This is a genomic window from Eubacterium xylanophilum ATCC 35991 (assembly GCF_000518685.1).
Lineage (GTDB): Bacteria > Bacillota > Clostridia > Lachnospirales > Lachnospiraceae > Eubacterium_F > Eubacterium_F xylanophilum.
The window spans coordinates 1-57,671 of record NZ_JAEB01000024.1; the positions used below are offsets into that span (position 1 = coordinate 1).

The window sequence follows — 57,671 nt, forward strand, 5'->3', positions numbered from 1 at the left end:
TTTTGGCATGCCCCTGAACCCGCTTGGGAACTTGGATAGTCTCTCTGGGGGCATGCCTATTTTACGTTTCGCATTTTGGCATGCCCCTAAGCTCACTTGGGAACTAAGCAAGTCGCTCCGCGGGCATGCCAAATCCCACTTTCTTCATTTTGGCATGCCCCTGAACCCACTTGGGAACTAAGCAAGTCGCTCCGCGGGAGTCATGTTTCATCAAAAATTCTCAAAACATCCGTATCACATTCCAATCAAACAGCCTATCTCAGGCAAACCTACAATTCCCACAATTCCTACAATTCCCACAATCCCCACAATACAAATCTAAATATTCTCCAATATTTCCTTTAAAATTCCTATTGTTCTTTCCAGATTATTGGAATCCTCCAATCGATGGCCAACATCAGAAATGATATTTAAGTTCAAGTCGTATTCCATGCATGCCTGGGTGAGGGACATCAAGCTTATCCACTCATCTTCTGTTCCTGATACAATATATTTGATAATTCTATCATCAGTCATATATTGGATCGTCGCATCGATAGGTGTAAGCATTATATGCACTGCGTTATTTATTTTATATTTGTCTTCTATTCTTGGTGCGAGAGCAGTTCCTACGCTTTTGGCAATAAATACAACTTCATCAAAACTATTGAAGTCAATTTCATCGAGCACTGGAGCAATATAATCAAGTGAATCGCTGATAAATTGCTCTGGGTTCCCCTTCATGTCGCATGAGCCGTAATCATCAATTGCCAGAATCTCATAGCCCATTTTCTTATATTTCATTGCCGGGTAGTACAGTAGCGGACAATCCTTGCTATATCTAAAACCCGGTAATACAATAGCTAACTTATTTGACATAATATTTCCTCCATAATACACGGACTATTTGATGATAATTCTTATGAATTTCTTCTTGCCGCGTTTTAGTACAACTCCGTCAGCACCGATATCATCTTTGGATACCATTGTTTTCGGATCTGTGACCTTTTCACCGTCAATTGCAACGCCGCCTTGCTGGACATTTCGTCTTGCTTCACCATTTGATGGTGCAAGACCTGCCTTTACAAGAAGGTTGAGGATTCCGATTTCGCCATCTGTGAAATCTTCATCGGAGAGTTCAACCTCTGGCATCTGAGCAGCACTTCCGCCGCTGAAAATAGCCTTTGATGCCTCACGAGCTTTTGTTGCCTCCTCTTCGCCATGAACGAGTTTGGTCAATTCAAATGCGAGGATGTCCTTAGCTTCGTTGAGCTGGCTGCCTTCCCAATCTTCCATTTTTTCGATTTCCTCTAGTGGAAGGAATGTGAGCATCTTGATACATTTTAGCACGTCTGCATCATCCACATTTCTCCAGTATTGGTAGAAGTCATATGGGGATGTTTTTTCTGGGTCAAGCCATACAGCGCCAGACTCAGTTTTACCCATCTTTTTACCCTCTGAATTGAGCAAAAGATTGATAGTCATAGCATATGCATCTTTGCCGAGTTTACGTCTGATAAGTTCTGTTCCGCCGAGCATATTACTCCACTGATCGTCTCCGCCAAACTGCATATTACAGCCGTATTTCTGGAACAATGAATAGAAATCATAACTCTGCATAATCATGTAATTGAACTCAAGGAATGTAAGTCCCTTCTCCATTCTCTGCTTGTAACACTCTGCAGCAAGCATTCTATTTACAGAAAAATGAGGTCCAACTTCGCGGAGTATTTCCATGTAATTCATGTCAAGAATCCAATCGGCATTGTTGACAATCATAGCCTTTCCCTCTGAAAAATCGATGAATTTACTCATCTGCTTTTTGAAGCACTCAACATTGTGATCAATTGTCTCTTTGGTCATCATTTTTCTCATGTCAGTTTTTCCCGTAGGATCACCGATCATAGCTGTTCCGCCTCCGATAAGAGCAATCGGCTTATTGCCGGCCAACTGGAGTCTCTTCATGAGACACAATGCCATGAAATGTCCAACGTGAAGGCTATCTGCCGTTGGATCAAAACCAATGTAAAATACGGCCTTTCCATTGTTGACCAAATCTCTGATTTCATTTTCATCTGTCACCTGCGCAATCAGTCCGCGGGCAACTAATTCTTCATAAATTTTCATAGTAAAATATTGCGCAAATCTTCTTACTTGCGCCCTCCTTCCTTGTTTGGCAAAGAAACTTTCCACAAGTTTATCACATAAAAAAGCCCCTTTGCAACTTCTGTTACAAAAGGGCGAATAATCTTCGCGGTACCACCTTTTTTCCCTCAATTCTCACAAACTGAGGCTCAGCAGGATACTTAGTAATCTAGTAATATCCCTTGCACTATAACGTGTGCACCTCCGTCCAAGCTTACTTATGGCAAATCCACGTTGGGCCGGCTGCTCCAAGATGTATTCACACCAGCTTCTTAACTGCGCCTCTCACCAACCGGCAACTCTCTGAAGCATCCACTGCTGCTACTTATTCTCTTCATTGCATTTTTAATGATGATATCAAATTTTATCAATAATGTCAATTATTTTTTTTCAAATTATAACAAATGAGCTCGAAGTTCCTCACCGCTCTGGGCACTGAGGTAAGCTGGTGGAACATCAAATACAGTCTTACATCCGCTCTGTCCCTCAGCCTTCATCTTATATGCAGCTCTTGCATATGCAATCAATACTGATGAAGTAAACTCCGGATTGGAATCAAGCTTTAAGCTATACTCGATTACATGTGAATTCTCTTCATTCCATCCTGTCTTTCCTGAACGAATCACAAATCCACCGTGAGGGATTCCACTGTGATTCTTCTTAAGCTCCTCTTCACTGATAAAATGAACTGTTGTATCATAGTCAGCAAAGTAATTTGGCATATTCTTGATTTCAGCCTCAACCTTAGCTGCATCCGCACCATCCTCAAGCACTACAAAACACTCTCTAAGATGCTTCTCTCTTGTAGTGAGCTCTGGATTCTTGCCGGAACGAACTGCCTCAAGTGCTGCCTCAACCGGAATAGTATACTGCTTTCCATCTTTTACGCCCTCGACGCGACGAATAGCATCAGAGTGACCCTGGCTCACGCCCTTGCCCCAAAATGTGTAGTCATTTCCATTAGGCAAAATCGCATTTGCATACATACGATTAAGTGAAAATAGTCCTGGATCCCAGCCCACTGAGATAATACCAACATTTCCTGCCTCTTTTGCTGCAGCATCAACATTAGCAAAATGTTCCGGAATTCTTGCATGTGTGTCAAAACTATCAATTACATTAAATAGCTTTGCATACTTTGGTGTCTGCTCAGGAAGATCAGTAGCACTTCCTCCGCAGATAATCATAACATCTATCTTACCCTGCCAATTTTCTATATCAGAAACATTGCACACCTGTGCACCCTCTGTCAAAATACTGACAGTTGAAGGATCACGTCTTGTAAAAACAGCGCAAAGTTCCATATCATCGTTCTGCTTAATCGCGCACTCAACGCCTCTTCCGAGGTTTCCGTATCCAATAATACCTAGCTTAATACTCATATCTATCTCCTTTCTCCTAATCATGGTTCTCGTTAGGAGTATCTAAGTTTATCTTGACTAACCAATTATACTTTATCTTTGCAAAGAAGTCAAGCACCATATGCAATAGCGGAGCCGATCTCACTAAATGCACATCGACTCCGCTTTGTTATTGCATTATCCTTCCCAAAAGCACGACACCTAGTGTCGTAAAATACTGAATTCGTCTTCTAGTCGTCAAATACAACTAGATTTTAACAAACTCCTCATAATTAGATAGTGCATTTAAATTATGACAAAACCATGTCAATTTCAAAACTCCGCTTTTTTTGCAATGAGAATGTTCATAATGCAATATTAAAAAATTTCAAAAAATATTTGACAACCCCCATACACCTGTGCTATACTATTTGATGTTAATACTGCCGAAGACAGTAAGTGCCGCAAGGCGTAAGAGTTTCGACCGCTTACCGAGGAGAGATTAGGATAGACTATTACCACCCTCTTTTTGTCGTCTTGGCAATGAAGAGGGTTTTTCTATTATATTGATTCCTTTTCCGGCAGAAAGTCTATAAGGAGGAAAAGCACAATGGCAAAAGTCGAGTTAAAACAACCGATTGTTGAAGAAATCAAGAACTATGCTTCTGATGCAAAAGCTGCTGTATTGGTTGACTATCGTGGACTTACAGTAGAGCAGGACACAAAGCTTCGTAAAGAGCTTCGTGAGGCAGGTGTTGTATACAAAGTATACAAGAACACTATGATGATCCGTGCATTTGAGGGAACTGATTTCGCACAGTTGGACAAAGACTTGGAAGGTCCTACTGCTATCGCATTTTCAGCAGAGGATGAGACAGCTCCAGCAAGAATTCTCAACAAGTATGCAAACGAGATTGAGGCTCTTACATTCAAGAGTGGAGTTGTAGGTGGTACATATTATGATGAGAGTGGTATCAAAGCTCTTGCTAATATCCCATCAAGAGATACTCTTATTTCCAAGTTGCTTGGAAGCTTGCAGTCACCTGTTACAAATCTTGCACGCGTTCTTAATCAGATCGCTGAGCAGGGTGGTGCAGCAGATAGCGCAGAGGCAGCTCCTGCAGAGGAAGCTCCTGCTGAGGCTCCTGCAGAAGAGGCACCAGCAGCTGAAGAAGCAGCAAGCACAGAAGAGTAATTCAGTTTACGTGTCAAGAGACACACTACTAACAGTGTATGAGGCATAAGCCCATTACACACCAATCAAATTTAGAAAATAATGGAGGAATTTATAATGACTACTCAGGAATTTATCGATGAGATCAAGAAGATGAGCGTATTAGAGCTCAACGAATTAGTAAAAGCATGTGAGGAAGAGTTCGGCGTATCTGCAGCAGCAGGTGTTGTTGTAGCAGCAGCTGGCGATGGCGCAGCAGCAGGCGGAGCTGAGAAGGACGAGTTCGATGTAGAGCTTACAGAAGTAGGTCCTAACAAGGTTAAGGTTATCAAGGTTGTACGTGAGGTAACTGGTCTTGGACTTAAGGAAGCTAAGGAAGTCGTTGACGGAGCTCCTAAGGTTGTTAAGGAAGGCGCATCTAAGGAAGAGGCTGAGGATATCAAGACTAAGCTTGAGGCTGAGGGTGCTAAGATTACTCTTAAATAATAGAGTTATAAACCTTATAGAACATTACAAATGGTCCGAGGGCAGTGGCTCTTCGGACCATTTTTTTGTATAAAGGAGTCAAAAATATGATTAAAAAAATAATGCTATTGGCGGGGCTATGTTTGGGCCTTGGTTGTATTTCAACTGCTATGCCCGGAGAGGAAGCTCAAGCAAAAAAGAATTTTACTATTTCGCCGAAGAGTAAGGCCTATAAGAACAAGTATAGAAAATCGGATGTCTATAACAAGAAGACCAAGGACTATCTTCTAATCAAGTCATACCTTGTGACTTTGGAAAAAGCAGGCGGCGGCACACTCAAGTTAAAAAAGGGAACTTATAATATCTCAAATGCTCTCGCTGTGCCTTCTAATACCAAGATTATTCTAGAAGACGGCGTTGTAATCAACAAAACTGCCAAAACCGGAGTCAAGAGATTGCCTGCAAGCCACATATTATTTGAGCTTGTGAGAGATACAAGAATCAAGAAAAAGGGCGTTGTCAAGGGATATGGTGGCGAGAAAAATATCTCTATTATTTCTGAGGGTTCTGCCACAATTAACTTGGGAGGTTGCAACAAGAGTCAGGCGATTCGAATTCCGCATTGTCAGAATGTCACTGTCGAAAATATTCATTTTAAAAACCTTCGAAACGGGCATTTTATCGAGATTGTAGGGGCGAAAAATACAGCTGTCAAAGGATGTCTCTTCGAAAAGAACAAGTCCGGTGACCGATGCGCCATCAATGTAGATACACCTGACAAGAAAACTGATGGATTCAACGGGGCGTATTCTAAGTTTGATAAAACTCCGGTTGATGGACTGACTGTTACAGGTTGTACTTTCAAGAATTTGTATCGCTCTATCGATACGCATAAATATTCACCGAATAAGTATCATCAGAATATTTCAATCTCTGATTGCAAGTTTATTAATAACAAATTTAGTCCTATTAAAATGCTCAACTGGCGAGGATGCACTATCCAGAATAATATTTTCAATTATGTTTCCGGATATTCCAGCGCCAATTATAAGAGTGAAAAATTCGGTATTTATATCCTCAGCGGATGTGGAGGACTTAACATCCAGAACAACAGCTTTGATAAAGTTTTCATCGCTATTTATGCCAAGGATGTCCACACTCAGAAATATGGCAGGAAGAGCCTAAAGAGCAAAAATCAGCTTTCAAAACAAGACAAAGATACCACGAAGAATAATACCATTGGAGCAGGTGTTATAATCAAAGATTTCAATTTACAAAATCTTAAAAATGCATTATTATATATATAGATGCGTTTTGACGGCGGAGCATTGAACAGCTCCAAACAAACTAAATATTTAGGAGGTATTTTATGCACTTATCAAAAAAAGTGATGAGAACCGCACTTACTCTATCACTTTCATTTGTGGTATTAGCTAACAGCACATTAGCAAGTGCAGCTGATTTTTCAGTATCTAACCTCAGTGACCTCGCATCCTTGGTGCGCGAGGAGGGGTTAAAGCGTAACACCGGGTATGAAGTTGAGTACACTGGCCCTGAAAGTGATCTCGACCGAATATTTGACGATGACCTGACATTTTTCTTTCATGATATGCTCCTTCTAGATGATCCGAGCACATCAGACGATGCAGATTATCTCGTTGGAAATATCAACTTCAATGCGGAAAAGCCAGTCTCTGTGGAGGGAAATATTCTTTACTTTGACTATCCTTTCTTTGAAGCATCAGAAGAAACTCAGTTTGTCAACGATAATGTAAAGCAGATTCTAAACGACATCGGTGTAGATGGACTCTCTAATTACGAGAAGGTTAAGGCTATTCACGACTATGTTTGCAATCTTATAACATATGTCGATGACGCGGAGAATTATTCATCTATGTACAAGGCACTTACTGAAGGAAAAGGACTTTGCAATAGTTACGCTGTATGCATGTACAAACTCTTGGTTGAGGCGGGAATTCCATGTAAATGGGTAGGCGGAAAGGCCGGAACAGGCCGAGATTCCGGTGGTCATGCTTGGAATATTGTGGCTCTCGGAGACAAATGGTATAATCTTGATGCGACCTGGGATGACCAAGAAGAAGGCATTAATTATGACTACTTCTTAAAGGGAAGTGAGGACTTTGATGAGGCAGATTCTTCACAGATTCATACCCCGGACAAACCATATTTGTCTGACGATTTTCAACAAAAATTCCCAATGGCTAAGACATCCTTTGTGTCAGGAAGCAATGACAACAATTCATCTACAACCATTGGTGACAAGCCGGTTCCAACTTCCAAGCCTGTGGCAACACCTGTTCCAACTGGGACAAAGCAAACGGGAACTGGCGCCACTAAAACCACACAAAGCGTGACACCTGTCAAGTACAAACTCTCTGACTTTGTCAACGGAAAATATCCTTCATCAGGCAAATTTACCGTTAAAAGGAAGAAGAAAAAAGACGTACAGCTATTTATCAAGAATAGTACGATGGCAAAACTCATCAAAAAGGTTACTTATAAGGTGACAACAGGCAAAAAACGAATCAAGTCTGTAAAGAATTATGGACTCTTGAGCGATGATGACGGTTACTTTACAAACCTCCGCTTCAAAGGTAAGAAGAAGGGAACTGTCAAAATCAAAATCACTCTGACTATCGCAAATGGTCAGAAGCTAAGCTTTACTTTCAAGGGTAAGGTAAAATAAATATTATCATTTAGGAGAAACAAAAATGGCTATTAAACTAACTATGCTTATCATTTTCTTCGGAATATTTATCATGGTAGGCTATATGTGCAGAAAATCAAGCAAAAGCGTAAACGGGTTTGTATTGGGTGGTCGAAACGTCGGCCCATGGTTAACGGCATTCGCATATGGAACTTCATACTTTTCGGCGGTTATCTTCGTAGGTTATGCCGGACAGTTTGGTTGGAGTTTCGGTATTGCATCCACGTGGATTGGACTTGGAAATGCCTTTATCGGCTCACTTCTTGCATGGTCCATCCTTGGAAGGCGCACACGTGTCATGACTCAGCACCTTGGTTCTAAGACCATGCCTGAGTTCTTCGGACAGCGATTTAAGTCGAAGAATCTTAAGATTGCTGCTTCCGCAATAACATTTATCTTCCTTATTCCATATACCGCTTCTCTTTTCAACGGTCTTTCAAGATTGTTTAAGATGGCATTTAACGTGGAATACTCATACTGTGTTATTGTTATGGCAGTGCTCACAGCCATCTATGTAATTGTCGGTGGTTATATGGCAACAGCAGTAAATGACTTTATTCAGGGATTAATTATGTTAGTGGGAATTGTCGCTGTTATCCTTGCAGTACTCGGCCAGAATGGCGGACTCATGGGTTCTATAGCAGCACTCTCCAACATTCCTTCAGAGACAAGCAATGTAAATGGAGTATTTGCTTCTTTCCTAGGCCCTGAGCCAATGTACCTATTAATTGTAGTATTACTTACATCACTCGGTACTTGGGGACTTCCACAGATGGTCGGCAAGTTCTATGCAATTACCAATGAGGAGGCAATCAAGAAGGGAACAGTTATCTCCACTATTTTCGCCATCGTCGTAGCCGGCGGTTGCTATTTCCTCGGTGGATTTGGCCGTCTCTTCAACACACAGGCCCAGGTAGATATCGAGGGATTCGACAGTATTGTACCTTCGATGCTCAGCGGACTCCCAGATATCCTGATTGCAATTGTATTGATTCTTGTCCTGTCAGCTTCAATGTCCACACTTTCTTCACTTGTATTGGCTTCAAGCTCAACACTCACTCTTGATTTCATCGGAGGTCTCAGGAAGAAAGAGGCAACAGAAAAGAGCAATATGAATCTCTTGCGAGTATTTGTTGCTATTTTTATCGTGATATCTGCCATCATTGCTATTGTTCAGGCTACATCAAAAGTGACATTTATTGCACAGTTGATGGGTATTTCATGGGGCGCACTGTCCGGTGCCTTCCTCGCTCCATTCTTATATGGGCTTTACTGGAAGAAAGTCACCAAGGCAGGTGTTACAACAGGTTTTATCTTTGGTATCGTTACTATGATAATCCAATTACTCATAAGCCTGAAGATTCTCACAGTGTCAGGACCAATCCTTGAGACTATTTTCAAAAATTCACTTTACTCTGGTGTATTCGCCATGTTGGCAAGCTTGATCATCGTGCCAATCGTTAGTTTGTTAACAGGAAAAACTACTCCGGACGGAGTTGATGAAATGTTCGATTGCTATGGACAAACTGTTAGAGTCCACGCAAGAACCTCTCTTACAGATGAAGAGGAATAATCTGATATATACCCATATTTTTGAGTATCCACTGTCCAAAAAGGATTATGATGCCAATTATAATATATATCATTTTTAATCTAAATACAGGGATTTGTATTCGGCGGCCTGCTGTAAGATAATGAAGTGTGTTTACCACCATAAATATCGCATATAGCGCCGCCACATAGAATACAAAAGGGTGATGGTACAGACATCCAAGAAAGTCAAGACTTAACAGACTTTTAATAGACCTTGTAATTCCACAGCCTGGGCAGTAAATTCCCAGGGTCAGTCTGACGATACATGGCCTCTTGAATGACTCTACAAATCCCAGATATCCCAATTTATAAAAGACAGCAGTCAAACACAAGAATATCAATATTCCAATTCCGAATATATAATATCTCTTTGTTTGAATGCTGTCTTTGTTATTCATTACAATCTCCTATTCTTAGTTGCATATCTAATTGTCTCGAGGTGTTCGACCATACAGCCTACACATCTCTCGTATTTTATAACACAAACCGGCGCCAAATGCGTTCTTTTCCATTCTCCAACACCAATTATTTCCCAGCGTTGATGGCGTGTTAATTCTTGCTTCTTTATCTAGCATAAGAAAATCCCATGCGGGAATTATACACAAATCTGCAACACTTCGCTCAGCAAATACTATCAACTGCCAAGTGAGTTTCCTATTGGTCAGAAAAATAGTCGGAAGGTCGAGATATCTCAGCGCCACTTCCTTGTCCTTTCTTGGCAACTCGCTCTTCCACCAAGAAAAGGTCGTTGTATTGTCATGAGTCCCCGTATAGACCACACAATTCTTGTCATAATTATGAGGCATATAATCGCTCTCTTCCCTGGAGTCAAAGGCAAATTGAAGGACCTTCATACCGGGATATCCCGTATCTCGGAGCATTTTTTTCACACTATCCGTGAGAAATCCCAAGTCCTCGGCAATTATCTCCTGCTTTCCTATCTTTTGCTCCATAGCCTGAAAAAGCTCTATTCCGGGGCCCTTTTCCCACTTGCCATTGACCGCCGTTGGATCTCCAAATGGAATTGAATAGTACTCATCAAATCCGCGAAAATGGTCGATTCGAACCATATCATACCACTGAAAACACCTTGAAAGCCTCTCTAGCCACCAAGCATAGCCGGTTTCCCTGTGCTTATCCCAGTTATAAAGAGGATTCCCCCAAAGCTGCCCCGTCTCAGAAAAAGCGTCCGGTGGACATCCCGCCACGGCTATTGGTTGGCCCTCCTTGTCAAATTGAAATAGCTCCGGATGTGACCAAGAATCAGAGCTGTCAAGAGCAACATAAATAGGAATATCACCTATAATCTTGACTCCCTTTTCACCGGCGTATTTACGAAGTTTTTCCCACTGCTCTTGGAACTTAAATTGGAGATAAATATAGAAAAAAACATCCTCTCCGTAGCGCTCTAAATTCTCCTTGATCGACCTCGCATCTCTAGATCTAATTCCATCTTCCCACTCAAAATAGCTCTTTCCGTCGTTGGCATCTTTAACTGCCATAAAAAGCGCATAATCTACAAGCCATTCTTTACTACTTGCGTAGAATGCATCGAATTCCTTGTTTACTTTCACATTGCCTACGTCAAAGTTCTCTTCACGGAACTTACTGTATTCCGGCGAACTCACATATGCTTTTCTAAGGAGCGGAAAACGCCTCTTGTACTGAGCTTCATAATCCACTTTTTCTGTGGCCTCATCTAAACCGGCTTTTTTTATCTCCGTTTCCTTCAAAAGACCTTCATCCTTCAAAAAATCCAGGTCTATATAATACGGATTGCCGGCAAAGGTCGAAAATGACTGGTAGGGCGAATCGCCATATCCCGTCGGTCCTAGGGGCAGAATCTGCCAATAACTCTGTCCAGCCGCAACCAATGTATCGATAAATCTATATGCCTCCTTGCCAAATGTTCCTATGCCATGATCTGACGGGAGACTGGCAACCGGAAGCAAAACTCCACAAGACCTTTTCATAACTTTTCTCCTTGCCTTACTTTTTGGACAACAATGACTTACTCACTTTTACACCATATCGCTTGGATTGCGCAGCATATTCATCCTGAAATGCCTTGACTTGCTGCTGCCTTATATACTGCTCCTGATACTTTTTATCAACTGACTTTGCACCGGATTTAACGATATATGCTATATAGAATCCATCCTTTTCCTCAATGACATTGCTCACTTTGGAAGTTCCAAGTCCCAAGACAGCGCCGGACAGATTCTTTCTCTCATCCATATTTCCCACAATCTCTTCTGTTGGCTGTTTGCCTGTTTTATCTAATACATATGAGTAAAAATTACCCTGATAATTCTTCAACTCGCTGGCTGCAGCATTTGCCTGCGCTCTCATCTCTTCTCTGTTTTTATCATCAGCGGAATATTTTAATAAAAGCACTTCAGCCCCGTGAAGATTGGCTACTGAATCATTAGAAACTGCTGCCGCCGTTATGACATCATACATCTTCCTCGCAACTTCGCTCTCCTCAAAGATTTTTCTCGTCGCTTCGGCTGTAATATTATTCTTGACCTTTTCATCATCCTTCAGTGTATCGAGGTACTGATCCGCCTTGTAATCTATATCCTGCTTTTCATCAACAGCTATGGTAATTCCCTTTTCCTTGGCCATCTTGCCGAGAACTTTGACCTGAATAATCATTCTGACGATATCCTCAACCGCATGCTGACCGATGGTATCTCCATCCACCTGACACCCCCACAACTTGTCTGTATAGGTGTTCTCATAGTCTCTCTTGGCCAACCAATAGTAGGTCTGATATTCTGAATATGTCACAGTTTCGTCTCCCACTGCGATAACCTTGGACTCGCTTGAGATATTGCCATTCTCCACTGAGACGGCATCCTCAACTTTAACTTCTTTCTTCTCAGAGCCACAAGCTGCAAGTGAGATAGACATAGCTGCAACAAGAACAGGTACTACAAGTCTCTTAGAAATACTATTAAGTAAATTCATTTATTATTCCTCTCATTTCTCCAATGGTTTTTGTTCCATCATACATAACATAAAAAAATACTAAATACTATTATATCACATTTATGTCACTTTTTCCATTTCAAGTTTGAGCTCGCCTATGTCACTTACCAAGTCGAATAGTTGTGGCAAAAGCTTGCCTTTCTCCGGAACAAATACGAAGTACGGCTCCTTGCCTGCCACAAACTTGAGCCTTCGCCTGTACTTTTGCATCAACTCAGGAATTCTAGCCACATCAACCGGCGCTTCGTGATACATATATACTCTCAATTCTCCACTTTTGTCTGTAATAGATGTTATGAAGGCATCTCTTGCACAAGCCTTGAGAAGAGCTATCTCGAGCAAGTTATCAACACTTGTAGGTATGTCGCCAAATCGGTCAATAAGCTCGTCTACCAGGTCATCCTTCTCCTCTTCATTTTCAACTTCTGATATTCGCTTATAAATATCAAGACGCTGAATTTCATTGGGAATATATGACTCCGGAATATATGCATCAACCTTGACTTCAATCGAAGTCTCATAATCATCCGTCTTAGGCTTTTCGCCCTTTTGACGCTTGATTGCCTCCCCTAACATCTTGCAATACAAATCATATCCCACTGCCTCCATATGCCCGTGTTGCCTTGCTCCGAGAATATTTCCGGCACCTCTTATCTCAAGGTCACTCATGGAAATCCTGAATCCGGATCCAAGTTCAGTGAACTCTTTGATTGCCGCCAATCTCTTCTCAGCAATTTCCGTCAACACCTTGTCTTTTTTGTACATCAAGAAGGCAAATGCAGTCCTATTAGACCGACCAACTCTTCCTCGCAACTGGTATAATTGCGACAATCCAAGCTTGTCAGCCTCATCAATTATTATCGTATTTACATTAGGTATATCCAGTCCGGTTTCTACAATTGTAGTCGAAACCAGCACATCAATCTCTCCGTTGACAAATGAATACATAGTATCTTCCAATTGTCGCTCATTCATCTGACCATGGGCAAATGCCACCTCGGCCTCCGGTACCAACTTTGCAATTTTATTGGCTATATAATCCATATTGGCAACCCTGTTATAGACATAATAAACCTGTCCTCCCCTCGCAACTTCACGGAGTATCGCCTCACGCATCAGCTGTTCATCTCGCTCCATCACGTAAGTTTGAATCGGCATTCTGTCCACAGGTGCCTCTTCTATCAAGCTCATATCTCTTATTCCCACAAGGCTCATATGAAGTGTTCTCGGAATCGGCGTCGCAGTCAAAGTCAGCACGTCCACATCATTTTTCATTTGCTTGATTTTCTCCTTGTGGGTCACGCCAAACCTCTGCTCTTCGTCGATAATTAAAAGGCCCAAATCCTTGAATTCTACGTCCTTTCCCAGCACTCTATGAGTACCTATTACCACATCGACAAGTCCCTTTTTCAGCTTCGCAATCGTCTCCTTCTGTTGTTTGGGCGTGCGAAGTCTAGACAGCATACCAACCTCTATACTAAAGTCCTTCATCCTCTGGACAAATGTGTTGTAATGCTGTCCGGCAAGAATCGTAGTTGGAACTAATACTGCCACCTGCTTTCCACTCATAACCGCCTTAAATGCCGCGCGTATGGCTACTTCAGTCTTTCCGAATCCCACATCTCCGCACACCAGACGATCCATAATCTTAGTGCTCTCCATATCCTTTTTCGTCTCTTCTATGGCCTTCATCTGGTCGTCCGTCTCTTCATATGGGAAAATCTCCTCGAACTCCTTCTGCCACACCGTGTCGCGCTCAAACTGATAACCCTGTTTGCTCTCCCTCTTGGCATATAGTTCCACGAGCTCACTGGCTATCTCCTCTAACGCCCCTCTCACCTTGGTCTTGGTGCGGCCCCACTCCGGAGAACCTAGCTTGTTGAGCTTCGGCTTTTTCTCCGCATCCTTACCCGCATACTTTTGGAGGAGCTCAAGAGATGTGGCCGGAATATACAAGTTACTTCCGCCGGCATATGACACCTTTAGGTAATCTTTCACAACCTTATCTACCGTAATCTTCTCGATTCCCTGATATATTCCCAGTCCATGGCTCTCATGAACCACATAATCCCCAATCTTCAATTCTTTGAAGTTGCTAATTCCCGGACCATTGTACCTCTTATGCCTCTTTTTCTTCTTGACGCGGGAAAATATCTCCCCCTCAGTCATAACTATGAGGCGAATCTCCGGATACTCAAACCCCTTTCTTAGAACCCCCTTACTAATCATAACTTCACCGGGTTTCAACTCCCTATCTTGCTCTCGACGGTAAAAATTCTCCACCTCAAAATCCCGAAGGTCCTCACTAAGTCTCTCACCGCGACTTCCGGACCCCGTCAGGAGAACAACTCTATATCCATTTTTCTTGTATTTCTTGATATCTTTCACCAACAGTGAAAAATTGTTATTATAGCTAGGCGCAGGCTGCACATGGAATTCAAATTTCTTTGCCACCTTGAACTCCTTCACCTTCTGATCCAACATCGACATCAAAATCACCGGAAACTGTGAAAGCTTTCCCAGGACCTGAGGCAATGGAAACAAGATATCAACCTGCTTTGGCAAGATATATCCCTTCTCAAGCCTCTCGCTGGAACTCTCCCTAAACTCCCTCTCTATAGTCTCGCCACGCTCGATACACATGGCAGGTTCGTCTATAATCACCTGTAGGTCTTGCCCCTGAAAATAGTCGAAGAAGGACTGCTTCTCTATGTCGAAGTACCCCAACATGCTCTCTATATTGACCATTCCTGGGTAGATGTCGTACATTTCACAGAAGTCTTCCACCATACTCTCAAGCCTTGCTGCGTACTCCGGATGCCCCTCCTGTCGAAAATGTTCCGCGGACTTAGCCATGTCCTCCCTCATTCGCTTCATTCCATCTTCCACACATTCGGAAGACAAGAAGACCTCTGAAGCCGGCGAGATGCTGACGCGCTGAACATTTTCCACGGACCTCTGACTATCTACGTCAATTCGCCTGATTCCATCTACTTCATCCCCCCACAATTCCACGCGGAATGGATAGGCATCTGTCAGCGGGAATACATCTATTATCCCGCCTCGGGCAGAAAACTCTCCCTCTGACTGCACCTGTCCCACCGACTCGTAACCGAGAAAGACAAGTTTCTTCTTGAGTTCTTCGAGGTCAAGGGTATCGCCGACAGAAATATGAATCATATTATCTCTTAATAGTGCAAAAGGGAGACAATAATCCATGCCCCCGTCTATAGTTGTCACCACCGTAAGTGTCTCTGCTTCCGATCTGCCTTCCCCAAATTCCATTATGGCATTAATAGCTTTGAGTCGATCCGCCGCAAGAGCTTTACCATGCACATCCGCGCTAAAGAATATAAAATCTTTTGGCGGATAATATATGACATTTTCTGTATATAGTTTTAAATCTTCTACTATTTCCTTGGCTCTAATCTCATCAGAAACAATAACAAGCCTTATCTTTCCCTCGTCAAGCCCCGATATCACATGGGCTTTCTGACTCTCGATACATCCACTTACTTGAATGGGGGACTCTCCGCGTCTCACGGCATCCCCCATCAAGTCAAAGGCTTCCAGTTCCTTCAGAGGAGATAACAGTGTATTCATGTGACCTCCAATTTAATTATAACAATTCATCGCCTTGTTGATATCACCATCAACCATTAGCTTAACTGCACTACATGCTCTATCAAGACTGTCGCTAATTTCCTTTTCATCGCTCTTGGAAAATCGTCCGAGAACGTGGCTCACCAGATTTCCACCCTCCGGCTTGCCCCCAACTCCAATCTTGATTCTCGCAAACTCATTGGTGCCAAGATGATTTATGATGCTCTTAACTCCATTATGTCCTCCGGCGCTTCCCTTGGCCCTGATTCTGATAGTGCCTACAGGTAGGTCGATATCATCAAATGCGACAATAATATCCTCTACGTCTATCTTGTAATAATCCACGAAGCTCCTGATGCTCTCACCGCTATTATTCATATAGGTTTGAGGCTGTGCGATGATAACTTTCTCCGTGCCAATCATGCCCTTGCCACAAACCGCCTTGTGCTCCTTGATATTTAAATTAATTCCATACTCCTCACTGAGTCTGGCTATAACGCCAAAACCCACATTGTGACGAGTTCCGGCATACTCTCTTCCGGGATTGCCCAGACCGACTATCAACTTCACTTACTATCACTCCATCTTCTTATCATATTCCATGTCGCCGCGCGCTCGAATCCAAGCTTCCAGAAAGCAACACCGGCTACATTTCCGCTCTTGACAACATCTAACTTCTTCTCCAGAGAAGTCTCCTCCTCAAGCCAAATCTCGTACTTTGTTCCCTCACTCTTAAACTCAGCGAAGTACATCTCTGTCTTCTTGTCCCACTTCGGTGTGGCACTGTTGGCTCTGATAGCACTCTCCGCACCGCTCATGCCATAGGTTGAAGGGCTGGCTTTTTTGCCCTTTACCTTCCAAAGTCGTGAGTAGAACGGCAGCGCCATCACAACCCTCTCCTTCGGAACATTTTCCAAGGCCTTCTTCTGTGATTCTCTCACATAAGATATGGATGAAACAGGTCCTGCTACTCCCTCAGCGGATGTATGTTCATCATAAGCCATGACGATAACATAATCAACAACCTTCCCTTGCTCGGCGTAGTTGTAGTGTTTGTTGTAATCCATCGCCGGATAGTTGTCAACCGAGATAATGAGGTTGCTCTTATGTCCCACGAGAACCAGCTCGCGCAAGAATTCTAAAAAGCCGGGAGCAGAGTCCTTGGTTATTCCCTCAAAATCAATATTTATTCCGTCGTATCCATAGGCCTTCACCTCAGCCATAATATTATTAATGAGTTTGGTTCTGCTTGAAGTCCTCGTCAAAGTCTTCATTCTCGACAAATCCTTCTCGATATCATTTACAACTGCCCACACCTTAAATCCCTTCGCATGCGCAGCATCAACGTACTTTTTATCTGCCCGAGAGATGAGCTCTCCCTTGTCACCCTTGATGGTATAGAATGTCGGTGACAGAACATTTGCGCCCGATACATAGGCTGTTCCCTCTGCAAGCATCTTCTCTGTGGCCTGTACACCCATATTGTGCCATGCAAGACATACATCCTCCCCCAGAGATTTCTGCTCAAAAACTTCCTCTTTTTTGTCGGTCACGTAGGTCTTTGCCGTGATCTTCCCGAGACTCTTGTTAGGTAAATATCCGCTGATTCCGTCATTTGTCATGACTTTAGTATGCTCATTTTCTGCCGGTGTATCATCGTCAACTATGAGTTCTGTACCACTGGCAAGCTCTAACAAATAATCATATTTCTTGCCCGGTCCAACACGCAATCTCACGTCTTCCGTGGTCTTTACAAATGACTTTTGAGTATTAAAATCTGACTCTATAATTACCCTGTTTGGATTCTTCCTCACATCCACGTTGGCAACTGAAAATTTCTTGACAAAATCTAAAAGCACATAAGCTTTGTTGCCATCTTCATATATGATTTGTTGTTCTACCTCTGTAGTAGATTCTCCGATTGTATATGACATATCTCCCGCGGAAACTTTTATAAGTCCATCATTTGTTGCAAGGCACATAACATTGTCATACTTGTCCCAGAAAATACGATTGTTGATCTGGCTGTTGGCAAGCTCTGTGCTTATATAAATAGTCCCATTAATAAGCTTGGCTCTTTCGTCGATATATCGACCATTTAACACTATCATAGCCTCATCCTTGCCAAGCTCCTTGAATTCATCTCCCACACTTCTCTGCTTGAAGCTTGGTGCCAACTTGATAAATATCGCACCACCTATGGCACCACATACCAACAGCGCCACAATTATAATAATTATTGCTTTTATCTTCTTACTCAATTTTACCCTCCTGAATTGTTATCTTGTATATTCATTTGCCACTCAACCTTGAAGTAGCTTTATTATCCCCCAATTTGCCCCTTATCATTCTAACACATAAATGCCAACATAACAAATAATTTCTTTACTTATTTAAAGATTAAGTTGATAAATATTCCGTATCATGTTATGATATATGAGTAAAAAAGGGGGAAAATCCATGCGCAAGCAAAAAATAATCAAGAAAAAAAACTTGACCACACCCTTTATCATGATGCTTTTCGTGACTGCTATATTGATTTTTCTCAACATACAGACACTAACTTATGTGCTTAACACAGAAAAATATTACGCGGTCTCAACTACCACAACACGGGAAAAATCCGATGGTTTCACCATGATAATACCAATGGTTGAGTATACATATCAATATCAGGGACAGACCTACAAAGATTCCAAGTATTTTGTAATTCAACCCTTGTTTGGACTCTCCAACAAGAGCGGCACAGTCTTAGATATATATGTGAATAAAAAAGTTCCGGACAGAACACTCCTGCGAGAGCCATTTGAGAGGAATCTGGTCAATTGGGGATTGCTGATCCTCTGGATATTTTTCATCTATATTTTTATCCAGCGAATCATAGGCAACCACAAGATCAACAAGAACAGACGGCTCCAAGCTGGTAGCGACACTGAGGGACAAGATGTTTCGGATACAAAACCAAATTCTAAGGAGAAAAAAGAAGAAAAAGAAGCAAAAAAGGAGGAAACAACAAGTGGCAAATAATCAACAGGACGAAAAAGAGCGCTTCCCCGCTCTTGCTAGACTTGCAGAGAAATATTTGTGGTTTAAAATACTTCTTCACATTGTCTGTTTTCCATTCTGGCTAATATATATGATAATCAAATTTATCATGAACTTTTCAAAAGTCATCATCAACACTATTTTGATTATTATACTAGTTTCATTGATAGCGGGTGGAATTATTTATGCCAAGTATGCGCCAATATATGAAGAGGCCAGCCAGCAGGCATACGAGAAACTAACAACTATGAATCGCAACAGCTTCCGAGCTTTGTCCAACACAGTAGTATATGACAAAGACGGAAAGAAGATCGGCGAGACCAACAGTGGTTCATACAAATACGCCAAAATCGGCAATATTTCCCCTTACATACAAAAGGGATACATTGCCGCTGAGGATAAACACTTCACCGAACACAGGGGAGTTGACCTTCAATCCATACTGAGAGCGGCACTTTCTATCGTCTCTCACAACGGTGCAATCACCCAGGGAGGAAGTACTATAACTCAACAGGTTATAAAGAACAACTTCTTGACACAGGAAAAATCCATGACGCGTAAAGCAACGGAAGTTCTGCTTGCACCGGAACTAGAGAAAAAGTTCAACAAATCTGATATCATGGAATTTTACTGCAACAGCAACTACTTCGGTAATCTGTGTTACGGCGTGGAGACTGCTTCGAGATTTTACTTTGGCTGTTCCGCCAAGGACGTCAGCATCGCCCAAGCTGCAATGCTATGCGGAATCTCCAACAGCCCAAATAAATACAATCCTATCGCGAGCATGGAACTTGCAACAAAGCGTAAAGAATGGGTTTTGATGCAAATGTTCAAAGCGGGATTTATCACTTCAAAGCAGTATAATAAAGCAAAGAAAGAAAAGATCAAAGTAGTGGGAATCGGCGACAATACAGGTGCCGAAAACTACATGGTCAGCTATGCTATTGACTGCGCCATCCTACAGCTTATGGAAAAGGATGGATTTGAGTTTAAGTATACTTTCGCAAATTACAACGAACAAAAGGAGTACAAAAAGCGCTACGCTTCGGAATACAGCAACAAATCAGCCCTTATACGTGCAGGCGGTTATAAGATTTATACTTCTTTTGATCAAAAGATTCAGGAGAAACTGCAAAAATCAGTTTCCAAGACTCTCTCTTCCTTTACGGAAAAGAACAAGAAAACTAAGAAGTACGCTCTTCAGAGCGCGGCCATGTGTATAGATAACAACACACAATACGTAGTGGCAGTTGTCGGCGGAAGATCTAAAAAGGACGAATACAACCGAGCATTTCTCTCGACGAGACAGCCCGGTTCCACAATCAAGCCAATTCTTGACTATGGTCCTGCTGTTGATAACGGCGTTATAAATGCCTCGTCCATAATCAACGACTCCAAAGTATATTGGATCGATGGAAACAAGAACAGCTACAGCCCAAGCAATGCCGGCGGTGGTTACAGAGGAAGGCTTACCGCCAGAGAAGGTTTGGCAAGGAGTCTTAATACAGTAGCTTTCCAGATTCTCAAGAAAACCGGAATCGAGACGAGTATAAGCTACCTTGATAAGCTCAAGTTCTCATCTCTGTCCTATGCCGACAGCACAGCACCGGCTATCGCGTTGGGTGGTTTCACCAACGGTGTTACAGTCAACAACATGTGCAGAGCTTATGCAACTCTTGAAAACAACGGTCAGATGAGTTCCAGAACATGTATTACCAAGATGGATCATGAGACACAGGGCAACGTCTATACCGCCCCTGAAAAGGAAGATTCGGAGACTGAGGTATACTCAGCTGATACCTCTTTCATCATGAAAGATATGATGCAAGGAACATTTAACGAATCTTACGGAACCGGCCACTCTGCATTTAACTCTGAGCAGGTATATGCAGGTAAGACAGGTACAACCAACAGCAGTAAGGACGCTTGGTTCTGCGGATTCAGCTCCTACTATACGACTTCTGTTTGGATTGGATATGACACTCCTAGAGTCATGCCGGGAATGTATGGTAACTCCTATCCTTTGAAGATATGGGCTAACTTCATGAATGGCATGCATGCCAAGAAGGAAATGAAGGACTTTGAAGTTCCGCAGACTATTTCTCTCAGACGAGTGATAAATGGTCATTTCTCGGGAAGTGGAAAACAGGTATCATACAGCGACAAGAAGCGCGTATATAATCAGAGACCTGGCGGATATGACTACTATTCAAATCAGAATAGCACGAGAAAGTCCGCATGGGAGAAAACATATAAGTTAGAACAGACCAAGCTTGACGCCGAGCGCGCCGTATCCGCTTGGGAAAAATACAAAGTTAATTCTGTTGAGAAAGCGCTTGCCTTCGAAAATCGATACCAGAAGGTCATCACAATCATCGAGAAGATTCCTGATGAGTACGAACAGAGCACATTCAAGGAAAGAGCAGCCAAGAAGTACGAATCACTCAGCGATATCGTCAAGAATGATTGGACTGTGGCTATCGAAGAATATAGGCAGAAACAAAGCGAGATTATCGCTGAGCAGCGCAAAACCGACGCAGAAGACGCTAAGCAGCGTGCAGCTGAGACAACTAAGCGAAATCGACTTGAGAAAGTTAGATGGTACATTAACAAGCTTCGAAGCCGCAAGTACTATACGGATGCAGCTAGAAGCCTGATTAAGCGAGGTAACAATGCTCTCGCCAAGATAATTGAGTATACAGAGTATGATGGTTTGAAATCTAAGTGGGATGCAGCTGTCAACAGAGCACAGAACTTGCCGACAGAGCCGCCAAAGCGCGACCCAACAAATCCTAGTGTGACAGATCCGGATTCGCCTAATAACCAGACAACGCCTGCAACCCAGGTGCCTGCTACTACGGCTCCGGAAAACCCACCTATTCAACCATAATAGCTAAAGGCTTAAAAAGACTGATAAATACGTAATTCGTACTTATCAGTCTTTTTTTATACACATACTACTTGTCTTTAATCTTCTTTTGATCTGGCTTTGGAAAAACCATCTTTAATAAAATCGGGGTGAGAAGCGTTGTTACAATCACAACCAAAACAACCGGTGCAAACATATCCTCTGCTATTAATCCCACTTGTCTACCCTTCTCGGCAACTATTAGTGCCACCTCTCCACGAGAAATCATACCTAATCCAACTTGTAGGGATTCTCTGTTGGAAAATCCACATATCTTGGCGCCCAACCCGCAACCAAGCATTTTAGATAGTAGAGCGACCACCGTGAGAACAATTGCAAATATCCACACAGTACCTGTCATTCCTCCCAGTGTTACCTTTATTCCTATACTGGCAAAAAACACCGGAGAGAAGAACATAGATGATATCACTCCCACCTTCTCATCCACATAATTTCTGACCTTCGAAGACGATAGCATGATTCCGGCAAAGTATGCCCCTGTAATATCAGCTATACCGAAAAACCTCTCTGAGATATATGCCATAAACATGCAAAAAGCCAGAGTTGCAAGTCCCGTCCTTCTTTTTCTGTTCTGTTTTTTCAACAGCGGTTCAACCCAGTTACAAGCAGCATATAGTACTGCAACAAGCGCTGTATAAAGTAGGATTTTGACAATTACCATGGTCGTGCTGACCCCGGAATCCTTGAGGCTTGTAACCACCGTCAAAACTATAATTCCAAGGATGTCATCTATTACAGCTGCTCCAAGTATCGTCGTCCCAACCTTGCCATTTAGATGACCCAGCTCCCTCAGCGTCTGAACCGTAATACTAACTGACGTCGCTGTCAAGACAACACCTATAAACACACTCTTCATCAGATCTTCTCTGCTTCCGAAATCCTGATTAAAGTACAATCCATATGCTATAGTTCCCATAATAAGCGGAACAATAACACCTATCACAGCTGTAACTATAGAGGCCACCATGTTTTTCTTCATTTCATCCAGATTGGTATCTAGCCCTGCTGAAAACATGAGGAACACCACTCCAAGTTCCGCTGTATCTTCCAAAAATGTTCCGGTGGGACTTGCACTAGAAATCTCCATAACATGCAATACGCTCGGTCCCAACAAAACTCCTGCCACTAAGAATCCAACAACTTCCGGCAGACCTATTTTTCTAATAATAAGTCCGCATAATTTGGTCGACAAAAGGATAATTGCCAGCCACAAAAAAAATGTATAATTCATATCCTGTCCTCCATTTCCTTTGGTATGTTACACCTTAACATAACAAAAGTCAAGGAAGTTTCGAATTTGTTTGTTTTCGTTACTGACAACTCGGGTTTTTCCACATTTTTTCAATGTGACATTTTCAGAAACATAGTTTCCAATTAAAAACCCCCAGCATCGCTGGGGGAAATAATAAAGAAAAATATTAAAAAAACTATAAGACTTTAACTTTGATCACTTTGCACTTACCATTCTGTGCATATACATAAACAGAAGTACTTCCCTTAGAAACTCCCTTAACTTTACCCTTTCTAGAAACCTTGGCGATTGCCGGATTAGCTGACTCATAGCGAAGCTTAGCAATATGAATCTTCACAACCTTTTTCTTAGGCTTGATCATCTTAGCTTTAATCTTCTTAGACTTTCCTGCCTTCAAGCTGAGCTTTGCCTTCTTAGCCTTCACCTTCTTAGGGTTACTCTTCTTGCCTCCCTTAGTAGCTACGTGCACAGACTTAGATGTGGACAATACAGTATAAACTCCATCCTGTGAGTTACATGCAAGAACCACATATTTATAATATGTGTTCTTCTTCAACTTCTTCTGCGTCCACTTTGAAACATTTCCGATTACAGCAAGCTTCTTCATCTTCTTGCCGCATTTGCTGCCATAAATAACATATCTGTTGGCACCTGAAACCTTCTTCCATGCCAATTTAACAGCCTTTTTCTTAGGAGTTCCTCTTAGCTTCATCAATCCAAACACAGATCCCTTAGGGTCCTTCTTATCTGTATTTGATGCAAGCAATACTTTCTCTACATTTTGAAGACTTACCGGATTTGTAGCTGCATACTTAGCTAATCCTCCAACGTCTTCTCCCGGTGTTGTAACTACTGTCTCACCTGGTGTTGATGATGACGCAGGTACAACCGCCTCGTCAGGACTTGCTACCGGATTATTTCCTCCCGGCATGGCCGTTGGATTAGGATTTACTACCGGATCATTTCCTCCCGGTACGGCTGTTGGATTAGGATTTACTACCGGATCATTTCCCCCCGGTACGATTGTTGGATTAGGATTAACTACCGGATCATTTCCCCCCGGTACGATTGTTGGATTAGGATTAATTACCGGATCATCTCCTCCCGGTACTACCGTTGGATTAGGATTTACTACCGGATCATTTCCTCCCGGTACGGCTGTTGCTGTTGCTGTAGCTTCGGCTGTTGCTATTGCTGTAGCTGTTGCAGTAGCTGTCGGTTTTGATGTGGCAGGAGTTATAGTCGCAGTTGGATTCTCCTCTCTGCTTCTATATGTATTTACAAGCCATATACCTGTCTCTGTCAGATCATCCCCTGTCCAACCTGAAGTTTTACTACATGAGCTCTGAAGATATGATGCGGACTCTGCTTTATTACAGAGACTCCAACATGCATAACTAACATTATTGGCATCAAGCAAATTGATCCAATCATCCGCATTCTCTGTGTCATAACCGCCATTACCGCTCGCTTCACAAACACCGAACTCAGTGACGAATACAGGTGTACCATCACCAATAGCCTTCTTGAACTTGTCCTTCAAGCTATCGCCATGTGTTCCTGCATAAAAATGCAATGTATACATAATATTCTTATCACTTGCATTATCTATTCTATGACCTGCAACATCGTCAACATCCTGTGACCATGTATTCGTTCCACAAATTATAATAGAATCATTTCCTTCGCCTCGAATCACATCTCTGATCTCTGAGCAATATGCATACAAATCACTCTGGCCATCTGTATACCAAGGCACGCCCGTAGGCTCATTGCAAATCTCGAATATTACATTCGGATTATCCTTATACATCGCAGCATATTTTTTGAAGAATGCCTTGGCAGCTTCCTTGGTTGTATGCGGATTCTCCTCATGAATATGCCAATCAATAATTGCATACATTCCAAGATCAGTAGCAGCCTTAACGCCCTTCTGAATACATTCATCTAGGATGCTCTGACCACCGGTTGTATACCCATTGTACTGCGTTACATATGAAACAAGACGAACCATATTTACACCCCACTCATCGCGAAGTGACTGAAATCCCTCTTTATTAACATACTCAGGGAACCACTGCATTCCATGGGTACTTGCGCCATGTAACTGATATGGCTGACCATTGGCATCCACGATTACCGGCGCTGTATAGCCTTCTACGCTCTTTACAGAGAGCTTTCCATGCTTTCCAACAGGAGTATCACCATAGGCCAAATCCTTGGTCTCTCCCTTTACCTCATACTTTAGGCCGGTATTGGTATTTCCGGAAAATGTTCCGTTAGCCCCCTCGCTATATGTAATATCTGTTGGTGCATTTAATGTTCCGCCTCCGCCGAAGCCGAACTTGTTGTCATTATTGCCTGTATAAGTCGCTCCTGCCGCGATACTCTGTGTAGCCTTGTGGCGTACAGTTATTACACCGTCTCTATAAGTCGCCTGTGGACCCCACGCTTGGAGATTAGAAATATTTCCATTAACTGGAATCTTAAACTCTATAGCGCTTATCTCAGTATCAGTATTATTCTTAATCGAATATGTATATTCGCTCCAATACTGGGATGTGCTGATAGGAATCAGTGTAACCTCTACATTTCCTGCCGCCTTGATGTTACCACTATCAATGCACCCCAGTGCAAGGACGAGAGATAACATGATTAACAATGATACAATTTTTTTCATTTTTTTCATCATTATCACCTTTACTTCTATTTTATTTGAAAACGCAGTCTATACCGCCTTTTTCACAAATTTATGCAAAAAACCCGATAGTTTTTTGAAACACATTGGATAAATACCGAATGCGAGAAATGCAACAATCATATACCTAGCTGCCCTTACAATAAATGATAAGATTGTTCCTGAATCAAGAAACTCTTTGGGGAATGGAAGCTTTAAAAGTTCGTTACTTAATGCAAATACAGCCATTCCAAGAGCCATACGTATGATAATCTCTAATTTTTCATTAGTCTCTTTGAAGGAGACATACCTTTTTTCATATAAATATGCTGCGAAAAAGCCCAACATCAAGCCATAACAACTGTAAAAATCTGAGCTCCTCACATAGAAAAAGCCCGGAAAACCCAGTACAGATATTATTATAAACTGTACTTCCGGTTTGTCAACTTTTTTTGATATAAGTGTCATTATACTAACAACAAGCAAGCCAAATATCCAGCCGGCCAATACGTCTGTCGGATAGTGCACTCCCAGGTAAACTCTAGAAATGCCAATCAACAACGGCAATACAATTGCAGCTACCAATGTAAACCTGTTTTTCCGTCCCAGATAAACGGACAGACAGGTGGTTATGGAATTGCTGGAGTGCATACTCGGAAATGAATATCCCTGCTCAGCTATATTGTTCAGAGCAGCACCTGATGTCGGCGCTCTAAAACACTTGATATTATGGTGAACCATATATGGTCTCATTCGCATAACAGCTCCCTTAATTAATGGTGCCCAAGCCGCCACAGCAAGCAGATTTATGCCTACATACCGAGCATATTTCTTGTCATAACACCAATACAGGAAGCCTATTACCAATATCAAGACTACCTCTTCTCCAAGTATACTAATAGCAGAGAAAAAACTCTTTGCTCCCTCTCCAAAAAAGGCTTGAAGCTGTGACAGTATGAGATCCTCTCCTTCAAACCAAAATGCACGTCCCTGTACATAATCCATATCTTCTAACGCCCCCTACGTTGGTAACTCTGACATCATATCACTTATAATACTATTTGGTAAATACAGCTTTTCTATTATCGTCTGTAGGAAACTCATGTTCCTCCTCATCATATCTTGCAATTGTAACCTTGTCCTTAGTTACGATGATCTGATAACTGGTATTTCTGCACTCATAAATAGTATTATCGGATTTATTCACAGATTTGCAGAGATTCTCTCTGTTGAGCCAAATCTTGTTCTTTGAATCTATCTTAACTGTTCCTATATCTTCATGTGTGTCACCGAGTTCAACCTTACCCTGTTTCCACACATACTCACCTACGGCTGAACGATCACCGATAATCGATTCTACTTTTTCTTCCTCGCCACCAAATACGCTTGACAGCGGATTCTCACATCCGGTCAATGCAAGTACAGTAGCAGCTGTAAGCGCTCCCACTACCATTTTCTTCCATAATTTTTGTCTCATAATTACGACTTCCTTTCTATCTAAATCTTATTTTAATCTGGATTACTAGTAGACTACCAGAGCTTTCTTCACCTTTTTAATGAATCTCTTGGTTCCCTTCATGGAAAAAAACTTCGATGATGTATTTCCGCTATAATCCTTAACGGTAACAACTATACTTTGGCGTTTTCTTCCTGTTTTAAATCTTACTCTTCTATATCCCTTGCGTTTACCAGATTTAATTAATTTTGTCTTTTTCAAGCTGACTTTCTTCTTGTTCAACTTTATCGACTTAATACCGATATTGTCTTTTACATAGAAAACAGCTTTATTCTTATATGTTTTTCCCGTCTTAACTCCCTTAATAGTCGGGATTTGTCGGTCACTTTTCTTGATAAGCTTTGCCTTATCAGCCTCTAGGTTGTGATTTGTAGAGGTATATGCATACCAAACTACATCTCCTTTATCTTTTTCTTTATCGTATTTAAACTCAACCTTATTAGGTTTATCCTCATCTATCTTACCATTAGTTTCAACAATATTATCTTCGAAAGTGACTTCAACTGAAAACTTAATATCTACCGCGGATAGCTCAGATGTTTCATCAACCTCCTTGGTAATATTATTCATTTCCTTGCTATTCACAAGAAAAATCGCCTTATCTGTATCTAGCAAAGACTCCCTATCAGTCTTGTTATACTTCTTAATAGTTGTCTCCTTGGTCACTTCATTAACATAGAATTCTTTGCCATTAATCTTAGTGACTTTGAAACCTTTCATGCTCTTCTTATTCTTTGAATTCTTGTTGAGCCTATCGATAGCTTCCTTGGCATATGCCTGCTTTTCAGTAACCGTGACTTTGCCATTTTTCTTTATAACAAATTCATTTCTAAGCTCACAACAACCTACTAATGTCATAGCACCCAAAACACACAATAGCAACAAAAGAACTTTTTTCATTTTCATAAATCTCCTCAGTTTATCTTATCCACTGCCCTAAAACACCATTATTATATTATCACAATTCTCTTTAATCTTCAAGCAAAACTAATTATTCGTACTTGTTGCTGTAAATCGCAAATCTATCACGCCTATCATTGACCACATTGTCGCTGCCCGCAATCTCTCTTACAAGGGAAAAAGATGTGTGATTTTCAATATAAAAAATAGTCTCATCCTCAGGATAATATATGATAAATGTTATCTCCCTAGGTGCTCGCTCAAAACTAATCTGAATCTTAGTCAGAACTGTTCGAAACACTTCCGTTGAGAAGGGATTGAAAAAATAAATCATATTAATGAAGTCAGGAACGTCGTAATCCACCGCAGACTGATTAATAAACCGGATTGGCGCCACCTTCATATCAAACTTATTCACATATGATCTGAGATTTTCATATGCCAAGTCAAAGTAGTGTGCAGAATATTCCACTCCTATACCCTTGCATCCCATCTTATAATTTGCATATAACAGCACGCGTCCAAGGCCGCTTCCGTAGTCAAGGATTATATCATCTTCCCCCAAATCCAACTCATCAAACAACACGTCTAACACTAGATAAGGTGTGGGCTCATACCTGTGAAAATAGTATGTGTCCTTCCCATCTGTCTGCACTTCCTCGGTCACAATATTCATTTCTTCATCTCTATTGATATCCTCTAAATATGGATGCATGCTTTTTTTCCTTTCCAATCCGCGCTTGACTAAACTCACTTTTATTCTATCGGCACGCGGAATATTTTACATAATAAAATGCTTGATTTTTTTTCATCGGTGGTCTATACTAGTATCATAACTATATTACAGTTGTAGAAAGAAGGGTGAAATATTGGATGCATTGACTTTATTTCAAAAATCGCTCAAATCTTTTGATGAGGTCGATGAGGGGAGAAACGAATTCTACAATCATCTTCCATACAGGAGAGACAGCGATCTGTGCCACTGGGAGCCTGACGGCATGGTCAGCGGCAATCTAATCAAATACTATCAATATCAATTAGATCAACCGGTGATTATCTAGTACATAAAGGCGATTCAAGCGCGTTTTCAACGCACTAAATCGCCTTTTTTAATCGGAATCGCATATTGCTGGTCTTACTCACGTCGTTCGTAAGACAATTATCGGAATCGCATATTGCTGGTCTTACTCACGTCGTTCGTAAGACAATTATCGGAATCGCATATTGCTGGTCTTACTCACGTCGTTCGTAAGACAATTTCTATTAGCACCAGCCCTCTAGTATAGCATTTTCTAGAAATATCTGATGAAAATGATAACCATAGACATAGCAACAACAATAACTGCTGCCGGAGCTGAAACTTTGCAATACTGTCCCCAACCAATCTTGTATCCGGCTTTGTTGGCAACACTAGTACCAACCACGTTCGCAGATGCTCCGATTGGAGTTGCGCTTCCTCCGATATCTGTACCCATAGAAAGCGTCCAAGCCAAAGTCTTCAAGTCTACTCCTGAGTTATGTGCAGCTAGATCTGCGATAACCGGTACCATTGTAGCTGCAAACGGAATATTGTCGACGAACGCACTAGCAATCGCTGAAATCCAGATGATAATTGCAACCATAACCATTGCATTTCCACCGCTCACCTTGGCGATAAACTCTGCTATAAGTTCAAGCACACCCGTTTGCTCAAGTCCACCGACTACCATAAATAGTCCGATAAAGAATACCAACGTCTTGTAATCTACCTTCTTTATCAAGAACAATGCATCCTTACCAGATGTAATGAGTGTAATAAGTGCAATAAATACTCCGATAGTTGCCACTGTCAAGTGTGTTTGTGCATGAGTGATAAGAAGCACTACCGCACATCCAAATATAACACAGCTGATGATGAAATCTTTCATACTTGTGATTGATTCACTTGGGTCCGGAACTGATTCTATATCCACACTTACCTCGCTGTTCAGCTCTTTTCTGTATACCATATAGAAGTAAACTACTATAACTACCATACAGATAGCGGCGATCAATCCGGTATTTTGAAGGAAATCAAAGAATGTATATCCGTTTGCTGTTCCGATAATTATATTTGGCGGATCTCCACACATGGTCGCAGATCCTCCCAAGTTCGCACAGAAAATCTCACTTAGAATCATCGGAATCGGATCGATCTTAAGGAGCTTTGAAAGCTCAACTGTCACTGCTGCAAGGAATAAAATAACTGTGATACTGTCGATAAACATTGACAATACCGCAGACATAATCATAAATGTTATAAAGAGTGGTGTTGGTTTGTAATTCACCATCTTCGCCAACTTCATGCATAGCCATTGGAAAAATCCTGCCTTGGCCATTCCCTCCACCATTACCATCATTCCGGCAATAAATAGGATTGTCTCCCAGTTTATTCCCGAGGAGTGGCCCTCCTCTGTCGCAATCCAAAAATTCGAGGTCACTATTGTATGAAGATTAAGCGTCTTCATAATCGCGCTTCCACTGTGCATGATTGCCCCAAATACAATTCCAATCATAAGCACTCCACATACTAATGTCACTAGATGCCTCTCAATCTTGTCAATAACAATCATGACAAACATCACCAAGAAAATGACGATTGCAAGTATCTGTTCTAATTGCATCATCCCATATGACAAGATAAACTCGTCCTTCTTATACGATTCTATTATCTTGTCATCCTCCTTTCTCCGTTTTTTATTTATATTTTAACATAATATCCATAATAACTCAACAAGTTTCAAAATCATCAATAATTGTATATTTTATAATTCTGTGCTATAATATGGTTGTGAGATTTTTCTCATAAAGAAAAGTATGAGAGTATGAAAGGAGTTCATCTTATGAGTAATAAAGATTCAGAAAAAAAATCCAGTAAAAAACAAAAAAAACCTAATAGAGTAAAACAGCGCAAGCGAGGTCTTTCGATGCTCAAAATGTTACTTATTGCAACACTGCTCCCATTGATTATGTCTGCAGCAGTTATGACATTTATTAATGTTAGAAATTCCAATGAGAGTATCGAGCAGTCTGTCAAAGATAAACTTGAAATAGCTAATATGCAGTTCAATCGCTATGCCACAGACGCATATATTGCAGAGGGCGACGAAGCTTTCACAAAAGCTAATAAAGATTATAGCTATGTTGATTCTTACAAAGAAAACAAAGTTGAATTCACAATATTCTTGGGCGACACTCGCGCCCTTACATCCCTCAAGGACGACAGCGGTGCCAGAATCGAGGGTACTAAGGCATCAGAAAAGGTCATCGAAGACTGCCTTAAAAACGGCAACCATTTCCAGGGTTCCAATGTGAAAATCAACAACAAAGCCTATTATGTTGACTATCTTCCTTTGAAGGATGCCAATGGAAATATTGTTGGAATGACTTTCTGCGGAGAAGCCGATATTGTGGTTACAAGCGCCGCAAACAAAACTGCCATGTCAATTATACTTACTTTTGTTGCCATTGTCGCAGTATTCTCACTTCTCATGTGGATCATTGCACTTCGAATCAGAAAGCCTATACTCAGCATTTCACAGTCCCTCGAGGAGATTGCCTCCGGAAATCTTACAGCTGAGATTAACGTGTCTAGTTCAATCGCGGAGAGTTTTACAATGTTTAATTCTATGAAAAATGTTCAGCGCGACCTCAACCAGATAATCAGCAAGATCAGAAGTGAGTCCAGCAAAATGTCAGATAAGATTAAGGCAACCGAGTCACTTTCCCAGAGCAGTTCTGAGGCTGCAATTCGCATCTCCAATTCCATGGAAGATCTCTCTTCGGGAGCCCAGAGCTTGGCATCTAATGTCAATGACGTTAATGACCAGATGAAGCAAATGGGTGACCGAGTTACTGACATCGAGAATAATATAGATGGGCTCACAGTAAATGCCAAGAATATGAATAATGTAAGCAAGGATGCGACACATCAGATGAATATAGTTATGAAGAGCAGCAAAGAAGCTGTTTCCGCAGTTAATTCTATTCACGACCAAATCCTTCTTACAAATGACTCAATAAGCAAGATTAATGAGGCCATCGACCTCATCATCGAGATAGCAAACCAGACTAACCTCCTCTCTCTCAATGCTTCAATCGAAGCTGCTCGAGCAGGAGAGGCAGGAAGAAGCTTTGCAGTAGTTGCGGACAGCATCTCCAACCTATCCGAACAGAGTAATGAGAGCGCTGCCACAATTCGAGAGATAGCCAACGAAATATTGACCAATTCAAGAAACTCTGTCAACCTGGCTGAGCGAATTCAGCTCGCCATCCAAAATGAACAGGATGCTATTACATCAACTCAGGATAAATTTACTGAGTTAGAGGGCTCTATTAATACAAGCGTTTCGGAAATCAAACTTATAAGCGACAAGACGCGAGAGCTCAATAAAATCAAAGAAGATTTGCTACAGCACATAGACGAACTCAGCGCGATTAGTGAGGAAAATGCATCCTCCAACGAAGAAGTGAATGCTTCACTTCTCAACATCACAGCCGGCTTGACCGAAATCGTTGATTTCCTCTCACAGATGGATGCACTTTCAAACGACCTAGAGGACTCAGTTTCCCACTTCAAGTAAAAGAGGTATTACATGGAAAGATTTGTAGATATTATTAATAAAAAAAGACTTGGAAAACAGCTTTCAGACAGCGAAATCGATCTAATGATTGCTGAATATGTCAACGGAAATATCCCCGATTACCAGATGTCAGCCATGCTTATGGCCATCTGCTTTCAGGGTCTTACAGAGGGTGAGCTCACAAGGCTCACCCTTGCTATGCGCGATTCCGGAGAAACCCTTGACCTTTCATCGATCAACGGTATCAAAGTGGACAAACACAGCACCGGAGGAGTCGGCGACAAGACAACCCTAATCATCGGCCCTATCGTGGCCGCTTGTGGCGTTCCCGTGGCAAAGATGAGCGGACGAGGACTTGGTTTCACCGGAGGAACCATAGACAAATTGGAGTCTATTCCAGGTCTTAAGACTTCCCTGGATAACGGAATATTTTTCAAAAATGTCAATGAATTAGGCTTATGTGTTGTCGGTCAAACTGCTGATCTAGCCCCGGCAGACAAGCTTTTGTATGCCCTTAGAGACGTGACTGCAACCGTACAGTGTATCGAGCTCATCGCCTCTTCTATCATGAGCAAGAAGCTTGCTGCAGGCGCGGACAAGATTCTGCTAGACGTCACCACGGGTAGCGGAGCATTTATGACAGATCCCACAGATGCAAGATTATTGGCAGAAAAAATGGTCCGCATCGGAAACAACGCAGGCAAGCAAACCATCGCCCAGATTACTTCTATGGACGAGCCTCTGGGATTCGCCATTGGCAACAATCTTGAAGTAAAGGAAGCTATCCGCGCCCTTAGAGGTGAGAATATTTCCGATCTCATGGAGGTATGTTATACTCTTGCCTCTCATATGATTTCACTCGGAAAAGAGATACCATACGAAGAAGCAAGAAAATTAGCCGAAGAGGCGATTTCCTCCGGAAGGGCATTTGATGTTTTTGTAAAAATGGTCGAAGCTCAGGGCGGAGACACAAATTACATACTCAATCCTGAACTCTTTGAGACAGCCGCAGTTTCCCATGAATTCAGAGCTGAAAATAGCGGTTATCTAACCTTCACAAACACAGCTGGAATCGGTGTGGCCGCAGGTCTCCTCGGTGCAGGGCGCAGCAAAAAAGACGATCCTATCGACATGAGTGCCGGGATCGTCCTCACAAAAAAGAATAAAGACTTTTGCCAAAAAGGCGATCTTATCGCCACTCTCTACGGTAAAACTTCTGATCAATGTCAAAGCGGGGCAAAGAAATTTGGCGAATGCATCGCGCTCTCCCCTAAACCTTTGAGTGATAATAAAATCGCCTTAATCGGAGATGTAATTATATGATACTAATTATTCTCACTAGCTTCTATTTGTTTCTTTTCTCTGTACTCCTCCGGAGCTTCGACTTCTAGTTTGGCCAAAAGCTCGCCAACTGTGGATGTATAATCCTCAGCTATTGTGCAGACCGACTTCATAGCCACAACAGCTTCCTTGGAGCTATCTTCAATTTTTCGGATAGAATCCTTACTAATCGTATTAGATTCTTCTACTATTGAAAGTGTTTCATTTATCTTAGCAATATTGTTGAATGACGTGCGCGCATTTAACACGAACTGACCAACCGTTTCTCTAACAAGAATTGAATCCTTCTGATACTGATCTCCGGCATTTGCCAAATCATCATAAGCTTCCTGAACAGAAGTATTGATGAAATCAAGCATAAACTCTGCCATCTCGATAAGTTTCTCAACGGCCTCTGTAACGGCCATTGCCACAGTCTGAATCTTCTCTACAGCCTCAGCTGATGCCTCAGACAAATCCGTGATTTCCATCGCAACTACAGAAAAACCTTGTCCTGCTTCTCCCGCTCTAGCCGCCTCGATAGAAGCATTAATCGCCAACAAGTTGGTCTGATTAGTAATATTCTTGATTGTTTCTGTAAGCACTTGAATCTGTGAAATCTGCTTTGACTCTTTGATTGCACTTTCCATCTTTCCCTTATTAGCTTTGAGAACTCGATTTGCTTTATTTCTCGATTCTCTTGCAGCTTCCTGAACCTCTGCAGCTCTCGCGGAGATGGAACTTATCTTATCTGCCTCGCGCTCACTTTCTTTTAAGATACTCTGAAGTGACTCATTCATCTCATCAGAGAAGCCATCTAGCCTACTGACCCCTCTGAGAACTGTTCTAAGTGAAGTATCAAGCATCTCTGCACTTTCTGCAATTTCATTAAGCCTTCTCTCACAATCGTCTACAGCAGAACTCATTGCTCCAATACCGGAAGTGGGATTTTGAGAAACTCTAACCAATGTACCTATAATCTCATTGGCCTGTTTGAGCACTCTTCCCATGCGACGAGCAACATCTCCAAGATCGCCTTCGATGTCCTCCATAGCATTATCAGCCAGAAATCCAGCTTCTCCATTCTCCACAGTATTCAAGAATTCGTCTATCTCTGCAATATTTTTATCATATCTCTCAGCAAAGAAGAACGATGAATAAACTGCTATCGCTAAAAATACGGTTACAATAATCCAATACGCTGACAGCGTAGCTGTTCCGCTTGCCCCTCCACCAATCAGCATTAAGAAAAAAAGAATTAATGCTTCAATCAGCATCACTGCGCCAATCAGTGTAGGTATCAGCACTTTCGCATTCTTAAAACTCTTCTTCATAGACATTCCTCCATCAGGTGAATTATGCCTTCTACTGTAAATCACCTTTCTCAAGTACATACTTCTTAATGGCGTTGAAAGTCTCTATGCTCATGTCATGTTCCATCATGCACGCATCTTCCTCCGCAACGTCCTTTTCCACACCTAGGCTAATTAGCCAATCAGTCATAAATCTATGTCTCTCATAGATTCGTAGCGCAATTTCTCTTCCCTTTTCGGTAAGCGTGATAAAGCCTGACTTGTCTGTGTTGATACACTCACTCTCTCTAAGCTTCTTCATCGCAACACTCACACTAGACTTCTTGTAGCCCATGCACTCTGCGATATCCACTGACCTCACCACAGGAAGCTTATCAGATAATTGCAATATTGCCTCCAAATAATCTTCTGACGATTCATTACGCCCCATTTTCGTGACCTCCTATATATATGGTTTTACGTATTACATCAATTATACCACATAAAGGTAGCATTGTCTAACTATGAAAGAGAAATTTTTTTCAAAAAAGTTATTGACAATTAACTAAAGTTAGTATATACTAACCATATGGTTACAAAAACCATACTTTCGCCTGGGAAATTTTTAATTTCTCTCAAATAATCTTCTTTAAAAAATTGTCGAGATTGATGTCACTCTCTAGCCATAACAGTCCATCAAATCTCGACTTTTTTTCTTTTTATAAAATATTCCGACACGAATAAGAATCACTTAGAATGCGCAATAATGTCATAATACTCATAAAGCTGCTGCACACCATTCTCTAAAATGAAGTAATGTCTGATATATGGAATCAACAGTACAAAGAACATTCCAGCTAAAACTATAATCGAAATCTGCATAATCGCCACAAATGCAATTACCGAAAACACCGCAAGAATCGCAAAGAGCACCGTTACTACAAGATGTATAAAACGCTCATGCTGGAAAAATCCAATCTGAATTAACATTTCTTTTAGGAACGCTTCCTTTCCATCCGGAAGATTTCCATCTCCGGATTTCACTTTAACAGACATCTGTCTATAGTATTCAAGATAATACTTAAGTCGTTTTTCCAATTCAATTCACCTCACTAATCTACAACTATGATTCGCTTCTTTCTCTCCGATTTCTCATGATTCCCTGAAATCATAGAATATAATTCCGAAGCTCTCAAATCCCGCTCAAACTCTACTTTATCCACTGAATCCAAGCTTTCCATGTCCTTGGCAACTCGTCCGATAATCTGGATTCGACTCCTGTCCTTTGCTCCTGAAAATGGTCCAACAGCATCACTTCGCCGTCCCAAAAGCCTTGCATATCCCGGCTCTATAGGACTATTTTTCCTGATATCTAACATAATCTGTAGCACACATCTCTTAATCCTCGCCATAGTTAGATTCTTTGTCTTGCATTTATCAAGAAAATCCATCAGATTATCCGCATCATACCATACTCGTCGCATGACATTGGCAAGTTCTTCATCAACATCCTTGAATTCCTCAAGCTTGTCAAACTGCTGCCTGATAGCTGCCATAATGATATTGCCAAAATGTTCCAATAAAACGCCCTTTTCTCCGTTTATACGCATCTTTTTGCGGATTGCCGTCGCCGAAGGAAATTCATATGCATCCAAATCGGTATCCTCGTCATTATATCCCATTCCACGTCTTTTTACAGCAAAAGGACGCATTCTTGTCCCTCTTGCCGCTCTAAAATATTCCATCGCCAAATTATTATTGGGCGTGAAACTCAGATCTGACTTGGGATTACAACTCTTGTATGCAGCCTCCATCGCCATTGGGTAAGACATTCCGGTTTTCAAAAGCTTATTTAATGTCAAAACATATTCTTCCGGGTTCTTTTCCAAAAAGAGGCTCGCCTCCTCTAGAGAGTCTATATCCTCGGTCTCGCATCCAAAACAATAATAGTCACATCCAAGCCTATCGAGCAATCCAATTCCACCTACTGCAAAATCTCTTGCACTTGACAGGGCATATCTAATAGGCAATTCATATACCTCGTCAGCACCGTTTTTAAGAGCAATCTCGCAGCGCTTATACTTGTCTATTATTGCTGGTTCTCCACGTTGAACAAAGTCAGGACTCATTACAACGCTGATTCGATCCGCCTGAACTCGTTCTCTTATTTGTTCTATCAGATACGCATGACCCTGATGAAATGGGTTGAACTCCGCAATTATTCCAGCTTTTATCATAAAACATCTCGCTTTCATTCTTTCTTATTTCATCGTATCACATTGGAAAATTTTGTCAAGTGAGCATCTAACGGTTGTAAAAACTTATGGAACCAAGCTATAAAACATGATATACTCTATGTATAAGGAGGTTTCCAGATATGAATAATAAGTTTTCATTCATGAGGGATTTATCAACACTTCAAAAAATACTAGTATATGCCAACCTTCCTATTGGATTGGCTATTCTCTGCTTGTTAAGATGGAATAAGATTAACTTTCATGTAGTACTTTATCTTATTCTCTTTGCCATGGCATATATTATATTTACAGCCTTAATGCTTATGAGTATTTATGTTAAGAATAAAAACAACTATAGTGTGATTGATAGTTCACAACAACTAAAACACCATACATCTTGGATTAATATACTTCTTGCAATTATCAATATTATATTTATAGTACTTGAGGTTTTTTTCGGGATTTTTGACATAGTAAGCCATAAAATTCTATTCTTTTTATTAGGATTTGAAGCCATATACTTATTTGTTACTATCATACTATTTGATAATAATAAAACGAAAATTTAGCTGAGCAACTGCTGTATACGGCGACTGCCGGATAGTGAGGAAGCTTTGCTTCCGAAAGTAGCCATGTTTGTTGCGGCTACAGAATGGAAATGAGATATCTCATCTTCGGCAGGAATTATAAACGGAATAGCTTTAATATATCGGGATTTGGGAGAAAGTATACAACCCGGATTTATATTATGGCGAATTCGCCATAATTAAAAGTCAGTCGGGTTTGAATAGCTTTAAAATCAGTGTCAAGGAATTTGTTGCAAGAACGAACGCAATAAGTATTCAGGCAAAAGCCGGCAGATACGGCGGTACATACTCACATAAGGATATTGCATTTGAATTTGCAATGTGGAAAGGAGTTGTCTTATGACTGTATTAAATGAATTGGATTCGACATGTGGTATATCAGATGATGAATTAACGCAAAGATTTAAAGAGGCAATCAGAATAGATAAAGAGGTAAGAAAGATAAAAGGATTGCCTGTAGCGAAATACGATGATGAGACTAAAAAGGCATATCTTGAATATCCTGATGGGAGAAGAGAGTATGTCGGAGAATAATGCTGTAAAGCTGCCGGAAGTAATTGTGTTTGCAGGACCTAACGGAAGTGGAAAAACAACGATTACCGGAATGGCGAAAACGATCGGTGAATATATAAATGCCGATGACATAAAAAGAACTACTTTATGCACTGATATTGAAGCGGCCCAAAAAGCTGAAGAACTGCGTGAAAAGATGGTTTCAGAGAAAAAAGATTTTACTTTTGAAACGGTCCTTTCGACAGATAGAAATCTATTGTTGCTAAAAAAAGCAAAAGAACAAGGATATTTTGTGCGGTGTATCTACGTTCTTACGGCTAATGCAGATATAAATGTTGCAAGGGTAAGTGCAAGACAGGCTATTGGTGGACATGGGGTTCCCGAGGATAAGATACGCTCACGTTATCCTAAGGCTCTTGCTTTGCTTCCTCAACTTATTGAAGTATGTGATATCTTGCATGTGTATGACAACACGAAAGAGCCGTTCAGAATTTTTAAGAAGAGAAAGGATATTTATTTTCATTGGGAAAATAAGTATTGGGACTTTGATAAAATATCAAATCTCACCGGAATAAACGAATATGAAAATTGAGATTAATATCTCTTAGGCGGCAATAGATAAAGGTATGCCTATAAAACAATTCTTATAACAACTAAAATGATTAATTATGATTCTACGTTAGAGGCTGTACAATAAACCAGAGTGCGAATAATCGCACTCTGGTTTTTAGCATCATTTTTCTTCTATTTCACTCCAACCTAATATTATTTTGCAGTCAGTGTTTGAGTAGTGGCACCACTCGAATTATAGCTTGTATATCTGTAATCTCTCGCAACGTCTGTCTTTACCGGATCTCCATCGATCGTTCCTCCTACACATAATTTGTAGCTGCCATTAGAAGTCAATTCCGGTGATGAATATAATACATAATTTCCAGCCTTTGGAGACTTAAATGCAACAAGCAAATTATCCGATGAATCCATAATCGCTACAGGTGTGCCGGCTGACATAGAAACAGCACTTGAATTTCCTCCACCATTCTGTCCCGGTCTGCCACCAAATCCACCGAATCCACCTGATGATCCCGAGGTTGCTAGATATGTTTGACTTCCGTTAGATGGTGTTATTACCATTCCACTTGCCCCTGTTGCCAGCACAGTTGCACCCTCACCAATTTGGAAAGTGCAATTGCCTTCACCTATATCCAGCGGAGCATTTCCATTGGAATTTGCGCCATAAACTATTGTCGTTCCCCCCATCAGATACAATGATCCATTGCAATCAATACCATCTCCATCTGCCGAAAAAGTTGAAGTAGTAGTGCTTCCATCTTTCGTCTTAAGGCTAAAGCTATGGGTTGTATCATCTGCTATTTCAACGTTAACATATCCACTTAGCACTGTCATCTTGTTTCCTGAAGATGCCGTTGTAGTCTTGGTATATTTTTCTTCACTTTCGTCTTCATATACATATGTAACATTTACTTTCTTTGCAGCATTGATTCCATCATCATTACTGTATACTGTCAGGGTTGGTTCCCCTGCAGTTTTATCCTCTGAACCAACGGTAATAACCCCTGACTCAACTCCTTCGTAAGCCTGCTCGACTTTAACAACCGCATTACCTGTAATCTCAAGTTCCTCAACTGCGGATATTCCGTCATCTGACGCATACACAGTCGTCTCACCACCTATGATTTTCATGGTATTCTGACTCTTGATTCCATCATCGGGTGCCCCGATAATCACCTGTCCGTCATATGCCGCTGATAAGTTTCCGGAGCTAGAGCCGCCAAACATACCGCCGCCACCATTATACTTAATTCCTGCTCCTGTAGTATCGACCTTTATTCTTCCTCCAGCAATTATTATTCCTCCTGAAGCTTCATCAGAATACTGCTGTCCTGCAACATTGTCACTGCCTTCTTCCACACTCTTATAGGAATAAGTGCAGGCTTTTGTTCCCGCCTTGATTCCCTTGTGGCTTCCAGTGTCAACATTAATCGTCTCGACCTTGGTCTCAGATCCCATTCCTCCGGAACCTGTCAAAGTATTGTACTTGCCGGTGCCTAGACTACTATTGTAGTAATTTGTTCCGGCATCCTCAAAGTGCGTCTTTATGTCAATATCAGTCTCATTTCCTGATATATATACCCATTCTCCCTGTATTCCATCTCCATAACAATTATCAATATTTAATGTTCCGCCACTGATATTTACGTCATAATTCTTTGCCTGAATGCCGTCTCCACCGCACTTCAGAACATTTATCTTTCCGCTATTAATCTTGATATTTCCGTTCTTTGACTTGATACCACAGTTGCCCGCTTCAAGATTTGTCTTTCCTCCGCAGATGGACACTCCACCAACTACATTTCCCGCATCATCCACGTAACCAGTTCCTTTTAGGCAGTCCCCGTTCACATTTATCTCAAGATTTCCGCTTTGAATTACAAGCTCTCCCTTTGAGCTAATTCCATCAGTCGGATCATTTTCACCATAATCCACATCCACTGGCATAGAATCTTTGATTATGAGAGATGCATCTTCACTTGCTGCCATAACCACCAGCTTGGCATCGCTATCCTTGGCACATATGATCGCCGACGCAGGGCTCTTGCTGTAGGCACCATATCCTGTGAGTTCCGTTGTTCCGGCCAAAGATATATTCACATTCTTAGTCCCCTTTTTGGCAGTTATAATCGCATCATCCCCGGAAAACTCGCTGTTATCAACGTACAAATCCTGCAAAATCAAGTTGACCGGTTCCTCTATATCCTTGGCAATATCGACAATGAAGTTTGTGAGTGGCGCGCTTTTACTTCCGCCCTCCAAGGAAAATGTTCCGCCCCCGGTGATTGCAACTGTCGTCACACCATCCTCCTCAGAAACCGCCACCTTATCACTGCCATTTTCTGATACAGTCGACTGATTTTGGGAGAGTTTGATTCCGACTGTATTTTCATCATATTTGATAGGCGCCACCGTCTCTATTGGCGCTGCCGTTGGTGCATCCGATGGTGGTACCAATACTGCCGCCTCTGTCTCTTTTGGTGATATTGTAGCTACCACCGCTGTCGCCTTCGGCGTGCTTGTCACTGCTGCCTCTGTCGCCGCCGGCTCGCTTGTCACTGCTATCTCTGTCGCTGTTGGTGCGTTCGTCTCCGCTACCGGTGTCGCTGTTGGCACGCTCGTCTCTGCTGAAGTTGTCGCTGTCGGTGCGCTCGTCACTTCTGCCGTTTCCGTTTCTTTACTTGAGACTTGCTCCTCGGATATTTTATACTTATACTTCTTAATCTTCTTCTTCGCAGCACTGGATTTCAAATATTTTTTTGTAACCTTCTTACTGCTCTTTACCGACAAAACTTTGAGTGTCGAAGTCTTCTTAAAGGTAAATGTTTTTGATTTCTTACTTTTTAAAACTTTCTTTACCTTCATCTTCGAACTAGTTGAATAGTAAACTTTGTAACCCTTTTTTGCCTTTAGTTTTACTTTAATAGTTCCTCTGTAGGTGCCAGCTTTTTTTGAAATACTGTACCCTTTCCCCTTTACCGCAGCGCTTGCCTGACCATGATTTGAAGGCACCACCGACGTTACCAAGGCTGCCACCACCATACCCGCTATGATTTTTTTATTCATATTAATCATCCTTTCTTTTGTTGTTGAATTGAATAAATAATATCACAGCTTCCTTAAAAGAAACTTAAATAATGTCTTACGACTGCAAGGAGTAAGACCAGCAGTATACGTTTCCTTTTTTTATTGCTATTTTAAAAAGGGATGTCACACAAGTGCGACATCCCTCACATCCTTATCAATCAATCCTATTATTCGTCACTGCCTTCGCCGGTTTTTCTTTTCTTTACTATGAATACTCCCGCTACAATTGCTATACATACAAGACCTCCAATCACTATTAAGATTGTTAACTGTTTCTGGTTCTTTGGTGGCACTGCAATTGTTCCCGTCATATTCTTGCCCTCGTTCTTGGTTTCTTTGTTCTCGCTCAAGCCAACCTTTGCATCCTGATTAGACTCTGACTCTCCTGAAATCTTTTCTTCGAAGTCAGAATTTTGATCATCGCGCCTATCCTGTAACTTATCCTCATCCACCTCAGATTTGTCAGAACTGTTTTCTTTGATATCAGACTTTTTCTCTGAGACTTCTTTTTTGTCATCAGCTTTCTCGTTATCTTTAACTTCCTCTGTCTGCTTCTCTTCAGCATTCTCTCTGATGTCTTCTTGCTCTATCTCTCCAAACCTTTTCTCTTGCTTAGCTGTCTGAACATTAAATCCGCTAACTTCTCCGGTAGTTTCTTGGTGCTCGCAGTATATATATCCAAAATTTTGCACACCCTTTGTGGCTCCATAATACATTAAACCACATACTCCACCCGTAAATTTATCACCGGCTATTGTTCCACAATTGACACAATGTTGTATAAATGGCACACCATTTTTCTTAAAAAATCCTTTTGTTTCACCATACTGATCATAAACTACACCAGTGATTCCACCTACGTATTTTTTTCCGATGACAAATGAACTGTATTGATACTTATCGGAATTGTCAAACCAGCAATTGAAAAACAAACTATCGTAAGAAAATCCAGCGATTCCACCCACGTAATCCTTACCTCTGATAAAACTGTCGGCTACATCAAGATTGTAAATCTCAGCATTACATGTAGCGCCAAACAATCCGACCTGGCTCATATCTTTATCGTCCACGTAAACTCCCCGAATAGTATGATTATTTCCCTTGAAGACTCCACCATAAAATACAAATTGATCCCCTTTTGACCAGCCGATCGGCTCCCACTTCTTAAGGTCATTCCTATTTACTTTGGCACCTGATGACGTTTGAAACGTTGGATCAATATTGTCATCAATAGAAGTAACATTTACATCATTCAAAACGATATCATCCGTCAGCTCTGCACATATGTCACAAATCGAATTTTTCTTAGAGTTGTTGACTATATCTCTAAATTTTATCAATTCTTCCGCATTACTGATCTGATATGGTTCTTCATATGTTCCCTTTCCCTTAAGTCCCACATCCGCACCTGCTACTTGTGGAACTAGCATTGTGATACATAATAAAATCAAATATATCATTGTCTCAACCCCCTTTTTCATATTTTTTCATTACCTTAACCATTATTCCATCCTATAGAGTCGCTAACGCCGCTTCCATAGTCATCCCGGCAAACTCCTGTGCCCGAATTATTCGACCTGACTTCTTATCATCTGCAAATACACCTAATACAATTCCCGGAATAACACTTTCAGGGGCATTAGGAGCATTGGGGCCGCCAAGATCCGTGCGACACCATCCCGGATCAACCAGATTCAACATCACATCCGAACCATCAACCTTTGTAGCAAGATCGATGGTTATCTTATCAAGTGCAGCTTTACTGGCAGAGTAGCCCGCCTGGTAAACATCATATTCTATGCCACTAGTGGTATTGACAATTCTTCCAGACCCTCTCTCCATCATTTTAGGCATAAAATGATAACAGATCATAGCTGGCGCAATCGTATTTACATTAAAACTAATTGTATAATCTTCTACCGGAGTTTGAAAATATTCCGTTCTATAGGCTATTTGGAGTCCTGCATTATTCAATACAATATCTATTTGCAAGCCCAATGCATCTATTTCTTCGAGCATAGCAGATACCTGCTCTGGATAATTTAGATCTGCTGCCACAGCGTAAACCTTTACTCCAAGCTGCTCCAACTCCTCCACAACTTTCTCGGTATGACTCTTATCCCTACTGTGAAGAATCAGATTACACCCCTGCTCTGCCATATACTTAGCCGCCAAGTATCCCAATCCCCTTGCAGCACCTGTTATAAAACACCATTTATCTTTTACATTATACATTTTCTTCTCCTCTTACATAAAGCGCGCGTAGTACCAAACTTCCATGACTACGCGCGCCTAATAGGAAACGCATACTGCTGGTCTTACTCACGTCGTTCGTAAGACAATTAATAGGAATCGCATATTGCTGGTCTTACTCACGTCGTTCGTAAGACAATAAACGCATTTAGATATCAAACATATCACTTAATACCTTAAGTGCGCCATCTGTCTCATGAGCAAGTACCTTCTTAGCAAGAACTTTTCCAAGCTGTACTCCCTCTTGATCAAAACTATTTACATTCCACAAAAATCCCTGGAACATAATCTTGTTCTCAAAGTGCGACAGCAACGCCCCAAGCGCCTCCGGAGTCAACTTATCTCCTATTATGATACTTGATGGTCTGCCGCCCTCAAAGTTTTTGTTCTTATTCTCATCATCCTTACCACAAGCAAATGCAACAATCTGCGCCGCAACATTGGCACACAACTTAGCCTGACTTGTGCTGTCCTGGATAACAACATCCTTGCTCATCTGGCTGTTCTTAAATCCAACAAATTGAAGTGGAACAATGTCAGTTCCCTGATGTAGTAGCTGATAGAATGAATGCTGTCCATTCGTTCCCGGCTCACCAAAGATGACTGGTCCGGTCTTGTAATTGATTTCCTCGCCAAATCTATTCACACTCTTACCATTGGACTCCATATCTGCCTGCTGAAGATGTGCCGGAAATCTGCTTAGAGCCTGTGAGTATGGCAATACAGCTGTCGCTGGATAGTCAAGAATATTTCTTTCATAAACTCCAATTAGGGCATCAAGCATAGCTGCGTTTTCCATAGGATTCTCGCTAGCGGAACATTTATCACCTTCGGCAGCTCCCTGAAGAAACTTCTCGAAAACTTCCGGTCCGAAGGCAAGTGAAAGCACGGCTCCTCCAACTGCTGATGTTGAAGAATATCTTCCACCGATGTAGTCATCCATGAAAAATGCATCAAGATAGTCGTCGCTATCTGCAAGAGGCGAAGTCTCACTTGTTACAGCAATCATATGCTTAGCCGGATTGAGTCCGGCACCCTTTAATGCATCCTTAACAAAAGATTCATTGGTGAGAGTCTCAAGTGTAGTTCCCGACTTGGAAACAAGGATAAACATTGAATGTTCCAGATCAACTGATGCCAACACTGAGGCCGCGTCATCAGGATCAACATTACTTATAAACTTCGCGTCCATCTTAAATGTATTATTTACCTTTGCCCAGTTTTCCAGCGCAAGATACATAGCACGAGGGCCAAGATCACTTCCACCGATTCCAATCTGAACAACTGTTGTAAATTTCTCTCCCTTTTCATTTACGATTTCACCTGCGTGAACCTTATCAGCAAAACTAGCGATTTTGTCTTGCTGCTCCTTGTAAAATGTTCGCTTATTAACATCGTCTGCCACAACATCATTTCCAAGCTGTCCGCGTGTCAAATGATGCAGTACAAGCCTATTCTCTCCCGTGTTGATAACAGCGCCATTGTAGAGCTCCTTAAATTTCTCTGCAAGCTCCGCCTCCTTCGCAAGTTCACATAAATCTGCAAGCACTTCATCATCTACAGCTTTCGCAGCATAATTATATGTGAGTCCCTGAGCCATAGGAATACTGTACTTTTTCATCCTATCTGCTCCGCTTTCTCCGGCCATAACAGACTTAAGATCGACTCTCTTTTCCTCATTTGCTAACTTTTGATATGAACTGAGTTCATTCAAATTTTTCCAATTTGACATTTACCTTCCTCCTTGTATCTACTTTTATTACATGAATTCCAGGGCTTTACTAGAATCCGAAAAATTAAAACTAAGCAGAGTGCGACTAAACACACTCTGCTTATATTCTATCACATATATTCTAATAAATACAGTTTAATTTGAAATTATCAAATATCAACTCCACCATCCACTCTAATCAGCTGACCATCAATAAATGATGAGTCCTTTTGGATTCCATTTACATGGATTTCAGGACCAAGTTCATTTGCCATTGCCTTTGTAAGTCCGTTCATGGCATGTTTACTTGTACTATATGCCACTGGTCCCCAGTGCGCTGCACATCCGGCAACAGATGAAGTATTGATGATATGACCCTCACCCTTTTCCTTCATAACAGGTGCTACCAGCTTTGTTAGAACAAATGCAGAAGTAACATTTACATTCATTGTCTCTGTAAACTCCTCAACTGAACAATCAAGAATTGGTACAAGGCTCAGTTTTCCTGCATTGTTGAAGAGAAATAGTGTCTTACTCAACCTCAAATGGCTCTGTATATGGTGTCTGTGTCTCCTTATCCCACACATATATGTATGTCTTAGCAGGCTTATCCTTCCATGTCGGAACCATCTTGACAGATGTGAAGTCTTCCTCATCAAGGGAAACATCTTTTGCTGTCATTTCGATCAAATCTTCATTTTCGTCGTATGCAGCCATGATAACTTCTATATCTTTTTTCTCTTTATCATTTGCAAGATATACGCCGATACCGTCTCCCTCTTTGTTGTAATTAACGTTAAATTCTTCTGCTCCTGCAACGTTAAATACGAGCTCATTGGTCTTCTCGCCTGTGGTGCTTTGAGCATAAATCTTGACCATTTTTCCTGCAAGACTGTCATCTATTTTATAGTAACCGTCTGCGTCAACAGCAGCGCCCTCAATAGGTTTTCCGTCTGCAGCATTTTCGATATGCCATGTCACATCTGTAGTTGATTTACGTGAGAATGTATTTCTAGCGGACAATTGCACTTTAGTACCAACCTCTACAGTTCTTGTAACATCTTTGTCTGTATCAGCTGTCAATCTGTCATAGTTTCCATCCAAAGCAAATTCTACAGTAACCGCAGTACCCTTCTGCAAATTCAACTCAACGTATGGCATGCCGTCATTGTCTATCAATACTTCCTGCTTTTCTCCGTTTACAAGCACATCTTTCCATGCTTTAGCACAACGAACTTTAACCAAATTATCATCTTTGTCAGATGTCAAAGTAACCAATGCTTTTCCTTCATCAATATTCCATGAGAAATCACACCGTGTATTACAGCGAGTTCTAAGTCCTGTAATGCTACCCTGTTTAATATCCTCAAGGAGCGCCGGAAGGATCTCCACAACTCCTGTATTTGAGTAGAGCAATGACTCGTTTATAGCTCCCATAATACCAAACGCAGAGTCAGTACAATACGTTGATGAATGGTTATTGTTGTGTGATGTCATCATTGAAGTGTACTGATAATTATTGGTCAGAAGGTAAAGAAGCACGTTATTTAATCCTGTAGGATTCTTAAGTCTAGCCTCAACCAATGCCTTATGTGTAGGTCCGTGGGACTCTGCAGCTTCTTTTCCGTTGAATGCTTTTGAACGAGCTTCCATGGCTTTGTCTACGCCGATACGAAGTGCCTCATTGGTCTGTGTATCGTATGAAGGCCATGCAACATATGCGTGACTCACATGACGATGATGGTGAGAATCCTCCAACTTAGGAGTAGTCCACTCTTTAAGCTCTCCTGTAGATGCATACATATAATCAGGAATTCTCTTTTCAAATTCTGCCCATTCTTTGAGAATATCTTTCTTATCAGAAGGATTAATGATCTTAATCAACTGTCTGGCCATAGACAATGTGCTTCGAGACGCCGCAATGTCCATAGTTGTATTGTATGCGAGGGAACCTCTGGAGTTCTCGCCGTCTGCTTTCGGAGCATTTTCAGGTGAATAACCCGGTGTGTACAAGTACTTGCAATCCTTATCTCCGGCAGCAATCGCATCGCTTATTGTCGTTCCGTCATTAGCATGCTCCACGCCTTTTCCATCTGTATAATAACGCTCATCTACATATTGTAACCAGAAGTTCATAGTCTTCTTTAACATAGGATATAAAATATCCTGCTCAAGATCCATAAATCCGGTAGATTTAATTCTCTCGCGGTCCTCATCAGACCAGTCAAGTACGTCTTTATTTCGATCGATGTCGATATCCTTACCAACAGGTATCTGCTGATTTCCATAACACTGCCAATATTCAAAAATAGGAATAATCAACCAGTCAGTAATACCATTTACATAAATATGAGGATATCCATCAATGAAATGGTAACTTCCAGCCTCGCCTGTACCGTCTACACGAGGTGGCGCTTTAATCGCATCATGCATTCCATAAACATTGGTAGCATCATCCACCCAATCTTCAACCATACGCACGATGAAGTTGATGTATCCATCTCCGGCACCCTGCATATTTCCGGTGTTCATACCAGAAATCTGGAGGTTGGTGTTGGCATCAAGTGTAAAGTCGCCGCTCCAATCAGGATTAAATGCACCGTTCCATATAGCTCCAAGTCTGGTTGAACCATATCCGCTGGCACAAATAAGTCCGAATCTTCCATTATTATAGATTCTCTCTAAAAATGCTTTGTTAATTTTATTCTTATCAGCATTTTGCGCTGCAATAAGTTCTGAGTTTGTGAGTGTGCGCTGTTTCTTTTCTTCTTCTGTAGAACAAAGGTCAATCTTTACATTTCTAAACATACCGCCATGAATCTTCTCATGTGGCTTTAACAATGCCTGATATCCATCTTCAGAAGATGTTGTATTGTACTTGTCGATAACACTTGTGATGTCTCCGATAAGTTTGTCGTATAATTTTTCTTTAACATCTTTTACACTTTCACAACCATCATCAATTCTGTCAACTTTTGTAATAAGCATTACAGATTTGCCACTTTTGATGGTCAACTTCGGATCATTTACATTATCAAACTTTATTTTGTTGAAGCACTTTGGTGCTGTAAATGATCTGGTATCAGCCGCATAATCAACTGTTCCGTCTGTCACAACACGTGTCGCACTACTCCATCCGCCATATGCAAACTTGGTAGGCTTTGGGTTTTTATTTCCCTTGCGCTCCTGCTCAGGATATTTGGCAACCATACCGAATCCGTAACCCTTGTCATCCTTTGTCACAACATAATCTGTATCTGCAGGCTCGGTGGTTGTTCCCTGATTACGCATCTCCACAAGATGGTCCATTGTAAGTGTCACATCGAGATCTTTTCCCTCAGGTGCCTCAATATATGTGACAATTACATCGTCTTCACGTGAAGCAAATGAGCGGCGGTTCCATTCATTTCCCGCATCATCTTTCCACTGAACACCGACCTCACCTGTCTCGTAATTGGTATAACGATTGTATTTTTTTGCATTTGTATCTGTATAACTATTATTGATAATACGATACTGGGCAGCCGGTTGATAAGGTCTTGGCCAAGTTGTTCCCCAGTTTGCACCGTATTGTTGTCTTGCGTACTTTGCCACTTCATTTATCCACGGGAACTTTCCACGCTCAACAGCACCGGTTCTCTGATCATCCAAAATACCGCTTATAACCGGTGTCTCGTAAATGTCAGTTCCGTCCTGCACAACTTTTGTATTATTTAAAATAAATACATCTTCCTTAGGATCGCAGCTCTCGATAAAACCAATCTCTCCGTTAGCTGTTACCGAACCATCGCGCCAGTTGTCATTTGTGGCCGCTTTGGCAACAGTCTTGTAGGTATTCTCATTAAATCCTATTGCATTGCCTATGCCATGCTTCCAGGTTGTCCCATCACCTGTTTTAAATATCTCTTCTGATTCTGCAACAGATGTTCCCACACCGCTGACAGTTATAGATGATACTCCCATTGTCAGTGAAAAAAACACCGCTGCACATCTCTTAATAAATCTCTTAATAATTCTCATTAATTAATCCCTCCGTTATGTATCTTTTTTCTTATTTTACCTTTGCTTTTGCGGCAGCTGATTTCTTACCAACCACTGTGCTGCAGCCCGATGTGGTATATGCAGCCACTTTAACATAGTAAACTTTTTTGCTCTTTAATTTCTTTATTACAAAGGAAGTTTTCTTGGCACCTTTCAAAGTCTTCTTTAATTTAAATCCCGACTTTTTCTTATTGGAAATATAAACTTTATATCCCTTTGCCTTCTTGACTTTCTTCCATGTAACTTTAATCTTTTTCTTTCCTGCTTTAACTTTTATTTTAGGTTTTCCCGGTTTAGTTACAGAGGCTGCAGCCTGCGAACTTCCGCTGTTATTATTTCCGCTATCCCCGCTGTCAGGCTTACTGTCATCTGGCTTTGTTGATGGTGCAGAAGTCTCGCTCTTAAATTCAAATGATTTTTCAATTTTACTTTTACTGCATCCTAATACAACAGTATACTTTCCTGATTCCGGCTTATTATTAATCTTGAATTTAAAATTTCCCGCCGCTTTTTTCTGAGACAAATAAACAACATATTTGCTGTTTTTTGCAACACTTGCAGATGAGTCATATCCGGGTGCATAACATACAACCGACATGGATTTTCCGTACCATGAAGACTCCTTAAGTGTCACATTTACCACCCGCGTTTCCTTGTCAGGTGAAATGTCAATCTTTTCGCTGTCTTTAGCGAAAGCTGTGGACGATGCAGACAATATAAGTGATAAACTCATCATCACTGCGATAATCCCTGTTCGTTTTTTTCCGATCATTTAATAATTCCTCCTAATTTTATTTCCTATTTCAGGAACATTTTTCTTACATTTAATATTGTAACATAAAGATGCAATATAATAAAGAAGGAATGAAAGAAATCCCAAAATTTAGAGCCATGTCTTTCGACACAGCCCATATAAAGCGATTTTGTCCTTTTATGTAAGGCTATATTCTTGCTGCTTCCGCAAAAATACACATTTCTTAAGCAACTTAATCATCAATATATTCAGTTAATCTTTTAGCATATGCATCGACACGATTTTCCATATCGTTGTTATCTGTCCACAGCTCGCACTGCAGCATTACCGTCTGAACAGCATCATCCATTCCTTCTGGTGGGTATTTGTGTTTCTTCAAAAGTTTCTTTATCATCATCCGCATTTTAGCTCTGGCTGAATCTCTCTTCTGCCAGTCAATAGTCCGATTCTTACGAAGAGAATCTGCCAGTTCTTTTGTAATAGCAATTAATTCTTCATTTTCATAAAAATCCTTGATGGCCTGCGGTTTGGTCAACGCATCATAGAAGGCTAATTCATCTGCAGTAAGGCCTAACTGTTCGCCTTCTTTTTGTGCTGCCTGTATTTGTTTTGCTAGATTTAATAGTTCCTCAATTACCTGCTCATTAGTAAGCATTCCATTAAGATAACGATTCATCGCCTGCTGTATAATTTCGCTAAATTTCTCAGATTTCACCACATTAGTGCGCTTATATATAACAACCTGCTCAGCAATCAATTTCTTTAACAATTCTACAGCAAGATTTTTCTCCTTCATTTTTCCTATCTCTTCTAAAAATTTAGGATCAAACAAAGAAAAATCACCATTCACATCAGAAAATAGATTGATTACACCTGTACTCTTGATACTTTGCTCAAGTAAAGCATTAATTCTAGCATTCATCTCAGGAAGAGAAATCTTTTTACCTTCTCCCTGATTAACCAAACGCATAACCAGTACACGCACTGATTCAAAAAAAGCTGCTTCAATTCTTAAAGATTTTTCTGCAAGTGATGAACACAGTGATAAAGCTTGTCTTAAAAGTAATGCTTCCTTAAGAAAATCTTCTCTTTCTCGTTCTCTATTTACATCGACGATAAAGTTTACTGCGCCACTAATAGCCTTAGAACGTTCTAAATCTGTACCTTCCATAAAACGAGAATAATCATATCCATGGAATAAGTCTCTACATATTGATAGCTTCTCTAAGAACTTAGGATATGCTACTTTGGCAACATCTGTATCACCATAATTCTTCTTATCTCTTGAGGTATAATCATTCATAGCCTCTTTCAATGCTGAAGCTATACCTACATAATCAACAACAAGTCCACCCTCTTTATCTCCAAACACTCGGTTTACACGTGCAATCGCCTGCATCAAATTATAACCTTTCATTGGTTTATAAACATACATAGTTGCCAATGAAGGTACATCAAAACCTGTTAGCCACATATCTACAACAATTGCTATTTTCAACGAGCTGTTATTATCTTTAAACTTCTTTGCCAATTCCTCTTTGTGTCGCTTATTGCCTATAATAGCTCTCCACTCTTCTGGATCCTTGTTACTTTCTGTCATTACCACAGCAACTTTTTCATCTTCTTTCCATGATGGCCGTAGCTGAAGAATTCGATCATATATTTTCATGGCTATAGCTCTTGAGTAAGCCACAATCATGGCTTTACCTGTTAACAGATTCTCACGGTAGTTCTCGTAATGATCAAGAATATCATCTACAAGCGAAGCAATAGTTTGCTCGTTTCCAAGAATTGCCTCCATCTGACCAAGTTCTTTCTTACTCTTTGCTACCACTTCAGGATCTGCATTATTAGCCATTATTTCATATTCAGTATCAATCAAACGTAAAGTATCCTGATCTAAATTCAACTTAATAACACGGCTTTCATAATAAACTGGGCGTGTTGCTCCATCTTCAACGGCCTGTGTCATATCATAAACATCAATATAATCTCCAAAGACTTCTCGTGTACTTCTATCTTTCAAGGAAATAGGAGTTCCCGTAAATCCAATATATGTGGCATTAGGTAAACTATTTCTGATAATACGTGCAGTTCCTATCTTTATTTTTCCGGTCTTAGTATCAACTTTTTCCTTGAGTCCATACTGTCCACGATGCGCCTCATCAGCCATAACGACAATATTTCTACGTTCTGACAATGGTTCATCTGATTCCTCAAATTTCTGCATTGTTGTAAAAATAATACCATTAGCTTGTCTACCGTCAAGTAAAGTCTTGAGGTGTGCGCGACTCTCAGCATGCATTGGTTCTTGACGTAAGAATTCCTTGCACTTAACAAACTGTCCAAAAAGCTGATCATCAAGATCATTTCTATCTGTAAGAACAACTATTGTTGGACTGTCTAAGGCTTCCTGCAAACGATGGGCATAAAATACCATAGAAAGTGATTTGCCACTTCCCTGCGTATGCCAAAATACACCACCTTTTCCGTCTGTTTCTGTGGCATGCTTTGTTGACTCTATTGCTTTATTAACTGCAAAATACTGATGATATCCAGCTAATATTTTAATCTGTTTTAACCCCTCATTAGAGAAACAAATATAGTTCTTAATGATATCCAATAAGCGTTCTTTTTCAAATATACCTTCAAAAAAGGTATCAAACTGAGCATATTGTGTATTTTCACGACTTCCATCTTTTGTCTTCCACTCCATGAACCTATCTTCACCTGAAGTAATGGTTCCAGCTTTAGATGTCAAATGATCGCTCATAACACAAATACAGTTATAAATAAACATAGATGGAATTTCCTGCATATAATTTCTAATCTGAAGATATGCTTCAGACGCATCTGTCTCTTCTCGCGATGGAGATTTAAGTTCTATCAATACCACTGGTAATCCATTGAGAAAAAGAAGAATATCTGGACGCTTATTGCTGTTCTCGATAAAAGTCCATTGATTTGCTACAACATACGAATTATTGTCAGGATTATTGTAGTCAACAAGATAAACGAGGCCAAATCTCTCTTCTCCTTTGACTAAATAGCGTACTTCAATTCCATGCTGAATATAGTCCATGAAAATAGCATTCTTCTGGACTAATTCTGCATTTTCAAAGTTTTTCAATTTATACATTGCATCAGCAATTGCATCCTCTGGCATTGAAGGATTTAATCTATGCAACGCAGAGACTAGTTCATCCTCATACAACGGACTATTAAAATCTCTTTCAATTTCTGGCCCATAAATATGCCGAAAACCCATTTCCTGAAATAATTCTATAACTGAATTTTCATAATCTGCTTCTGTATAAAATTCTGTCATACTGTCTTCTCCTCCTCTCTATTCTTATTTCCATTTTTTTCGTTAATACGATCAATTTCTTCTTTGATAATATTACCGAAAGTACGCTCATCCAATTCCAAACTATCTTGCGCAGCTTCAGATTTGTCCGCAAATGCATCGAAAATTGCTTGTTTGCTTTCAAGCGTTTCCATTATTTTTTCTTCAACTGTATTTTCACATAATAATCTATAAACAAGAACATTTCGCGTTTGTCCCATACGGTATGCTCGCGATATGGCCTGATTTTCAATTGAAGGTTTAAACTGTGGCTCACATAAAATAACAACACTAGCCGACTGAATATTTAACCCTGTTCCTCCAGATTGAATTTGTGCCACAAGCACTGTTCCCGCTGGAGCATTGTCAAAATCATCTATGATTTCCTGTCTTCGTTGAGGTGATACAGAACCATTAATAGGATTTGTACATCTACTTCCAAGCAATTCTATAACTTTCTGTATAGTATCAAGGAAGAAGGAGAATACTATTACTTTTCGGCCATCAGACTCTGCTTCTGCAACCAATTCTAGTAGTCTTGTTCCTTTCGATGAATATTTAACATTATCAACATTCCAAGAAACACGTCTGGCTTCATGGTATTTCTTCATAAGAACTGATTCTTCATAAATCGCCTCTTCCTCATGATTAAGTGTACACCACTCTTTACTTATAATTAACTCAGGAAGTTCTGTTAGTACATCTTCTCTTTTTCTTCTATAATAAACCGGAGATACTGCCTGGCGAAATTGTGGGGCCGCTGAAAGAGCTTCAACTCCATGAACTTTTCTTGCTATTTTAGGTTGTAATATATCTATTAACGAAACCATCTCATCCACTCGGTTCTCTAGTGCTGTACCAGTCATAAAGAGCAACCTGTCTGTATGCTCAATTATTTTCTTGACATTTTTAGTCCTATTTGCCTCTGGATTCTTTATATAATGCGCTTCATCAACAACAAGAAGCGAAAACTTGAATTCATTGTCAAATGAAAAATACGCAGTAGTTTCAAATGTTGTCACGGCAACACCACCAGTTCTTTTCCATGATTCCATAGCAACCAGTCGATTAGAACCATGAATTTTAGTGACCGATAATAGACTCATTTTTCTTATTTCTCTACACCAATTAGCAATAACACTTGCAGGACAAATAACTATAAAATGAGTTGCTCCAGTATTCCGAAGGGACACCATTGTCGCAATGGCTTGAACTGTTTTTCCTAATCCCATTTCATCGCCTAACAAGACTCTTTCTTGGTGAAGAGCATATTTAACTCCCCATTCCTGATAACGTCGTAATTCACAACGTAGTCCTTCAGGAAAAAAACTTTCTTCCTGTATTTCACGCGCAAGTTCATCCGGCAACCCATATAATAAGTCATCATTTCCTAATAATCCTGGATTAATATCTTCTAATATATTAATAAACTGAACAGAATTATTTGTAAAATCATCCCAAGCTGTATTGATATCACTATTCTCAACTTCATATAATCGATCAAAGCACTCCTTTGCTTCAGTGCCAAAATCGTTATCACTAAGCATTTTTAGTGTATTATAAGCATCAATCGCTCTTTGTTTTTTTGCTTTCGAAGCAAAAATCCATCTTATACCTCCGATGGCCGCTTGCAAATCTTCAGTGGCATATTCTATCTTTTTTTCGTACTCATCAAGAAGTTTACGACATTCCTTAACAATTGGCTGTTTTTGCTTATACTTTGAAATAGACGAAATAAGTTTTGCTGCTTCCTTAGTTTTATTATCTGTACTAAGTTTTATTTTAGCTCCCTGACGCGCCTTAGAAACAATATCATCTGCTATATGCTTTATAGAATAAGCTGAATCTGAACTAATACCATGAACTGATGCAATAGAATAAACAGACGCGGTAGCAACATCCGCAATTGTTTCATATCCATGATCTCTCAATGCTTTAACCCTAAATCCACGCTTATCTCTATTTATTTCTTCTATAGGTATCTCTCTAAGAATTTTGATAACTTCTTGAGCAACCAACTCTTCCGATGCAGTTTTAATTGCTTCTTTACTTACCAATACATCTGCCTGTATATTATTTAATTTTTCAATAGTTGTACGATGCTCTTTAATAATTCTTTTGGCAGCCACCGTATCAAAAGGTTTAGCCATAAATAAAGCCTCCTTGAAAATTATTTCCACGCTATATAAAGCTTTTGCATCACCCTACATATGCTCTTTATACTATTAAAATATACATACCATTCAGCCATCTTCACTGTTTAGGTAAATAATACAACTTACTACTTCCACTAATCCTACAAATATCAAGTATTTATTCAAGATTTTTCAATCAATAGCCATTTCACATCACATATAAACGATAATTTATCTCAGCAAATACAACTTATCTATGATAATCTTGCTGATGGCATTACTGGAGAACCGGTTAATCTTTCATCTATTATTGATGTGAGAGATGGAACCCATGATTCGCCTAAAGCAGTTGATGAAGGATTTCCTCTTGTTACTTCAAAGCATTTATTACCATATGGCGTTGATCTATCAACTGCAAATCTTATTTCAAAAGAAGATTTTGATAAAACCAACGAACGTAGCATCGTTGAAACCCATGACATTTTAATAAGTATGATAGGAACTGTAGGTTTAATATCTTTGGTTATTGATAATCCTGTACCGTTTGCCATAAAGAATGTTGGTTTGTTTAAAACTTCAAAATGCCCTGAGCTATTTGCTTACATTTTGACCTACTTAAGAAGTACAAAAACTACCCAGCATATTGAAAAAACATTGGCTGGTAGTACGCAAAAATATATAAGCCTTGGCGAGTTACGTAAAATGCCTATTATACTTCCTGATGAGAATCAGCTAAACGATTTCAACAGCATCGTGGTTCCGTTAATTATACAAATTACTAATCTTACAGAAGAAAACAAGAGATTAGCTGAACTACGAGATACACTCTTGCCTAAGTTAATGTCTGGCGAGCTCGATATCTCAGACATAGACATTTAGAC

General features: G+C 40.7%; 44 protein-coding genes and 2 other annotated features (1 of these 46 running past the window's edge). Of the genes, 14 read left to right on the forward strand and 30 right to left on the reverse strand.

What is annotated here, in order from left to right; genetic code table 11:
• Positions 1-318: 318 nt before the first annotated feature.
• From L877_RS0105385 to L877_RS0105395, 3 genes are all read right to left on the reverse strand, one after another.
• On the reverse strand, positions 319-858 hold the full coding sequence (locus L877_RS0105385) for a hypothetical protein (RefSeq protein ID WP_026835216.1): 540 nt from the start codon (positions 856-858) through the stop codon (positions 319-321).
• Positions 859-882: 24 nt separating this feature from the next.
• Positions 883-2,106, reverse strand: a complete 1,224-nt coding sequence (tyrS, locus tag L877_RS0105390) for a tyrosine--tRNA ligase (RefSeq protein WP_026835217.1) — start codon at positions 2,104-2,106, stop codon at positions 883-885.
• A 106-nt stretch (positions 2,107-2,212) separates the two neighbouring features.
• Positions 2,213-2,471: a binding site (T-box leader), on the reverse strand.
• A 48-nt stretch (positions 2,472-2,519) separates the two neighbouring features.
• Positions 2,520-3,506 carry a diaminopimelate dehydrogenase gene (locus tag L877_RS0105395; RefSeq protein ID WP_026835218.1) on the reverse strand — a complete coding sequence of 329 codons (987 nt, stop codon included), beginning with the start codon at positions 3,504-3,506 and terminating at the stop codon, positions 2,520-2,522.
• 386 nt (positions 3,507-3,892) lie between these two features.
• Positions 3,893-4,032 (forward strand) — a sequence feature (ribosomal protein L10 leader region).
• Positions 4,033-4,074: 42 nt separating this feature from the next.
• Between L877_RS0105395 and rplJ the strand changes: the two genes are divergently transcribed.
• From rplJ to L877_RS0105420, 5 genes are all read left to right on the forward strand, one after another.
• The gene (gene rplJ, locus L877_RS0105400; protein WP_026835219.1) at positions 4,075-4,659 is read left to right on the forward strand and encodes a 50S ribosomal protein L10; all 585 of its coding nucleotides are present in this window, start codon (positions 4,075-4,077) and stop codon (positions 4,657-4,659) included.
• A gap of 96 nt (positions 4,660-4,755) precedes the next feature.
• On the forward strand, positions 4,756-5,124 hold the full coding sequence (gene rplL, locus L877_RS0105405; RefSeq protein WP_026835220.1) for a 50S ribosomal protein L7/L12: 369 nt from the start codon (positions 4,756-4,758) through the stop codon (positions 5,122-5,124).
• Between the two features lie 86 nt (positions 5,125-5,210).
• Positions 5,211-6,410 carry a right-handed parallel beta-helix repeat-containing protein gene (locus L877_RS12280; protein ID WP_051437696.1) on the forward strand — a complete coding sequence of 400 codons (1,200 nt, stop codon included), beginning with the start codon at positions 5,211-5,213 and terminating at the stop codon, positions 6,408-6,410.
• Positions 6,411-6,472: 62 nt separating this feature from the next.
• Entirely contained in the window at positions 6,473-7,810 is a 1,338-nt protein-coding gene (locus L877_RS13435; RefSeq protein WP_026835221.1) for a transglutaminase domain-containing protein, read from the forward strand.
• Positions 7,811-7,835: 25 nt separating this feature from the next.
• A complete protein-coding gene (locus L877_RS0105420; protein WP_026835222.1) occupies positions 7,836-9,404 on the forward strand; it encodes a sodium:solute symporter family transporter in 1,569 nt (522 codons plus the stop codon).
• On the opposite strand, the gene L877_RS12290 is transcribed toward L877_RS0105420, so the two are convergent.
• The 6 genes from L877_RS12290 to L877_RS0105450 form a co-directional block, all read right to left on the reverse strand.
• Positions 9,385-9,822, reverse strand: a complete 438-nt coding sequence (locus L877_RS12290) for a DUF2752 domain-containing protein (protein ID WP_051437697.1) — start codon at positions 9,820-9,822, stop codon at positions 9,385-9,387. The genes L877_RS0105420 and L877_RS12290 overlap by 20 nt on opposite strands.
• 27 nt (positions 9,823-9,849) lie before the next feature.
• Entirely contained in the window at positions 9,850-11,397 is a 1,548-nt protein-coding gene (gene malQ / locus L877_RS0105430) for a 4-alpha-glucanotransferase (protein ID WP_026835223.1), read from the reverse strand.
• Between the two features lie 16 nt (positions 11,398-11,413).
• A complete protein-coding gene (locus tag L877_RS0105435; RefSeq protein ID WP_026835224.1) occupies positions 11,414-12,397 on the reverse strand; it encodes a hypothetical protein in 984 nt (327 codons plus the stop codon).
• 81 nt (positions 12,398-12,478) lie between these two features.
• The gene (mfd, locus tag L877_RS0105440; RefSeq protein WP_026835225.1) at positions 12,479-16,021 is read right to left on the reverse strand and encodes a transcription-repair coupling factor; all 3,543 of its coding nucleotides are present in this window, start codon (positions 16,019-16,021) and stop codon (positions 12,479-12,481) included.
• Between the two features lie 12 nt (positions 16,022-16,033).
• Positions 16,034-16,591, reverse strand: coding sequence for an aminoacyl-tRNA hydrolase (gene pth, locus L877_RS0105445; RefSeq protein WP_026835226.1), 558 nt, complete (start codon positions 16,589-16,591; stop codon positions 16,034-16,036).
• Positions 16,588-18,282 carry a glycosyl hydrolase family 18 protein gene (locus L877_RS0105450; protein ID WP_026835227.1) on the reverse strand — a complete coding sequence of 565 codons (1,695 nt, stop codon included), beginning with the start codon at positions 18,280-18,282 and terminating at the stop codon, positions 16,588-16,590. The genes pth and L877_RS0105450 overlap by 4 nt, the downstream gene beginning before the upstream one ends.
• 376 nt (positions 18,283-18,658) lie before the next feature.
• Here L877_RS0105450 and L877_RS0105455 point away from each other — a divergent pair, with 376 nt between their 5' ends.
• Both L877_RS0105455 and L877_RS12295 read left to right on the forward strand, forming a co-directional pair.
• Positions 18,659-19,048 carry a hypothetical protein gene (locus tag L877_RS0105455; RefSeq protein WP_242837123.1) on the forward strand — a complete coding sequence of 130 codons (390 nt, stop codon included), beginning with the start codon at positions 18,659-18,661 and terminating at the stop codon, positions 19,046-19,048.
• Complete coding sequence (locus L877_RS12295; RefSeq protein WP_051437698.1) at positions 19,038-21,956, forward strand: transglycosylase domain-containing protein; 2,919 nt, start codon at positions 19,038-19,040, stop codon at positions 21,954-21,956. Before L877_RS0105455 ends, L877_RS12295 begins: the two co-directional genes overlap by 11 nt.
• Before the next feature lie 67 nt (positions 21,957-22,023).
• Here L877_RS12295 and L877_RS12300 read toward each other — a convergent pair whose 3' ends face one another.
• From L877_RS12300 to L877_RS0105500, 7 genes are all read right to left on the reverse strand, one after another.
• The gene (locus L877_RS12300; RefSeq protein ID WP_034785175.1) at positions 22,024-23,226 is read right to left on the reverse strand and encodes a cation:proton antiporter; all 1,203 of its coding nucleotides are present in this window, start codon (positions 23,224-23,226) and stop codon (positions 22,024-22,026) included.
• Positions 23,227-23,422: 196 nt separating this feature from the next.
• On the reverse strand, positions 23,423-25,927 hold the full coding sequence (locus L877_RS13440; protein WP_169729782.1) for a cellulase family glycosylhydrolase: 2,505 nt from the start codon (positions 25,925-25,927) through the stop codon (positions 23,423-23,425).
• Positions 25,928-25,975: 48 nt separating this feature from the next.
• Positions 25,976-26,929: a phosphatase PAP2 family protein gene (locus L877_RS0105475; RefSeq protein ID WP_026835229.1), complete on the reverse strand. Its 954-nt coding sequence runs from the start codon at positions 26,927-26,929 to the stop codon at positions 25,976-25,978.
• A 52-nt stretch (positions 26,930-26,981) separates the two neighbouring features.
• Positions 26,982-27,401 (reverse strand): hypothetical protein, encoded by a 420-nt coding sequence (locus L877_RS14195; RefSeq protein WP_026835230.1) that lies wholly within the window; start codon positions 27,399-27,401, stop codon positions 26,982-26,984.
• Positions 27,402-27,446: 45 nt separating this feature from the next.
• Positions 27,447-28,340 (reverse strand): hypothetical protein, encoded by an 894-nt coding sequence (locus tag L877_RS0105485; protein ID WP_026835231.1) that lies wholly within the window; start codon positions 28,338-28,340, stop codon positions 27,447-27,449.
• Positions 28,341-28,431: 91 nt separating this feature from the next.
• Positions 28,432-29,055: a class I SAM-dependent methyltransferase gene (locus L877_RS0105490; RefSeq protein WP_051437700.1), complete on the reverse strand. Its 624-nt coding sequence runs from the start codon at positions 29,053-29,055 to the stop codon at positions 28,432-28,434.
• 577 nt (positions 29,056-29,632) lie between these two features.
• A complete protein-coding gene (locus tag L877_RS0105500) occupies positions 29,633-30,985 on the reverse strand; it encodes an ArsB/NhaD family transporter (protein ID WP_341349135.1) in 1,353 nt (450 codons plus the stop codon).
• 216 nt (positions 30,986-31,201) lie between these two features.
• Here L877_RS0105500 and L877_RS0105505 point away from each other — a divergent pair, with 216 nt between their 5' ends.
• A complete protein-coding gene (locus tag L877_RS0105505; RefSeq protein WP_026835235.1) occupies positions 31,202-32,941 on the forward strand; it encodes a methyl-accepting chemotaxis protein in 1,740 nt (579 codons plus the stop codon).
• A gap of 12 nt (positions 32,942-32,953) precedes the next feature.
• A complete protein-coding gene (locus L877_RS0105510) occupies positions 32,954-34,264 on the forward strand; it encodes a thymidine phosphorylase (RefSeq protein WP_026835236.1) in 1,311 nt (436 codons plus the stop codon).
• Between the two features lie 2 nt (positions 34,265-34,266).
• Here L877_RS0105510 and L877_RS0105515 read toward each other — a convergent pair whose 3' ends face one another.
• The 4 genes from L877_RS0105515 to L877_RS0105530 form a co-directional block, all read right to left on the reverse strand.
• The gene (locus L877_RS0105515) at positions 34,267-35,595 is read right to left on the reverse strand and encodes a methyl-accepting chemotaxis protein (protein ID WP_026835237.1); all 1,329 of its coding nucleotides are present in this window, start codon (positions 35,593-35,595) and stop codon (positions 34,267-34,269) included.
• A gap of 31 nt (positions 35,596-35,626) precedes the next feature.
• Positions 35,627-36,004 carry a metal-dependent transcriptional regulator gene (locus tag L877_RS0105520; RefSeq protein ID WP_026835238.1) on the reverse strand — a complete coding sequence of 126 codons (378 nt, stop codon included), beginning with the start codon at positions 36,002-36,004 and terminating at the stop codon, positions 35,627-35,629.
• Between the two features lie 296 nt (positions 36,005-36,300).
• Positions 36,301-36,651: a hypothetical protein gene (locus L877_RS0105525; protein ID WP_026835239.1), complete on the reverse strand. Its 351-nt coding sequence runs from the start codon at positions 36,649-36,651 to the stop codon at positions 36,301-36,303.
• Positions 36,652-36,665: 14 nt separating this feature from the next.
• Positions 36,666-37,790, reverse strand: coding sequence for a tRNA(Met) cytidine acetate ligase (locus tag L877_RS0105530; RefSeq protein WP_034785178.1), 1,125 nt, complete (start codon positions 37,788-37,790; stop codon positions 36,666-36,668).
• Positions 37,791-37,930: 140 nt separating this feature from the next.
• On the opposite strand from L877_RS0105530, the gene L877_RS0105535 reads away from it, so the two are divergent.
• The 4 genes from L877_RS0105535 (at position 37,931) to L877_RS14390 (ending at position 39,482) form a co-directional block, all read left to right on the forward strand.
• Positions 37,931-38,359 carry a hypothetical protein gene (locus L877_RS0105535; protein WP_026835241.1) on the forward strand — a complete coding sequence of 143 codons (429 nt, stop codon included), beginning with the start codon at positions 37,931-37,933 and terminating at the stop codon, positions 38,357-38,359.
• A 145-nt stretch (positions 38,360-38,504) separates the two neighbouring features.
• On the forward strand, positions 38,505-38,720 hold the full coding sequence (locus L877_RS13855; RefSeq protein ID WP_278244182.1) for a KilA-N domain-containing protein: 216 nt from the start codon (positions 38,505-38,507) through the stop codon (positions 38,718-38,720).
• Complete coding sequence (locus tag L877_RS0105545; RefSeq protein ID WP_026835242.1) at positions 38,717-38,911, forward strand: hypothetical protein; 195 nt, start codon at positions 38,717-38,719, stop codon at positions 38,909-38,911. Before L877_RS13855 ends, L877_RS0105545 begins: the two co-directional genes overlap by 4 nt.
• On the forward strand, positions 38,898-39,482 hold the full coding sequence (locus L877_RS14390; RefSeq protein WP_026835243.1) for an ATPase: 585 nt from the start codon (positions 38,898-38,900) through the stop codon (positions 39,480-39,482). The genes L877_RS0105545 and L877_RS14390 overlap by 14 nt, the downstream gene beginning before the upstream one ends.
• 173 nt (positions 39,483-39,655) lie before the next feature.
• Here L877_RS14390 and L877_RS0105555 read toward each other — a convergent pair whose 3' ends face one another.
• The 9 genes from L877_RS0105555 to L877_RS12320 all read right to left on the reverse strand — a co-directional run bounded on the left by L877_RS0105555 (position 39,656) and on the right by L877_RS12320 (position 56,805).
• On the reverse strand, positions 39,656-42,529 hold the full coding sequence (locus tag L877_RS0105555; protein ID WP_026835244.1) for a carbohydrate-binding domain-containing protein: 2,874 nt from the start codon (positions 42,527-42,529) through the stop codon (positions 39,656-39,658).
• Positions 42,530-42,717: 188 nt separating this feature from the next.
• Positions 42,718-44,010: a hypothetical protein gene (locus L877_RS0105560; protein ID WP_026835245.1), complete on the reverse strand. Its 1,293-nt coding sequence runs from the start codon at positions 44,008-44,010 to the stop codon at positions 42,718-42,720.
• 52 nt (positions 44,011-44,062) lie between these two features.
• Entirely contained in the window at positions 44,063-44,785 is a 723-nt protein-coding gene (locus L877_RS0105565) for an SDR family NAD(P)-dependent oxidoreductase (protein ID WP_026835246.1), read from the reverse strand.
• A gap of 166 nt (positions 44,786-44,951) precedes the next feature.
• Positions 44,952-46,535 carry a glucose-6-phosphate isomerase gene (locus L877_RS0105570; RefSeq protein WP_026835247.1) on the reverse strand — a complete coding sequence of 528 codons (1,584 nt, stop codon included), beginning with the start codon at positions 46,533-46,535 and terminating at the stop codon, positions 44,952-44,954.
• A gap of 149 nt (positions 46,536-46,684) precedes the next feature.
• Positions 46,685-47,053: an SDR family NAD(P)-dependent oxidoreductase gene (locus L877_RS12310; protein ID WP_051437701.1), complete on the reverse strand. Its 369-nt coding sequence runs from the start codon at positions 47,051-47,053 to the stop codon at positions 46,685-46,687.
• Positions 47,046-50,534, reverse strand: coding sequence for a glycosyl hydrolase family 95 catalytic domain-containing protein (locus tag L877_RS14395; protein ID WP_026835248.1), 3,489 nt, complete (start codon positions 50,532-50,534; stop codon positions 47,046-47,048). Before L877_RS14395 ends, L877_RS12310 begins: the two co-directional genes overlap by 8 nt.
• A gap of 31 nt (positions 50,535-50,565) precedes the next feature.
• Entirely contained in the window at positions 50,566-51,327 is a 762-nt protein-coding gene (locus tag L877_RS0105585) for a fibronectin type III domain-containing protein (RefSeq protein WP_026835249.1), read from the reverse strand.
• A gap of 214 nt (positions 51,328-51,541) precedes the next feature.
• Positions 51,542-54,637 carry a type I restriction endonuclease subunit R gene (locus L877_RS12315; protein ID WP_034785180.1) on the reverse strand — a complete coding sequence of 1,032 codons (3,096 nt, stop codon included), beginning with the start codon at positions 54,635-54,637 and terminating at the stop codon, positions 51,542-51,544.
• Positions 54,634-56,805, reverse strand: a complete 2,172-nt coding sequence (locus L877_RS12320; RefSeq protein WP_034785182.1) for a DEAD/DEAH box helicase — start codon at positions 56,803-56,805, stop codon at positions 54,634-54,636. The genes L877_RS12315 and L877_RS12320 overlap by 4 nt, the downstream gene beginning before the upstream one ends.
• 300 nt (positions 56,806-57,105) lie before the next feature.
• On the opposite strand from L877_RS12320, the gene L877_RS12325 reads away from it, so the two are divergent.
• A complete protein-coding gene (locus tag L877_RS12325; protein WP_051437702.1) occupies positions 57,106-57,669 on the forward strand; it encodes a restriction endonuclease subunit S in 564 nt (187 codons plus the stop codon).
• Here L877_RS12325 and L877_RS0105605 read toward each other — a convergent pair.
• Positions 57,666-57,671, reverse strand: partial view of a restriction endonuclease subunit S gene (locus L877_RS0105605; protein ID WP_026835250.1) — the final stretch only. 540 nt of this gene lie beyond the right edge of the window; the window shows 6 of its 546 coding nt (coding positions 541-546); its start codon lies beyond the right edge, outside the window; the stop codon is at positions 57,666-57,668. The genes L877_RS12325 and L877_RS0105605 overlap by 4 nt on opposite strands.

Bases quoted from the DNA above. Each gene is read 5' to 3' on its own strand.
- L877_RS0105385 (WP_026835216.1), bottom strand. From the start codon at position 858: ATGTCAAATAAGTTAGCTATTGTATTACCGGGTTTTAGATATAGCAAG.
- tyrS (WP_026835217.1), bottom strand. From the start codon at position 2,106: ATGAAAATTTATGAAGAATTAGTTGCCCGCGGACTGATTGCGCAGGTG.
- L877_RS0105395 (WP_026835218.1), bottom strand. From the start codon at position 3,506: ATGAGTATTAAGCTAGGTATTATTGGATACGGAAACCTCGGAAGAGGC.
- rplJ (WP_026835219.1), top strand. From the start codon at position 4,075: ATGGCAAAAGTCGAGTTAAAACAACCGATTGTTGAAGAAATCAAGAAC.
- rplL (WP_026835220.1), top strand. From the start codon at position 4,756: ATGACTACTCAGGAATTTATCGATGAGATCAAGAAGATGAGCGTATTA.
- L877_RS12280 (WP_051437696.1), top strand. From the start codon at position 5,211: ATGATTAAAAAAATAATGCTATTGGCGGGGCTATGTTTGGGCCTTGGT.
- L877_RS13435 (WP_026835221.1), top strand. From the start codon at position 6,473: ATGCACTTATCAAAAAAAGTGATGAGAACCGCACTTACTCTATCACTT.
- L877_RS0105420 (WP_026835222.1), top strand. From the start codon at position 7,836: ATGGCTATTAAACTAACTATGCTTATCATTTTCTTCGGAATATTTATC.
- L877_RS12290 (WP_051437697.1), bottom strand. From the start codon at position 9,822: ATGAATAACAAAGACAGCATTCAAACAAAGAGATATTATATATTCGGA.
- malQ (WP_026835223.1), bottom strand. From the start codon at position 11,397: ATGAAAAGGTCTTGTGGAGTTTTGCTTCCGGTTGCCAGTCTCCCGTCA.
- L877_RS0105435 (WP_026835224.1), bottom strand. From the start codon at position 12,397: ATGAATTTACTTAATAGTATTTCTAAGAGACTTGTAGTACCTGTTCTT.
- mfd (WP_026835225.1), bottom strand. From the start codon at position 16,021: ATGAATACACTGTTATCTCCTCTGAAGGAACTGGAAGCCTTTGACTTG.
- L877_RS0105455 (WP_242837123.1), top strand. From the start codon at position 18,659: ATGATAATACCAATGGTTGAGTATACATATCAATATCAGGGACAGACC.
- L877_RS12300 (WP_034785175.1), bottom strand. From the start codon at position 23,226: ATGAATTATACATTTTTTTTGTGGCTGGCAATTATCCTTTTGTCGACC.
- L877_RS13440 (WP_169729782.1), bottom strand. From the start codon at position 25,927: ATGAAAAAAATTGTATCATTGTTAATCATGTTATCTCTCGTCCTTGCA.
- L877_RS0105475 (WP_026835229.1), bottom strand. From the start codon at position 26,929: ATGGATTATGTACAGGGACGTGCATTTTGGTTTGAAGGAGAGGATCTC.
- L877_RS14195 (WP_026835230.1), bottom strand. From the start codon at position 27,401: ATGAGACAAAAATTATGGAAGAAAATGGTAGTGGGAGCGCTTACAGCT.
- L877_RS0105485 (WP_026835231.1), bottom strand. From the start codon at position 28,340: ATGAAAAAAGTTCTTTTGTTGCTATTGTGTGTTTTGGGTGCTATGACA.
- L877_RS0105490 (WP_051437700.1), bottom strand. From the start codon at position 29,055: ATGCATCCATATTTAGAGGATATCAATAGAGATGAAGAAATGAATATT.
- L877_RS0105500 (WP_341349135.1), bottom strand. From the start codon at position 30,985: ATGATGCAATTAGAACAGATACTTGCAATCGTCATTTTCTTGGTGATG.
- L877_RS0105505 (WP_026835235.1), top strand. From the start codon at position 31,202: ATGAGTAATAAAGATTCAGAAAAAAAATCCAGTAAAAAACAAAAAAAA.
- L877_RS0105510 (WP_026835236.1), top strand. From the start codon at position 32,954: ATGGAAAGATTTGTAGATATTATTAATAAAAAAAGACTTGGAAAACAG.
- L877_RS0105515 (WP_026835237.1), bottom strand. From the start codon at position 35,595: ATGAAGAAGAGTTTTAAGAATGCGAAAGTGCTGATACCTACACTGATT.
- L877_RS0105520 (WP_026835238.1), bottom strand. From the start codon at position 36,004: ATGGGGCGTAATGAATCGTCAGAAGATTATTTGGAGGCAATATTGCAA.
- L877_RS0105530 (WP_034785178.1), bottom strand. From the start codon at position 37,790: ATGATAAAAGCTGGAATAATTGCGGAGTTCAACCCATTTCATCAGGGT.
- L877_RS0105535 (WP_026835241.1), top strand. From the start codon at position 37,931: ATGAATAATAAGTTTTCATTCATGAGGGATTTATCAACACTTCAAAAA.
- L877_RS0105545 (WP_026835242.1), top strand. From the start codon at position 38,717: ATGACTGTATTAAATGAATTGGATTCGACATGTGGTATATCAGATGAT.
- L877_RS14390 (WP_026835243.1), top strand. From the start codon at position 38,898: ATGTCGGAGAATAATGCTGTAAAGCTGCCGGAAGTAATTGTGTTTGCA.
- L877_RS0105555 (WP_026835244.1), bottom strand. From the start codon at position 42,529: ATGAATAAAAAAATCATAGCGGGTATGGTGGTGGCAGCCTTGGTAACG.
- L877_RS0105560 (WP_026835245.1), bottom strand. From the start codon at position 44,010: ATGATATATTTGATTTTATTATGTATCACAATGCTAGTTCCACAAGTA.
- L877_RS0105565 (WP_026835246.1), bottom strand. From the start codon at position 44,785: ATGTATAATGTAAAAGATAAATGGTGTTTTATAACAGGTGCTGCAAGG.
- L877_RS0105570 (WP_026835247.1), bottom strand. From the start codon at position 46,535: ATGTCAAATTGGAAAAATTTGAATGAACTCAGTTCATATCAAAAGTTA.
- L877_RS14395 (WP_026835248.1), bottom strand. From the start codon at position 50,534: ATGAGAATTATTAAGAGATTTATTAAGAGATGTGCAGCGGTGTTTTTT.
- L877_RS0105585 (WP_026835249.1), bottom strand. From the start codon at position 51,327: ATGATCGGAAAAAAACGAACAGGGATTATCGCAGTGATGATGAGTTTA.
- L877_RS12315 (WP_034785180.1), bottom strand. From the start codon at position 54,637: ATGACAGAATTTTATACAGAAGCAGATTATGAAAATTCAGTTATAGAA.
- L877_RS12320 (WP_034785182.1), bottom strand. From the start codon at position 56,805: ATGGCTAAACCTTTTGATACGGTGGCTGCCAAAAGAATTATTAAAGAG.